Source organism: Trichococcus flocculiformis (assembly GCF_900113645.1).
GTDB classification, from domain to species: domain Bacteria; phylum Bacillota; class Bacilli; order Lactobacillales; family Aerococcaceae; genus Trichococcus; species Trichococcus flocculiformis.
Window position 1 is genome coordinate 1 of sequence record NZ_FOQC01000005.1, and the last position, 57,671, is coordinate 57,671.

Annotated in this window: 56 protein-coding genes, 1 tRNA gene, 1 pseudogene and 1 riboswitch (1 of these 59 running past the window's edge); of the genes and pseudogenes, 32 read left to right on the forward strand and 26 right to left on the reverse strand. The window is 47.2% G+C overall.

All coding sequences use genetic code 11. From position 1 onward, the window contains the following. Positions 1–174: 174 nt before the first annotated feature. Positions 175–258: transfer RNA gene (locus BMZ71_RS03450), tRNA-Leu, on the forward strand. Positions 259–387: 129 nt separating this feature from the next. Here BMZ71_RS03450 and BMZ71_RS15250 read toward each other — a convergent pair. The 3 genes and pseudogenes from BMZ71_RS15250 to BMZ71_RS15510 form a co-directional block, all read right to left on the reverse strand. Then, positions 388–678 (reverse strand): Ltp family lipoprotein, encoded by a 291-nt coding sequence (locus tag BMZ71_RS15250; RefSeq protein ID WP_093234111.1) that lies wholly within the window; start codon positions 676–678, stop codon positions 388–390. Between the two features lie 12 nt (positions 679–690). After that, positions 691–903 (reverse strand): annotated as a pseudogene (locus BMZ71_RS15425) (Ltp family lipoprotein); the annotation flags it as partial. Between the two features lie 27 nt (positions 904–930). Then, positions 931–1,008: a lipoprotein gene (locus tag BMZ71_RS15510; protein WP_370684625.1), complete on the reverse strand. Its 78-nt coding sequence runs from the start codon at positions 1,006–1,008 to the stop codon at positions 931–933. Positions 1,009–1,552: 544 nt separating this feature from the next. Here BMZ71_RS15510 and BMZ71_RS03460 point away from each other — a divergent pair. The 4 genes from BMZ71_RS03460 (at position 1,553) to BMZ71_RS03475 (ending at position 3,919) form a co-directional block, all read left to right on the forward strand. Further along, positions 1,553–2,410 carry a YitT family protein gene (locus BMZ71_RS03460; protein ID WP_177187478.1) on the forward strand — a complete coding sequence of 286 codons (858 nt, stop codon included), beginning with the start codon at positions 1,553–1,555 and terminating at the stop codon, positions 2,408–2,410. Positions 2,411–2,517: 107 nt separating this feature from the next. After that, positions 2,518–2,904, forward strand: coding sequence for a hypothetical protein (locus BMZ71_RS03465; protein ID WP_086988260.1), 387 nt, complete (start codon positions 2,518–2,520; stop codon positions 2,902–2,904). A 2-nt stretch (positions 2,905–2,906) separates the two neighbouring features. Next, positions 2,907–3,575: a helix-turn-helix domain-containing protein gene (locus BMZ71_RS03470; protein ID WP_086988259.1), complete on the forward strand. Its 669-nt coding sequence runs from the start codon at positions 2,907–2,909 to the stop codon at positions 3,573–3,575. Further along, positions 3,515–3,919 (forward strand): hypothetical protein, encoded by a 405-nt coding sequence (locus BMZ71_RS03475; protein ID WP_086988258.1) that lies wholly within the window; start codon positions 3,515–3,517, stop codon positions 3,917–3,919. The genes BMZ71_RS03470 and BMZ71_RS03475 overlap by 61 nt, the downstream gene beginning before the upstream one ends. 140 nt (positions 3,920–4,059) lie before the next feature. Here BMZ71_RS03475 and thiT read toward each other — a convergent pair whose 3' ends face one another. From thiT to BMZ71_RS03510, 7 genes are all read right to left on the reverse strand, one after another. Continuing rightward, positions 4,060–4,635, reverse strand: coding sequence for an energy-coupled thiamine transporter ThiT (thiT, locus tag BMZ71_RS03480; protein WP_086988257.1), 576 nt, complete (start codon positions 4,633–4,635; stop codon positions 4,060–4,062). Between the two features lie 57 nt (positions 4,636–4,692). Continuing rightward, positions 4,693–4,794, reverse strand: a riboswitch (TPP riboswitch). Positions 4,795–4,908: 114 nt separating this feature from the next. Further along, a complete protein-coding gene (locus tag BMZ71_RS03485) occupies positions 4,909–5,229 on the reverse strand; it encodes a hypothetical protein (protein ID WP_086988256.1) in 321 nt (106 codons plus the stop codon). 147 nt (positions 5,230–5,376) lie between these two features. Further along, positions 5,377–6,162: an NAD-dependent epimerase/dehydratase family protein gene (locus BMZ71_RS03490; RefSeq protein WP_086988255.1), complete on the reverse strand. Its 786-nt coding sequence runs from the start codon at positions 6,160–6,162 to the stop codon at positions 5,377–5,379. Positions 6,163–6,800: 638 nt separating this feature from the next. Continuing rightward, positions 6,801–7,139, reverse strand: coding sequence for a zinc ribbon domain-containing protein YjdM (locus BMZ71_RS03495; protein WP_218142761.1), 339 nt, complete (start codon positions 7,137–7,139; stop codon positions 6,801–6,803). A 296-nt stretch (positions 7,140–7,435) separates the two neighbouring features. Then, positions 7,436–10,105, reverse strand: coding sequence for a pyruvate, phosphate dikinase (gene ppdK, locus BMZ71_RS03500; RefSeq protein WP_086988254.1), 2,670 nt, complete (start codon positions 10,103–10,105; stop codon positions 7,436–7,438). Between the two features lie 30 nt (positions 10,106–10,135). Further along, on the reverse strand, positions 10,136–10,963 hold the full coding sequence (locus BMZ71_RS03505) for a pyruvate, water dikinase regulatory protein (RefSeq protein ID WP_086988253.1): 828 nt from the start codon (positions 10,961–10,963) through the stop codon (positions 10,136–10,138). 15 nt (positions 10,964–10,978) lie between these two features. Further along, a complete protein-coding gene (locus BMZ71_RS03510) occupies positions 10,979–11,614 on the reverse strand; it encodes a helix-turn-helix transcriptional regulator (protein ID WP_086988252.1) in 636 nt (211 codons plus the stop codon). A gap of 228 nt (positions 11,615–11,842) precedes the next feature. Between BMZ71_RS03510 and BMZ71_RS03515 the strand changes: the two genes are divergently transcribed. From BMZ71_RS03515 to BMZ71_RS03540, 6 genes are all read left to right on the forward strand, one after another. Then, positions 11,843–15,085, forward strand: coding sequence for a DEAD/DEAH box helicase (locus BMZ71_RS03515; RefSeq protein WP_177187479.1), 3,243 nt, complete (start codon positions 11,843–11,845; stop codon positions 15,083–15,085). A gap of 81 nt (positions 15,086–15,166) precedes the next feature. After that, positions 15,167–15,952, forward strand: a complete 786-nt coding sequence (locus BMZ71_RS03520) for a threonine/serine exporter family protein (RefSeq protein ID WP_245734375.1) — start codon at positions 15,167–15,169, stop codon at positions 15,950–15,952. Continuing rightward, positions 15,949–16,410 (forward strand): threonine/serine exporter family protein, encoded by a 462-nt coding sequence (locus tag BMZ71_RS03525; protein ID WP_086988250.1) that lies wholly within the window; start codon positions 15,949–15,951, stop codon positions 16,408–16,410. The genes BMZ71_RS03520 and BMZ71_RS03525 overlap by 4 nt, the downstream gene beginning before the upstream one ends. Before the next feature lie 87 nt (positions 16,411–16,497). Further along, positions 16,498–17,136: a YrrS family protein gene (locus BMZ71_RS03530; RefSeq protein ID WP_177187480.1), complete on the forward strand. Its 639-nt coding sequence runs from the start codon at positions 16,498–16,500 to the stop codon at positions 17,134–17,136. A 131-nt stretch (positions 17,137–17,267) separates the two neighbouring features. Next, entirely contained in the window at positions 17,268–18,041 is a 774-nt protein-coding gene (locus BMZ71_RS03535) for an IclR family transcriptional regulator (protein WP_068561737.1), read from the forward strand. 324 nt (positions 18,042–18,365) lie between these two features. Next, complete coding sequence (locus BMZ71_RS03540; protein ID WP_086988248.1) at positions 18,366–19,370, forward strand: sugar kinase; 1,005 nt, start codon at positions 18,366–18,368, stop codon at positions 19,368–19,370. 95 nt (positions 19,371–19,465) lie between these two features. Here the strand turns inward: BMZ71_RS03540 and BMZ71_RS03545 are convergent, their stop codons facing one another. The 6 genes from BMZ71_RS03545 to aroE form a co-directional block, all read right to left on the reverse strand. Further along, on the reverse strand, positions 19,466–19,690 hold the full coding sequence (locus BMZ71_RS03545; RefSeq protein WP_086988247.1) for a hypothetical protein: 225 nt from the start codon (positions 19,688–19,690) through the stop codon (positions 19,466–19,468). Positions 19,691–19,709: 19 nt separating this feature from the next. Continuing rightward, on the reverse strand, positions 19,710–20,153 hold the full coding sequence (locus BMZ71_RS03550) for a GNAT family N-acetyltransferase (RefSeq protein WP_086988246.1): 444 nt from the start codon (positions 20,151–20,153) through the stop codon (positions 19,710–19,712). Next, positions 20,150–20,872 (reverse strand): DUF2238 domain-containing protein, encoded by a 723-nt coding sequence (locus BMZ71_RS03555; protein WP_086988245.1) that lies wholly within the window; start codon positions 20,870–20,872, stop codon positions 20,150–20,152. The genes BMZ71_RS03550 and BMZ71_RS03555 overlap by 4 nt, the downstream gene beginning before the upstream one ends. Positions 20,873–21,034: 162 nt before the next feature. Next, positions 21,035–21,895 carry a prephenate dehydrogenase gene (locus BMZ71_RS03560; RefSeq protein WP_086988244.1) on the reverse strand — a complete coding sequence of 287 codons (861 nt, stop codon included), beginning with the start codon at positions 21,893–21,895 and terminating at the stop codon, positions 21,035–21,037. Next, entirely contained in the window at positions 21,879–22,409 is a 531-nt protein-coding gene (locus BMZ71_RS03565; protein ID WP_086988243.1) for a shikimate kinase, read from the reverse strand. Before BMZ71_RS03565 ends, BMZ71_RS03560 begins: the two co-directional genes overlap by 17 nt. Before the next feature lie 18 nt (positions 22,410–22,427). Next, positions 22,428–23,237 (reverse strand): shikimate dehydrogenase, encoded by an 810-nt coding sequence (aroE, locus tag BMZ71_RS03570; RefSeq protein ID WP_086988242.1) that lies wholly within the window; start codon positions 23,235–23,237, stop codon positions 22,428–22,430. A gap of 453 nt (positions 23,238–23,690) precedes the next feature. Here aroE and aroF point away from each other — a divergent pair, with 453 nt between their 5' ends. From aroF to BMZ71_RS03605, 7 genes are all read left to right on the forward strand, one after another. Then, positions 23,691–24,716: a 3-deoxy-7-phosphoheptulonate synthase gene (gene aroF / locus BMZ71_RS03575; protein WP_086988241.1), complete on the forward strand. Its 1,026-nt coding sequence runs from the start codon at positions 23,691–23,693 to the stop codon at positions 24,714–24,716. Between the two features lie 107 nt (positions 24,717–24,823). Further along, entirely contained in the window at positions 24,824–25,897 is a 1,074-nt protein-coding gene (gene aroB, locus BMZ71_RS03580; RefSeq protein WP_086988240.1) for a 3-dehydroquinate synthase, read from the forward strand. A gap of 62 nt (positions 25,898–25,959) precedes the next feature. Next, on the forward strand, positions 25,960–27,255 hold the full coding sequence (gene aroA, locus BMZ71_RS03585; protein ID WP_086988239.1) for a 3-phosphoshikimate 1-carboxyvinyltransferase: 1,296 nt from the start codon (positions 25,960–25,962) through the stop codon (positions 27,253–27,255). After that, a complete protein-coding gene (gene aroC / locus BMZ71_RS03590; RefSeq protein ID WP_086988238.1) occupies positions 27,252–28,349 on the forward strand; it encodes a chorismate synthase in 1,098 nt (365 codons plus the stop codon). The genes aroA and aroC overlap by 4 nt, the downstream gene beginning before the upstream one ends. Before the next feature lie 23 nt (positions 28,350–28,372). Next, positions 28,373–29,518 carry a prephenate dehydratase gene (pheA, locus tag BMZ71_RS03595; RefSeq protein ID WP_086988237.1) on the forward strand — a complete coding sequence of 382 codons (1,146 nt, stop codon included), beginning with the start codon at positions 28,373–28,375 and terminating at the stop codon, positions 29,516–29,518. A 121-nt stretch (positions 29,519–29,639) separates the two neighbouring features. Continuing rightward, on the forward strand, positions 29,640–30,164 hold the full coding sequence (locus tag BMZ71_RS03600; protein WP_177187481.1) for a transcription repressor NadR: 525 nt from the start codon (positions 29,640–29,642) through the stop codon (positions 30,162–30,164). A 95-nt stretch (positions 30,165–30,259) separates the two neighbouring features. After that, entirely contained in the window at positions 30,260–30,817 is a 558-nt protein-coding gene (locus BMZ71_RS03605; RefSeq protein ID WP_068561724.1) for a hypothetical protein, read from the forward strand. Positions 30,818–31,174: 357 nt separating this feature from the next. On the opposite strand, the gene BMZ71_RS03610 is transcribed toward BMZ71_RS03605, so the two are convergent. The 3 genes from BMZ71_RS03610 to BMZ71_RS14625 are packed head-to-tail and all read right to left on the reverse strand — an operon-like array spanning position 31,175 to position 32,739. Beyond that, the gene (locus BMZ71_RS03610) at positions 31,175–31,801 is read right to left on the reverse strand and encodes a carbonic anhydrase (protein ID WP_198143334.1); all 627 of its coding nucleotides are present in this window, start codon (positions 31,799–31,801) and stop codon (positions 31,175–31,177) included. 24 nt (positions 31,802–31,825) lie between these two features. Beyond that, positions 31,826–32,395 (reverse strand): AEC family transporter, encoded by a 570-nt coding sequence (locus BMZ71_RS03615; protein WP_342724306.1) that lies wholly within the window; start codon positions 32,393–32,395, stop codon positions 31,826–31,828. Then, complete coding sequence (locus BMZ71_RS14625; protein ID WP_143071388.1) at positions 32,314–32,739, reverse strand: AEC family transporter; 426 nt, start codon at positions 32,737–32,739, stop codon at positions 32,314–32,316. Before BMZ71_RS14625 ends, BMZ71_RS03615 begins: the two co-directional genes overlap by 82 nt. A 179-nt stretch (positions 32,740–32,918) precedes the next feature. Here BMZ71_RS14625 and BMZ71_RS03620 point away from each other — a divergent pair, with 179 nt between their 5' ends. The 3 genes from BMZ71_RS03620 to BMZ71_RS03630 all read left to right on the forward strand — a co-directional run bounded on the left by BMZ71_RS03620 (position 32,919) and on the right by BMZ71_RS03630 (position 35,061). Beyond that, entirely contained in the window at positions 32,919–33,380 is a 462-nt protein-coding gene (locus tag BMZ71_RS03620) for an S-ribosylhomocysteine lyase (protein ID WP_068561722.1), read from the forward strand. Between the two features lie 23 nt (positions 33,381–33,403). Further along, complete coding sequence (locus BMZ71_RS03625) at positions 33,404–34,516, forward strand: iron-containing alcohol dehydrogenase family protein (protein WP_177187482.1); 1,113 nt, start codon at positions 33,404–33,406, stop codon at positions 34,514–34,516. Between the two features lie 146 nt (positions 34,517–34,662). After that, positions 34,663–35,061 carry a cytidine deaminase gene (locus BMZ71_RS03630; protein ID WP_068561720.1) on the forward strand — a complete coding sequence of 133 codons (399 nt, stop codon included), beginning with the start codon at positions 34,663–34,665 and terminating at the stop codon, positions 35,059–35,061. 74 nt (positions 35,062–35,135) lie between these two features. Here BMZ71_RS03630 and BMZ71_RS03635 read toward each other — a convergent pair whose 3' ends face one another. Continuing rightward, the gene (locus tag BMZ71_RS03635) at positions 35,136–35,981 is read right to left on the reverse strand and encodes a hypothetical protein (protein ID WP_086988233.1); all 846 of its coding nucleotides are present in this window, start codon (positions 35,979–35,981) and stop codon (positions 35,136–35,138) included. A 147-nt stretch (positions 35,982–36,128) separates the two neighbouring features. Between BMZ71_RS03635 and gloA the strand changes: the two genes are divergently transcribed. From gloA to BMZ71_RS03650, 3 genes are all read left to right on the forward strand, one after another. Then, a complete protein-coding gene (gene gloA, locus BMZ71_RS03640) occupies positions 36,129–36,503 on the forward strand; it encodes a lactoylglutathione lyase (RefSeq protein ID WP_068561718.1) in 375 nt (124 codons plus the stop codon). Positions 36,504–36,512: 9 nt separating this feature from the next. Beyond that, positions 36,513–37,160, forward strand: a complete 648-nt coding sequence (locus BMZ71_RS03645) for an SGNH/GDSL hydrolase family protein (protein WP_086988232.1) — start codon at positions 36,513–36,515, stop codon at positions 37,158–37,160. 612 nt (positions 37,161–37,772) lie between these two features. Continuing rightward, positions 37,773–38,903 carry a DUF4349 domain-containing protein gene (locus tag BMZ71_RS03650; protein ID WP_086988231.1) on the forward strand — a complete coding sequence of 377 codons (1,131 nt, stop codon included), beginning with the start codon at positions 37,773–37,775 and terminating at the stop codon, positions 38,901–38,903. A 107-nt stretch (positions 38,904–39,010) separates the two neighbouring features. On the opposite strand, the gene BMZ71_RS03655 is transcribed toward BMZ71_RS03650, so the two are convergent. Together BMZ71_RS03655 and BMZ71_RS03660 are read right to left on the reverse strand one after the other, a co-directional pair. Continuing rightward, on the reverse strand, positions 39,011–39,643 hold the full coding sequence (locus BMZ71_RS03655) for a DUF47 domain-containing protein (protein WP_086988230.1): 633 nt from the start codon (positions 39,641–39,643) through the stop codon (positions 39,011–39,013). A 13-nt stretch (positions 39,644–39,656) separates the two neighbouring features. Next, on the reverse strand, positions 39,657–40,709 hold the full coding sequence (locus BMZ71_RS03660; protein WP_086988229.1) for an inorganic phosphate transporter: 1,053 nt from the start codon (positions 40,707–40,709) through the stop codon (positions 39,657–39,659). Between the two features lie 356 nt (positions 40,710–41,065). On the opposite strand from BMZ71_RS03660, the gene BMZ71_RS03670 reads away from it, so the two are divergent. The 6 genes from BMZ71_RS03670 (at position 41,066) to BMZ71_RS03695 (ending at position 51,083) form a co-directional block, all read left to right on the forward strand. Then, positions 41,066–42,349 carry an alkaline phosphatase family protein gene (locus tag BMZ71_RS03670; protein WP_086988227.1) on the forward strand — a complete coding sequence of 428 codons (1,284 nt, stop codon included), beginning with the start codon at positions 41,066–41,068 and terminating at the stop codon, positions 42,347–42,349. A 612-nt stretch (positions 42,350–42,961) separates the two neighbouring features. Beyond that, a complete protein-coding gene (glgB, locus tag BMZ71_RS03675; RefSeq protein WP_245734376.1) occupies positions 42,962–44,872 on the forward strand; it encodes a 1,4-alpha-glucan branching protein GlgB in 1,911 nt (636 codons plus the stop codon). A 58-nt stretch (positions 44,873–44,930) separates the two neighbouring features. Next, positions 44,931–46,079 carry a glucose-1-phosphate adenylyltransferase gene (locus BMZ71_RS03680; protein ID WP_086988226.1) on the forward strand — a complete coding sequence of 383 codons (1,149 nt, stop codon included), beginning with the start codon at positions 44,931–44,933 and terminating at the stop codon, positions 46,077–46,079. Further along, positions 46,066–47,211 (forward strand): glucose-1-phosphate adenylyltransferase subunit GlgD, encoded by a 1,146-nt coding sequence (gene glgD, locus BMZ71_RS03685; RefSeq protein WP_086988225.1) that lies wholly within the window; start codon positions 46,066–46,068, stop codon positions 47,209–47,211. Before BMZ71_RS03680 ends, glgD begins: the two co-directional genes overlap by 14 nt. A 17-nt stretch (positions 47,212–47,228) precedes the next feature. Next, positions 47,229–48,668: a glycogen synthase GlgA gene (gene glgA / locus BMZ71_RS03690; protein ID WP_086988224.1), complete on the forward strand. Its 1,440-nt coding sequence runs from the start codon at positions 47,229–47,231 to the stop codon at positions 48,666–48,668. Positions 48,669–48,686: 18 nt separating this feature from the next. Further along, positions 48,687–51,083, forward strand: coding sequence for a glycogen/starch/alpha-glucan phosphorylase (locus BMZ71_RS03695; RefSeq protein WP_086988223.1), 2,397 nt, complete (start codon positions 48,687–48,689; stop codon positions 51,081–51,083). 123 nt (positions 51,084–51,206) lie between these two features. Here the strand turns inward: BMZ71_RS03695 and BMZ71_RS03700 are convergent, their stop codons facing one another. Beyond that, on the reverse strand, positions 51,207–51,569 hold the full coding sequence (locus BMZ71_RS03700) for a DUF4828 domain-containing protein (RefSeq protein WP_177187483.1): 363 nt from the start codon (positions 51,567–51,569) through the stop codon (positions 51,207–51,209). Between the two features lie 212 nt (positions 51,570–51,781). On the opposite strand from BMZ71_RS03700, the gene BMZ71_RS03705 reads away from it, so the two are divergent. Next, positions 51,782–53,140 (forward strand): aspartate kinase, encoded by a 1,359-nt coding sequence (locus BMZ71_RS03705; RefSeq protein WP_086988221.1) that lies wholly within the window; start codon positions 51,782–51,784, stop codon positions 53,138–53,140. A gap of 98 nt (positions 53,141–53,238) precedes the next feature. Here the strand turns inward: BMZ71_RS03705 and BMZ71_RS03710 are convergent, their stop codons facing one another. Beyond that, on the reverse strand, positions 53,239–55,182 hold the full coding sequence (locus BMZ71_RS03710; RefSeq protein ID WP_086988220.1) for a heavy metal translocating P-type ATPase: 1,944 nt from the start codon (positions 55,180–55,182) through the stop codon (positions 53,239–53,241). A gap of 259 nt (positions 55,183–55,441) precedes the next feature. After that, complete coding sequence (locus BMZ71_RS03715) at positions 55,442–56,263, reverse strand: undecaprenyl-diphosphate phosphatase (RefSeq protein WP_086988219.1); 822 nt, start codon at positions 56,261–56,263, stop codon at positions 55,442–55,444. 219 nt (positions 56,264–56,482) lie between these two features. Between BMZ71_RS03715 and BMZ71_RS03720 the strand changes: the two genes are divergently transcribed. Next, the gene (locus BMZ71_RS03720) at positions 56,483–56,992 is read left to right on the forward strand and encodes a PTS sugar transporter subunit IIA (protein WP_086988218.1); all 510 of its coding nucleotides are present in this window, start codon (positions 56,483–56,485) and stop codon (positions 56,990–56,992) included. A 103-nt stretch (positions 56,993–57,095) separates the two neighbouring features. Here BMZ71_RS03720 and BMZ71_RS03725 read toward each other — a convergent pair whose 3' ends face one another. Further along, positions 57,096–57,671, reverse strand: the 3' portion of a protein-coding gene (locus BMZ71_RS03725) for a flavin reductase family protein (protein ID WP_086988217.1). Its footprint extends 42 nt past the window's final position; only the last 576 of its 618 coding nucleotides appear in the window; its start codon lies beyond the right edge, outside the window — the gene reads right to left on this strand; it ends in the stop codon at positions 57,096–57,098.

Genomic DNA, 57,671 nt, shown 5'->3' on the forward strand with positions numbered 1-57,671 from the left:
ACCCCTTATACTTTTGGTTTGGTTGCTAACAAGTATATCGTATCTACATGATTTTTTTGTTTATTTCCTTATGCATTTCATTTTACAATTTACCAATAATTCAGGTATGGATATATATTATTAATTTCCGTTGACAGAAAACCACTTCGAAAGTATAATGAAATAGTTGGTTTTGCGGTCATGGCGGAATGGCAGACGCGCCAGCTTGAGGGGCTGGTGGGAGTTACTCCCGTGGAAGTTCGAGTCTTCTTGGCCGCATCAAACAAAAATAGGGTTTCCTTCATCGTACCGATGCCGGAAATCCTATTTTTTTATTCCCATAGCTTGTGAGATAGTTCCCGAAGGATCAAGTTACACTCCTGAAATGGGGTAGAAGCTATTTATTGACTAAGGTAGATTGCTGATGGCATATTGTGCTTGTTCAGCAGTGTAACCTTCGTAAATCAATTGATCATATAAACCTTGATCGGAAAAAGAGGAGTATTCTAAATAATCAAGGGCTGTTTGAAGCGCATTCTGATTCCAGTCCGTAACCACGTTGTCAACAGCGTATTGTGCTTGTTCAGCAGTGTAACCCTCGTAAACCAATTGATCATACAATCCTGGATAAGAGAAAGAAGAGTAGTCCAAGTAGTCAACGGCTGTTTGGAGCGCATTCTGATTCCAATCCGTAACCACGCTATCAATCGCATATTGTGCGGCATCTTCAGGGAACCCTTCGTATAACAGTTGGTCGTATAATCCTTGCTTGGAAAAACTCGAATAATTCAGATAGTCCTCAGCACTACCGACAGCATTTTTAAATTCTCTAGAAACATCCGATTGTGGAGTAGGTTCTTCAACAGGCGCAATTACTGTTTCCTTGCTGGCTGTCGAAGTTGAATCTGAAACTGCTGCTGGAATGGCCGTTGCAGTTGATGAGGCTTCTTCTTAAACTTCACCACCACTGGTTGTTCCGCATGCAGCCAAAACTAAGGCACTACTTAAAAATAACAAATTCTTCTTCATGTTGATTCCTCCAGTTAGTTTTTTATATCAACCGCAGATGCGGTGAATATCACAAAACCAGGAAAACGGTTTGGCTTAAAGAATCACCGATAAATCATGACAGCAACTGCTTGGATTCAAAGTGTCCGGATCTGAAGACTATGCTTCTTTTTTGATGTTAAATGACTTCTTCAATTCCATCCGTATCTTCTTCTAAGAATAGACTCTGGTTAAATTCTTCTGCAATCAACCTTGAGTCAAATTCGGCAGTAGGGTCTACTTCCTCCACATAATGTCGAGTTAAAGGAAGGTTATATTTCATTAATATAATTATACCCTAACAATTGATAAATATTGCAGACAAAATGAAATATTTTACTTAGGAAATTTCGGAAAATTTCTATTTAATATTTGACAGTCTTTTAAGTGTTTCTCAAATGATAGTTCTAGTCAATAAAGAATGATACTGGCCTTTTCATCACCAGTATATCTGTTATAATGGCGTGGATATCTTTTTCCCGAAAGGTATCCAACTACTTTAAATCTCAGAAAAGGAGTGACATTTTTGAAACTACTGCACACTTTAAAACCGATAGCCGCAGTTGTTGCGGGGAATATCATCGTCGCATTTGCGATTGCGGTATTTATCCTGCCGAAGACTCTGATCGCCGGGGGTACGACGGGTCTTGCCATTATTTTGAATCATTTTTTCGGATTGAACATTTCTTTGGTCGTGCTGATTTTTAATGGGTTCATGTTTTTCGTTGGGGCCGCCTTGTTGGGCAAAAAGTTCGCTTTGACGACAATCCTGAGCACGATCATTTTTCCAACGTTTTTAACTTTTTTCCGGACAGTGCCTGCATTGCAGGACATGACAGATGACATCCTACTTTCGGCGATCTACGCTGGCATCCTGTGCGGATTGGGAGTGGGGCTGGTGTTCAAGGTCGGGGCTTCCACGGGTGGGATGGACATTCCGCCGCTGCTCCTGAACAAGCATTTCCGCATTCCGGTTGCGGTGGGGATGTATGCGTTCGACGTCATTTTCCTGCTGGTCCAGGCGTTCTTTTCCAGCATGGAACAGATCCTTTACGGGCTCATCATGGTGTTCCTGACGTCCATCGTCATAAACAAAGTCATGGTCACCGGAACAAATAAGATGCAGCTTTTCATCATTTCCAAAAAGTTTGAGGAAATCAAAGAGGCGCTGCTGTATGTGCAGGATGTGGGTCTGACGCTGGTGAATATCGAAACGGCCTTTGAAGGGGTGCAGCAGCAAGCGGTGCTTTGCGTCATCGAGCAGCGTAAACTGTCCGCCATCAATGCCTTGGTCAACGACATCGATCCATTTGCTTTCGTGATCATCGGACAGGTGCATGAAGTCGCAGGGAAGGGCTTCACACTGGAACGGGAACAAGGTTGATGCTATTGATAAATGAGTACAAAGTAGTTGATTTATAATTGTACATTTTTTCAATTATGGTATGATGTTGCTAAGGAGTAACAAAAATGAGTGTAGTAGGTGTATAGGTGACAGATAAATTGCTAGAAACTCAAGTCAATATTTTTCTTTCTAACTTCAAATGTTGTGCTGATCAAGGGGAAATTGATTATTCAGAAGTAAATTCTAAGACCACTAAGTTCCTGAGAACAATTGGATGGACCAATAAAGCCATGAATAGCTTCATTTTAGAAAATATTGAGTCAAAACATTATTTCAGAGGTCCATCAGAACACCACCATCAAAAGAATCGCACAGTTGTGGAGTTCGGCATGATGCTAGATGATATTCAATTATATGTGAAACTGGAGTTAATTATTGAAAATGAAGATTTTGTTGCGGGATATATGTCTTTTCACCCTCGTGAACAAAAAATTGAACACTTTCCATTAGATAGGACAGGAGAGGTGGAATAGCTATGAATAAAATCATTGAACGATTCTCGAGTGAAACCGGGAAGAATGAGAAATTTGAATATATTGAAATTGAAGAGCAAACAACGGTGAAAGGTGACAATTTTTTGGTGAGTCACGAATATTATAGACGCTTATCGGATGGTGAATTATTCGAACCTTTTGAAAATCCTGATAAAAATTTAGAAAAAGATTATAATCTTTATAGGGAAAAATATAATCTACTTAGTTCAGAAGCAGTAAAAAAGATTAGAAATAAATACAATATGACCATAAGAGATTATGGTGCTGTATTAGGCATTAGTTATAGTAATCTTTCTTCTATTGAGAATGGAAGTATTCAATCTAAATATATTGATAGTTTGATTAGGTTGTCTGAGGATCCAAGTGCGTTCAAAAAATTGGTTGAATCAAGAAAAAATGATTTAACAGATGAAAACTATTTGAGGATAACTGATACAATTGATAAATTAAGTACTTTTTCAATCAGGAAAACTGATAAAATGATAATGGTTATCATCGATTACAATATAGCAGCAGAACACGTAATAGTGCGTGTTACGGATAAGCTGAATTACAAAGCTAAGAAAATTAGTGATGAGGGAGATAAACAATGGACAGAATCAGCTATAATTTCATCGAAACAGCCCTTGAAGATGTTAACTTCAAAATAGTTAATATATCGGGTGAAATTAATGTTGAAAATAATTTTAAAGTGAGTGTCAATATTGAAGACAAGTCAAAAATTAAAGTAACCGGAGTTATCGCGTTGTATAACGGAGATATAGGAACTCCATTCTTAACTGTGACATGTGCAGGATATTTCAATTCGAATAACAGTAAAGAGAACGTGGAGTTACACGAATTTGAGAATCCGGTTAAAATGTTGAACTATGTTATGCCTGAAATAAGTGAATCAGTATCTTTTATTACTCGGAAAGCGTATGGGCATCCGATAGAAATACCTACTGAAGTTCCTGAGGAAATGTTTGAACAAAAAAGTAAGAATGAATCCTAGCAGTTTATGTTGTGCACGACTCTGTTTCAGTTAAATAGTACTACCTAATATCAAAATCGATTATTTGAAGCAAAAAGCCCGAATCTGTCAGGTGAACAGATTCGGGCTTTTTTGTGAAATTCATTTTATAAAAGTTTATGTCAGTACCCGCGCACCGATTTTTTCGGTACGAACAATTGCGGGTTCGTTTTCGCGATGACCACCAGGACCATGATGGTGAATGCGCCGGTCGCCAAGGCGCTGACGCCGTTCATGACGATGGAGTAGAACCATGCGCTCCATCCTTCAGGGGCGTAGGATCCCCAGAAATAGTAGCCGGCAATCGTGTGCCAGAAGTAGCGACCGACCGTTCCAACAATCGTGCCTAATGTGACTTGCCACACCAATGCTTTTTGGTTTTGATCAGCGATTGCTTGTTGGACTTTCTGCGTGTACAGGCCGGCCAAACCGGTGAAACCGAAAGCGATGAAGTACTCGATGAATCCTTGCAGCGGCGTCAAAATGTAGGCCGTCCCGATCAGGATGTGCAGCACACCCCACAGGAAACTGGCGAAGAAGCCGGGGATCAGGCCGCGGCGCAGGCAGTAAAGCATCATCACCGGCGCTCCCACCGTCACGGAAAAACTCGGGCCGATATTGAAAGGAACCAAGGACAACACGGTCGCCAAGGCGGCGATGATGGTTCCTTCGATCCAGATGTTCAGATTTTTTGACATAAAAAAACTCCTCCTTTTTGGGCATAACACACCATCAACAAAGGAGGAGAATGAATTTCATTTCTCAATCACAATCCCTACGCTCGTGCTAACGAACAGGTTCGAAGGGTCAGAATCTATGTTCAATCTCAGCCGCGGACGGCCCCCCTTTGTGAAACGGTCTATTTAGTTACAGCTAACTTTACTACAGTTGGCTTGGTTATGCAAGGTGCACGCTGCACAAAAGCACTTCCGGAAAAACTGCTGCCGGGCTTCGCGTTTGTGCAAAAGGACCTATTTCTGTTTTTTTTCGGCCTGTGCTTTCAGGATGGCTTCGCGTTTCTTTTTCTTTTTGGAATTCAGGTAGGAATCGACCACGCCGCCAGCCAGCATTCCGATACCGAAGCCGATCGTCAGGTTGCCCGCGAAGTAGCCGATTGAAGCGCCTATCAGCATCCCGTACATCGTGTAATTAAAGGAATTCTGCAGTGCTGGATCTTCGTCGACCGGCAGATTTTTCTTGGTCGCCGCGCCAGTATTATTTTTATGCAGTTCCGGTACTTTTGGGGTCACATTTCTGCGTTGGATCTGGTTGCCTTTGTTTTTTTTCGCCATTTAGTGTACATCCTTCCGTCTATCTGACATATGTATTGTCTCCACTGAACATCTTATCAGTTCGTTTCCGGCTCTTCAATAGCCAGCGGCGGTGGATTTTGGCGAAATCGCACAAAAACGGTAAATTCTTCCCAAATCTATGAATCATTAATCTTCTTCGGACAGTTCGATCGGGTCGCCGTTGTCATCCTGGAAATAGCCCTTCAGCACAAAAGCATCATCGCTCGGCCGATAACCGAGGGCAGTTTTGGCCTGTGAGATGTCCAAGCGTGGGAAGCGGTTATCCGATAGCCCGTTCACCAACAGGAACGGCTCAACAAGTTTAGCTTTGAGGGCGCAGTCGACTAAATGGCAAAGGTCCCGTGGAGACAGGTATTCGGCCAAGCCCGCTTCGTCGACGATCGGGTCATCGAGGTTTTCATCAAAGTTGCCGATGCGGATGCCGATGGATTCTTGGCCTTCCGTAAAGGCGAAGTGGCTGGCCAATCCTTCCAGATAGACTTTCGAAACGCCGTAAATATCGCCCGGACGGACAGGTTCATCGACGTGAACCTGCACATTTTTCGGGTAAGCGCTGACGGCATGGATGGAACTGGCGAAGATGATACGTTTGACGAAGTTTTCGTACTTGGAGGATTCCTTAAACAGATAGTAGGGCATTTTGTAGTTCAAATCGATCAGCTCATCGTCAAAAATAGCATCGGGTGAAGGATTGCCGGCCAGATGGATAACGTAATCGATCCCTTCCAGCAGCCCGTCCCAGTTGCCGACGATAGTCAGGTCCAATTCCTTGACGATGGTGCCCTCCAAAAGGGCCGGATCGACGTTATGGAAATGGATATCCACCAAAGTCAGTTCGTAGCTCTCCTTCAGATGATCCGCCAAAATTCTTCCTATATTACCGTTTGCGCCGGTGATCATGATTGTGGTCATTGTCGAAATACCCCCTTGTTTTTTTTACAGTTGCTATCGTGAACGTCTTTGGTTTAACTGTATGCAAGCCACCGGAAAATGTCAAAGGATAGCCCTTACAAAAACGGCGATTCGTCGGACGAAAAGGGAATGTTATATTTGAGTAAAATGTAGGTAAATTAATTGAGACCCGGGCGTTATCCCTGTATAATAGGGGTAAGATGATAGGCAAGGGCAAGACACTTTTCAATCGAAAACGAAGGGGTGAGTCAGATGGACTTGTTGAATTTGCAAATGCGCGCTTTTCAAGGTCAGTGCGGATCTGTTGTGCAACAATCTTCCCATTCATTCTATTGCCCGACAGAGCACGTGCTTTCGCATGTGTTTTTTTGTTGATCCTGAAAGGTACCAGCGGGGCTTATCATCATAATGCCGAGCATCAAACGGGGGTGATGATCATACTACTTTCTCAAAACAAGTCAAAACGGAAAGGAACGGTGATCCGACGCATATCTCCTAGCTGTCAGGTGTGACAGCCATCGTACCGATGAAAGGCGTGAGGCCGGATAGCATGGTAACGTATCACCCGATAAAATGTGAAAATAGAAAAACTGGCGAGGTTCCCTTTCGGGTGCCTCGCCAGTTTTTTTGAATCGGGATTACGCTTTTTTGACGAATTCGGACTTCAGTTTCATAGCGCCGAAGCCGTCGATTTTGCAGTCGATGTTGTGGTCGCCTTCGACCAAACGGATGCCTTTGACTTTTGTGCCGACTTTCAATGCGCTCGAGCTGCCTTTGACTTTCAGGTCCTTGATGACCGTAACAGTGTCGCCGTCCTGCAGCAGGTTGCCGTTTGCGTCCTTGACGATCAATTGATCTTCGTTCGCTGCCTCAGCGGCATCCGCACTCCATTCATGTGCGCACTCGGGGCAGATCAGCATTGTGCCGTCTTCGTAAGTGTAAGGGGAGCCGCATTTCGGGCAATTCGGTAATTCCATCATGATTTTTATTCCTCCGTTGTTTTGATTAACTGTCTTTTTATTTTCCATTTCCGGCCTTTTATCCAAGGCGGAAGATGCTTCTATACTGCCATATTTTCGCCTTGTTGACAATAGAAAATAGACAATATAAGAATAATAACCAATAAGAAGAAAGATAACGGATTGGGAAGGCTCTATATGTGTTGTTGACTGAGGTTGTCCGATAACCATGTAGAATCGGACAACTAGAGCGCAAGCGCTTTATGACATTCCAAAAAGGTCCGGATCGAAGTCATCGATCCGGGCCTTTTCGATCAGATGCTGCTCAACACAACATCCTTCTGTACAGACATTTTCGCTCTGCTCTCTTTAATCGCTACCTGCGCGGAGGCCAAGCGGGCGATCGGCACACGGAAAGGCGAGCAGGAAACGTAATCCAAGCCGATGCTTGAGAAGAAGGCGATGGATTCAGGATCGCCGCCGTGTTCGCCGCAGACGCCCAGCACCAAGCCAGGGTTGGTTTCGCGGCCCAATTTGGCGGACAATTTGACGAGTTTGCCGATGCCCTTGACGTCCAACGAGTGGAACGGATTCGGCTTCAGCAAGCCTTTGTCTTCGTACTCCTGCAGGAACTTGCCGGCGTCGTCGCGGGAGAAGCCGAATCCCATCTGGGTCATGTCGTTCGTGCCGAAGCTGAAGAAGTCGGCTTCCATCGCGATTTCGTCGGAAGTGACCGCGGCGCGCGGGATTTCGATCATCGTTCCGATCAGGTAGGGGATGGTCGCAGCCTTCTCAGAGAATACTTCCTCAATCTCCGCCACGATTTCCGCTTTGACGTAGCGCAGCTCGTCGACGTCGCAGACCAACGGAATCATGATTTCCGGTATGATTATGCTGCCGGTTTCTTCGGCCGCAATGATGGCGCCTTCGATGATGGCGCGCGCCTGCATCCGGTAGATTTCCGGGTAAGTGACGGCCAAACGGCAGCCACGGTGTCCTAGCATCGGATTGACTTCATGTAGCGAATCGATATGCGCCTCAAGTCCCGCCAAAGTGCCTCCCATCGCCTCTGCCAGGGCAACCTTATCAGCATGCGCTGTCGGCAGGAATTCATGCAACGGCGGGTCCAACAAGCGGACGGTCATCGGGCGATCCTGCAGCAAGGCGAACATTTCCTGGAAATCCTGGCGCTGCATTCCCAACAATTCAGACAAGTACTTCTTGCGTTCGTCCAAAGTGCGGGAAAGGATCATCTGACGGACAACCGGAATCCGGTCTTTATGGAAGAACATGTGCTCGGTCCGGCACAGGCCGACGCCTTCCGCGCCCAAGGACAATGCCTGTTTGACGTCGGTTGGGGAGTCCGCATTGGCTTTGACCTGCAGCACTTTCATTTCATTGACCCATTCCATGAAGGTGCTGAATTTACCGCCCAAAGTCGGATTTTGCTTGGCGATGGTGCCGGCGTAGACTCTGCCGGTTGCGCCGTCGATCGACAGCAGATCGCCTTGGTGCAGGGTGACGTCATCGATGACAACTGTTTTGTTTTCTTCATCGATGACGGCTGCGGTACAGCCGGCCACACAGCATTTTCCCAAACCGCGGGCGACGACTGCCGCGTGCGAAGTCATGCCGCCGCGTGCCGTCAGGATGCCTTCCGAACTCATCATACCGGCCAAATCCTCAGGCGATGTTTCGCGGCGGACCAGGATGACTGGCAGGCCGTCCTTTTTTGCTGCTTCGGCAGCGGCTGTGGAGAAGTAGATATGTCCGGATGCCGCTCCAGGTGAAGCGCCGAGCCCGGTCGTCAACAAGGGAGCTTCAGCCAAAGCTTTCGTATCGAAAGTAGGGTGGAGCAACTGGTCCAGTTGGCCGGTTTCGATGCGCATCACGGCTTCCTCTTTCGTGATCAGGCCTTCGTCGGCCAAATCCACGGCCACTGCGACGGCTGCGGCCGCTGTCCGTTTCCCGTTGCGTGTCTGCAGCAAGTATAGTTTCCCTTTTTCGATCGTGAACTCGATGTCCTGCATATCGGCGTAGTGGTCCTCCAGTTTTTCGGCGATGACCTTGAATTCGCTATAGACGGCAGGCATCACTTGCTCCAGTGTGTCGATGTCCAATGGCGTGCGGATACCGGCCACGACATCCTCGCCTTGCGCATTCATCAGGAATTCGCCGAACAGTTTTTTCGCGCCGGTCGCCGGGTTGCGCGTGAAGGCCACACCGGTACCAGAATCGTTGCCGCGGTTGCCGAACACCATGCTTTGGACGGTGACGGCTGTGCCGAGGTTATGCGAAATGTTGTGAATATCGCGGTACAGAATAGCCCTTTCATTATTCCATGAAGAGAAGACAGCCTGGACGGCTTGGTGCAATTGATCCAACGGTTCCTGCGGGAAAGTTTCGCCGGTTTCGCGTTGGTAGACGGCTTTGTATTGCGCGACCAGCTCGGTCAGGTCTTCCAAAGTCAATTGGTTGTCGAACGCGTAACCGTTCTCATTTTTGACTGTATCCAGGATCGCTTCGAAATGAATGCGCGGAACGGATTTCACGACATCGGCGAACATCTGGATGAAACGGCGGTAGCTGTCGAAAGCGAAAGTCGGGTTCTGCGTCTGTTCAGCCAGACCAGCGACAGATGCATCGTTCAGCCCCAAATTCAGGATTGTGTCCATCATGCCCGGCATCGAGAAGGCGGCACCGGAACGGACCGACACCAGCAACGGGTTGGCAGGGTTATGGAAAGATTTTCCGACCGCATTTTCCAGGTCGATGAGGGCGGAATCGATCTGCTGCTTGAGCGCAGCCCAAAGTGTTCGGCCTTCATCGAAATAATGGATGCAGGATTCCGTCGAGATCGTGAATCCTGGAGGGATGGGCAGGCCAAGATTGGTCATCTCGGCTAGGTTGGCGCCTTTGCCGCCCAACAACATCTTTTGTTCTTTTTTGCCTTCTGAAAAACGGTAAACCCATTGCTTCGTCATATGCTTTTCCTCCTTGTGGCTGATTATAGGTTATAGTTGCTTGCGGCTGATATTCATGACATCCATGTAGTGCAGGATGTGGTCTGCGGTTTCTTCGATCGCTTTGTTCGAAACGTCGACGATTTCGCAGCCGATCTGTTTCATGATCTTGTCTGAGTATTCGAGTTCCTCAAGGATGCGCTCCATGCCGGCGTAACTGGCGGAGGGCGGCAGTCCCAGTGTCTTCAGGCGCTCTTTGCGGACTTCATTGAGTTTTTTCGGCGAATTCACCAGGCCGATGATCCGCTCCGGTGCAATCGTGAAGATTTCTTTCGGCGGCTTCGATTCCGGAAAGAGCGGAATGTTCGCGACTTTAACGTTCTTGTTCGCCAGATAGATCGACAGTGGTGTCTTGGATGTGCGGGACACGCCGACCAGCACGATGTCCGCTTTTTCAATGCCGCGCGGATCGCGGCCGTCATCATATTTGACGGAAAACTCGATGGCCTCAACACGGTTGAAATAGTCCTCGTTGAGTTGGCGGTTGATGCCCGGCTTCTCCTTGGCCGGAAGCTGGAACAGTTGACCCAAACCAGTCAAAATCGGACTGTAGATGTCAACGCCGATAAGACCGGACTTTTCGATCTGTCCCATCATGTGATCGGCCATTTCCTTTTTCACGAAGGTGTAAAAGATCATTGCCTTCCCTTCCTCGGAAGCTTTTGCGCAGATATCGTCGATTTCCTCGGTCGTTTGCACGTAGGAATATTTCTTCAGTTGGTAATTTTCCGTCTCGAATTGGTAGAGGGCGGAACGGATCACTACATCGGCCGTCTCGCCGACGGAATCGGATACTAAGTAAATCGCGTAAAGGTCCATTTGCACACTGTCCTCCTAAAGGTCTTTGTTGAATATATCAAGCAACAATCTACTGGCGGTCGATTTCGAAAATTTTCCGATGACCTCTTTTTTGCCGGTCTCCTCATAAACAGGACGGGAAAGCACCGGCAAACTGTCGACGCGATGGGTGACGAGCAGTTTCGTGGCATCGACAACGAGCGTGTCGCTGAAGACGGTATATAGATTCGGCATCTTCGTCATCACCATTCCGACCGGGATGGCATTCAGATCGGAGTCGCCCAGAGCGCTTTTGAGCAGATCTTTGCGGGAAACGATCCCGAGTATTTCCCGGTTGTCGGTGACATAAAGGGAACCGCAATCCTCAAGGAAAAGCTGGATGATGGCGTCCTGGATGCTCGTTTCTTTGGTGAGGTTGACCGAGATGGCCATTACCTTTTCGACTTTTTGTTTGGCGATCTGTTCGACCAGCACGGAGTTGGTGTGCTCCTCGTTGATCAGATAACCGACTTTCGGTTTGGCCTGTAGGATGCCGCTCATTGTCAGCAGCGAAAAGTCGGGCCGCAGCGTCGCCCGTGCAAATCCTAGTATGGACGCAATCTTTTCACCGGAAATCGGCTGTTGTTTCTTGACGATTTCGATGATCTGTTTTTGCCTGTCAGTGAGTTCCATTTTTACACCTCAATTCTTAATGTGATGTGTTAATGAATATATAGTATGTCACATTGAAAGTGTTGTCAACAAAAAGTGACATCTTTTTGCTGGGATGTATCGGACATTCTGTCCCGTCCGACAATCCAGGAGCCATTTTTGTAGCCTGATCAACAACGGTCTATGGTAAACTTATAAAGACTAAGCGAGCGAGGATGTGGACCGAGAATGATTTCAGTGGGATACAATATGCAAGAAATAAAGGATATGACATACAGCAACACGACCTTCCAGAAAGGGATGCAATTGTTTGAAAGCGGGGCACTGCGGCAATACACAGCCAACAGTGCTGAAAATGCCTTTTACGCAGATATCAAAGGGACAAAAAAGTACGAAGTAGAGGTTTATCTGGATGAATATGCAGAAATCGATGATTACTATTGTTCCTGCCCGGCCTTCGAAAGCTATCCGGGGCCTTGCAAACATGTTGTGGCCTTCCTTTTGGCGATCCTCAATTCTTCTTCGGACTACAGGAAGGAACGGAAAACCGCAAGTAAACCAACAGCTATAGCCAATAAGTCCAGCAGCTACGATGTCGAACAGACGAAACGTTTGCTGGACGTGCTTCAATTCGAATTGCTTGAGGAGAACAACCTGTTCGACAGGGTGCCGATCCAAGTGGAATATACGATGGTCATGTCCGACCTGCGCTATGGCCAACACTACAGCCTGAAGATGCGGGTAGGCGCCGGGCAGTTTTATCTGGTGAAGGATTGCGACTATGTCATCAAATGTATGTTGGTTGGGAAAGAGCTTCCGTTCGGGAAAAAATTCACTTTTTCGCCGGACAAACATGAATTATCAGCGGAAGACCGTGCAATTTTTCTTCTTTTGAAGCAAATCATCGATGCTTCGGCCACATCCGCTCGCGACTATCGATCGAGCGAGGATCGCAAAGAAATCACAATTCCGGCGAGCATGGTGAAGAAATTATTGGAAAAGCTGGCGAATTGTCCGCTTGTTTTCATCAAAACAAATCCCTACCAGACCCAAGGGAGAGCGTTGTTGCCGGAACAACTGGTGCAGGATTTTGATCAGCTTCCGATCAGTTTCGCGCTGAGTGAATTGCCGAAGGGAGGGCTTCTCTTTGAAGAAACAACGGAAGTTTCATCCGAGAATATTTTTTTCAACCAGGCGGACATCTTCCTGATTGACGGAAATTTCTACTTTTTGACCGAAAGCATGAAGGACCGTTTAAACAGTATCTATACAGCCATTTCACAATCCGGGCATGAAGGCTTGCATATCGCACCGGACTCCGCGGGTGATTTCTTGGCGATAGCTGTGCCGGCTTTGCAGAAGCTTGTGACCATCTCGCTAGCGGAATCCGTGCAATCGACCTACCAACGCTTCCCATTGAAGGCGGAACTTTATCTGGACTGGAAACAGGAAAAGCTGATCATGGAATTGTTTCTCAATTACGGGGAAATAAAGATTGATGCCGCAAAAGAAGGCTTGGCCCATAAAGATTTGACTCCGGATACGGTCATCAGGGATCGGATTGCCGAAAGCATCATGATCCAAACGTTCAGCGATTGTGCAAATAATGCGTTAAAGTTTGATGGATTGCTCTATCTGGATGCCCTGGACGACATCATGTCGTTCCTTTACGAAGGCCTGGAAAAACTAGCTCCGCACTGCGGAATATTCACGACAGCAGCCGTTGAGAACCTGCTTTACCAACCCAGCAGGCCGCCGAAAGTCGCCATCGAAGTCAACAGCCAGTCACGTCTTTTGGATGTGACGTTCAGCACCGATGAAATCAATGTGGAGGACCTGAAACAGATGGTCAGGCAGATCGCCCAGAACAAAAACTATCACCGCCTATCAAACGGGAAAATCGTTAATTTGCGCCAAAAGGAAATCAAGGAGCTGACCGATGCGGTCGTGCAGCTGGACGTACCTTTGAAGGATCTGAAAAAAGAGATGTCACTGCCGCTCTATAAGGCGTTCGGTGTGGATACCAATGCGGGGGTCGTCCACCAGGATGAGGATTTCATGACGCTCATCAATCGGATGGAGAGGCCCGAAAAAATCGACTTCGAACTGCCTGAGGATTTGACAGCGACTTTGCGCCCGTATCAGGAAACAGGATACAAATGGCTAAAGGGGCTCGATCACTACGGCTTCGGCGGCATCCTTGCGGACGACATGGGGCTCGGCAAAACGCTGCAAGTCATCAGCTTCATCGCCGGCTCGCTCGGGAAAGGCGACACCAAACCTTATTTGGTCATCTGCCCTTCCAGTGTGCTCTACAATTGGCAAAAGGAATTCCAACAGTTCGCGCCAGACATCAAAACCCGGCTCATCACCGGCATGAAGAGCGAAAGAAGGGACACGATCGCAACTGCAATCGCAGAAAATATTCCGGTATGGATCACCTCCTATCCCTTGCTTCAGCGCGATGAGGATCTTTATGAGGGGCTGGCTTTCCGTACCGTCATCCTCGATGAAGCCCAGAGCGTCAAAAACGCCACAGCGAAGACGACAAAAGCGGCTTCCGCGCTGAACGCCAACAACAAAATCGCTTTGAGTGGGACGCCTGTCGAAAACGCGTTGTCCGAACTCTACACCATTTTCAGCATCGCGCAGCCCGGACTGTTCGGGACGAAAAAGGACTTCAAACAGATGGATCCGGCGCAGATTGCCAAGAAAGTCAAACCGTTCATCCTGCGCAGACTGAAAGCTGATGTGCTGAAGGATCTGCCGCCGAAAATCGAATCGATTTCCTACATCGAAATGACCGAAAAACAAAAGACCGTCTACTTGTCGCAGCTGCAGTTGATGCGCCAGGAAACGAAAGAGATGCTGGATGCGGATACGCTGAACGAGAACCGGATCAAAATCTTGGCGGGCCTGACACGCCTGCGCCAAATCTGTTGCGATCCGGCTTTGGTCATGGCCGACTACACAGGTGGTTCCGGGAAATTGGACAGGCTGATGGAATATTTGGCGGAAGCCAAAGAGAACGGCAGACGCGTCGTGTTGTTCTCCCAGTTCACGCAAATGCTGGCAATCATCCGTGAGAAACTGGATGAAACGAGCGAAGCCTATTTCTATCTCGATGGCCAGACGCCGAATCAGGACCGGCTGGCTTTGACGACCCGCTTCAACGAAGGCGAAAAGGATCTTTTCCTGATTTCCCTGAAGGCTGGCGGGACCGGCCTTAACTTGACTGGAGGGGATACCGTCATCCTTTATGATTCCTGGTGGAACCCTGCGGTCGAGAGCCAGGCGACCGACCGCGTGCACCGTTTCGGCCAGAAAAAGGTCGTGCAGGTCGTTCGCCTGATCGCGACCGGTACAATTGAGGAACGGATCAATGAATTGCAGGCGAAAAAACGCGAAATGATCGATTCCGTCATCCAGGCTGGCGGCCAATCGGTCACCTCCTTGTCGAAGGAAGAATTGATGCAGCTGCTGGAAATATAGATCTTGCTATAATGAATCGGCGTGGGCTGCTCGCAGGCTGCGCACAAGCCAATAATGTTTTGAGAAGGAAGGGGGATTTGGATGACGGATACACCTAATCCGGAAATGGATTTTGAATTATACATGGATACAGCGGTCCTGGCCGGACAAATCATGCTTGAAAGCAACGCGGAAACGTACCGTGTCGAGGATACGGTGACACGCATCTTGAAGAAGACCGGGCTGCAGATGACCGAAGCATTGGCTTTGACCACCGGGCTGGTGGCTACGCTCGACAGTCCGAATATGCATGCGATTACGGTCGTCAAACGGATTACCGAACGCACGACGAACCTGAACAGGGTGTCCCGTGTCAATGCCGTTTCGCGGAATTTCGTCGAAGACAGATTGACGATCCAAGAGGCTTACGATGCGCTGCAGAACATCGACGAAATCCAATACAGCAGGCGTCAGAAAAGCTTTGCTCTGATCGGCTTTATCCAATTGTTCATCTTTTTGATGGGTGGCACCTTTTACGACTTTTTGGCGATGCTTCCGGTCAGCGCCACAGTTTCGTTTGTACTGCACACCGCGGTCAAATGGAAAATCCGCCCATTCATCCAAAACCTGGTCTCCAGTTTCGTAATTGCTGTGATGACGGCCATTTTGTCCGAGCTGTTGACCTTTCCGATTCAACCGGATACGATCATCATCAGTGCCATCATGCCATTGTTGCCGGGAACGGTATTGACGAACGGCATCCGTGATACTTTCCGCGGGGACTACATGTCGGGAGCTGCAAAAATATTGGAGGCCTTTGTGATCGCGATATTCATTGCGATCGGCATCGGTGCCGGCTTGGTCGTCGGCGGCGAGGTGATCCGGTGAGTGTGCTGCAAATTGCTTTGGAAATGGTCGTTGCTTTCGTGGCCGTTTTCTTTATCGCCGTCACTTTGGAAGCACCAAAACGGACTTTGCGTTATGGCGCTTTGGCAGGTGGGTTAGGTTGGGGTGTCTACCTTGTCGGCCTATTGTTCATGGATATCGTCGCAGCCACTTTTATGGCCAGTCTGTTCATTGCCTGGATCGCGCACCTGTTAGCGCGTTTTCTGAAGACGCCTGTGACGATCTATTTTATCCCTGCCTTCATCACCTTGGTTCCCGGAACAGGCGTTTATCAATCGGTATATTCCTTCATCAACAAAGATTATGCAGTGGCGCAGCAGCACTTGGTCCTCACGCTGCAGATATCGGGTGCCATCGCGCTGGCGATCTTCATTGTTGACAGCCTTTTCGGGCTCTTGTCCAGGATAAAGGCATCCAAGAAGAACAGTCCGGTCAAATAGGTTTTGTGACACAGAGTTGTAAACTGGATTTAACGTTTCCGTATCGCAAACATGATAAACTTGTATCATTCAGAAGGAGGCAACTGCATGTCAGAGAACAATCAAAAACCGACCAGACAAGAATTACACCGAAATCATAAACGCAATAACCTGCTTGTCGTTGTAGGAATCATCGCAGCCGCATTTTTGGGGCTCGTGCTGCTCTATAACATTTTTTACGGAAATGATGAAACACCATCCATAGCGGCCAATAATCAAACGAATTCACAAAACAGGATCATCACCGAATCGGATGATTCCAGCAAAACGTCCGACTCAGCCAAAGATTCTTCGGAAAAAGAGCAAAGTAGCGATACAGAAGAGCCGGAAGAAGATGACGAGGCGGAAACAAAAGAAGTGCCATCAACCGATGAGAACGTCGCAAAAGCATACACCGGCGATTGGGAACCGATCGGAACGTCCCAAACCGGTGAGCACAGCGCTACCGATTACACCGACGGATCTGCTGACCGCATCGAAATTAAGCAAGCTGTTGCCGCCGCAACAGGCATCAGCGCCGATAATATGATTGAATGGTGGATCGGCAATGCCGGCGACCAGCAAGTCACTGCCACAGTCTCGGATACACAGAAAGAGAAAATCGCGCGCGTCCAACTCAAATGGGTCGACGGCGAAGGCTGGCAAGTTACGCTTGTGGAAGAGCTGAACGAAATACCGAACAATTGATCAACACACGAAGGCGCTCTATTTTACAGGGCGTCTTTTTTCGCGTTGCTTATTTAGAAATGATTCTGTACGAAATGTTCGTTTTGGGGTAAACTGTTTCTGAATAGGAAACAGTTGAGGAGTGTCAAAAAATGGAAGAAGAGAAAAAACCTTACGGAACAGTCTTGCTGAAAGCCGCTAAGATCATCGATCATCTGTCAAACAGCAAAGAAGCCCAGAGCCTGGCCGTCATTGCAGCCAACACGGGACTGTCCAGTCCGACGGCACTGAAAATTCTGGACACATTGCTTTTGATCGGATACGTGGAAAAAGATGAGCAGACGAAGCGTTTTACCTTGGGCAGCGCGCTGATCCGCCATGCGAACAACCGGCTGGCGAATCTGGACATCATCAAAATCACCGAGCCTTATCTGCGGAATCTGCAGGCCGGTCTGGATGAAACGGTTCACTTAGGCATCCTGGACAAGGATGAGGTCCTCTACGTCAACAAATTGGAGACACAAAAAGCGATTGCGAACATCAATTCCCGGATCGGCAACACCAACCATCTCTACAGTTCGGCCATGGGCAAGGCGATGCTGGCTGTGTTCAGTGAAGAGGAGTTGGAGGCCTATCTAGGGCGAGTCGAACTGGTCGCGGACACACCGAACACGATAACAGATCGCGCTGTTTTGAAAGAGGAAATCAGGAACGTTAGGATGGCCGGTTTTGCAACTGATGATGAAGAAAACGATCTGGATGTCATCTGCATCGGGGCTGCGCTTGTGGTCGACAACAAACTCTATGGCGCGTTCAGCGTCAGTACGCCGAAATACCGTTTCGATCGCGAGAAGACCATCGCGAAAGTGCTGGAAACAAAAAAGAACCTGCTGGCCGAATTGGGCAAGACGAAAACTTTTGGCTGACAATTGAAGAAGGACGGAGCTGTCTCAAGCGAGGCAGTTTTTTTGGTTTAGGATGGTATGATTATTGATTTGGTGTTCGCGTTTGTAGGTGACGGTCTGCAGTTCAAATGTCAATAAAATAGAAATTCGCTCACATAGGTGTTGAAATAACCAAAAGGAAACCGTATAATGAAACCAAGGTATTTCCTAAAAGAAAACTATATTTCCTATATGGAAACTAAATGGGTTTTATGTCCTGCATTTCAGGTCGGTTGCATCATACCGGAAAGAAGAATGTAACCGCGTTCATGAAAACTAACAATATAATCGGGAGCGTGCGAAAAGATGAGTAAAATTTTGACATTGGGTGAAATCATGTTGCGCCTATCTACAGATCCAGGAACATTGATGACCTATTCCACAAATTTCACCGGGCATTACGGCGGCGGGGAAGCGAACGTCGGCATCAGTCTGGCGAATTTCGGGCATGAAGTGGCTTTCGCAAGCAAAGTGCCGGCCAATCCATTGGGGGTTGCGGTCCGGAAACATCTGAAGAGCTACGGAATTTGTACTGCTTTGCTGAGAAAGGGCGGCGAACGCCTCGGCACCTATTATTTGGAAAGTGGCGTGGGGGAACGTGCCGCTTCGGTGGTCTATGACCGTGCCCATTCAAGTTTTTCCAGCATGGAAGCTTTGGAATGGGATTTCGACGAGCTGTTCGAGGACGTGAACCTGTTCCATATTTCCGGCGTAACTGCCGCGCTCACCAAGGAGTGGGCCGCGTGGTCGGTCGATTTGGTGCGGGAAGCGAAAAGACGCGGGATAAAAGTCAGTTTCGACATCAATTACCGCGCCAAACTATGGACGCAAGCTGAATGCGGGGCTTTCCTGGAGCAGGTCTTGCCGTTGACCGACTATCTTTCCGCGGGTAAATTGGATGCTTTGTATCTGATGGGGATTCCGGAAAATACAAGCGAGCAGGAAGATGTGACGTATTATTATGAGAAGATGGCGGAAAAATATCCGAACATCGAAGTCTTCTACTCCACTATCCGTCAGGTGCATTCCGCCAGCCACAATGTGCTCCAAGGAACGATGTGGCGCAAAGGGGAAACCACTTTTTCGAACGTGCACACGATCACACCGATCGTTGACCGGGTCGGCGGCGGGGATGCATATGCGGCAGGGATTCTGCACGGGATTCTTTCCGGATATACAGCCGAGCATACCGTTGATTTCGCAATTGCTGCATCCAGCATGAAACACACGATCCACGGAGACTGCAACCAGTTTTCCGCAGAAGAAGTGGAAGACTTCAAGAATTCAGAGTCCGGTGCGATCAAAAGATAAGAAAATAGACATTAAAAAAGCAAGCATTCGGTCAAAAAACCGGATGCTTGCTTTTTTCTTCTTCTTTCGGCTATAGAGTCGGAATGCTCTCAAAGTCAGATGAATTCGCAGTCGTATTGCAACTCCATCTGCTTCATTTCGTGGTAGCTCACTTGGTCGAGCGTCATGGAAGCCAACAACAGATTGAAGTCATCGCGGGCTTCCGGATCGGAGGCAGCCCAGATGAGTGTATGCGCCGCCTCGTCCTCGCCGAGGTCCTCCGAAAAATCGACCATACTGTCGCGCCATTTGATATAAGCTTCGTATTGTCCAGGTTTCATTTTGTATCCCCCATTGTTTTCATTTGATGATATAGATCATTTCGATTTCGCGTTTTTCGAGATCGGTGGCGCGCTTCATGAAGCCTGCGTTTTCAAGCGTTTCGCGTCCCCATTGGTTACCAATCTGGACGGATGCCTGCAGCAGCGAGCAGCTGAATTGCGTTTCAATCCATTTGGCGATTTCCCGGAGACTTTCGGAACCGAAACTTTTGGATTGGAAAGGGTGGCCGATCATAATCTGTTCGAGCGTCATGATCGCCGCCTTTTGTTCTTTTTTGACGAACGCCAAGCCGACCAGCTCTTCCCCCGCGTATAGGGCGATCGGGAATAATTCTTGCGGTCCGACATAGGCCAACGCGATCATTTCAGCGTTCGGCCGGACGTATTTGCGCTGCCAATCATCGACGGATAAGGCAAGCGCGTCTTCGATATTATCTATGGAAAGATTCCGTATAGTAATCATTTTTTACCCCTTATTCGTTTGTTATTTTCTGGTTCTGTATCAAAGGTGATGAGATACGATTCCATCCAATTGCCGCTGCTTTTCAAGGCGAAGTAGCCCAGGATAGCGACGATTGCTGCGGCGCTGCAGTTCACGATCAGGTCACCCATCGTATCCGACAAAGCTGCTTGCCCGATCAGAGGGATACCATCGACTGTGGCAGTCCGTTGGGTATTCTGACCCATGACGCTGTCGGCGAAATACTCATAGAATTCCCAGAGCACTCCCAGTGTCGTAGCCAGACAGAAAGAAAAAAGCGAAGACAAAACCGGTGTCAGATTCAATCTTTCGATGCCGCCCTCCTGCAGGTTGGCGATGACGGAAAATCCAAGCACCGCGAACAGAGCGGAACTCAAGGCATGCTGGAGGGTATCCCATTCGGCAACCGTGTCATAGAACCCGCCAAGACTGCCCAGCAAGAGCGCCAAATAGAGAAACACGGCATAGATGAAGGTGATTCTTTGAGGTAAAAGGATTCGGGTATGCTTCCGCAGGAGCGAAGGGAAGAGCAGCGCAACCAATCCAAAGCCTGCTTGAACGAGCCGCAAGAAATGCTCCGTTTGCTTTTCTGTGCCTCTCGTTTGGAGGAACCTTACAAATTCATATCCAGTGATCAGGATAAAACTCGCAAAAATGAACAGGATGACTAAATAACTGAATTTTTTCAGCTTCTCACGCATGGTTTTTCAGCCTTCTTTCGGTTATTCGAAATATCAATACACTACTTTTATTTTAGTCGACTTCAGGGCAATACGCAACTTGCCGAAGCCCTTGGATGCTAAGTAAAAAGGATACCATTACGGCATCCTTTTTGTCATTGCTTGTATAATGAAAGCAAACCATCATCTGTCGAACTTTTCCCGTCGCTTCGTGGACTGGATGAAGAGCTGCTTCAGGGCAACGCTGTCGTCGTTCTTGATAGCCGCCTTGATCAGGTAGAGCTGATCCTCGAACGTCTGGATGCTCTTCAGCAAATACTCTTTGTTCTCAAGAAAAAGTTCACTCCACAGTTCTTCGTTGATTTTGGCGATCCGGGTCAATTCGCGGTAACTGTCGCCGGTAAATTTCTCCGTTTCGCGGCCTTCGACATCGCTGTTGACCAACGCCACGGCGATCGCGTGCGGCAACTGGCTGGTGAAGGCTATCATTTCGTCATGGTAATCGGCAGAGATGCGCGTGATCCTCCCGAACCCCATCTCCATGATCAAAGCTTCCATGAAGGCAAGGTTCTCCTCTTTGTTGGAAGGGAGCGGTGTCAAGATGTAATTCGCATTTTTGTAGACGGAACTACTGGCGAAATCGATGCCTTTTTTTTCACGTCCTGCCATCGGATGACCGAAGACAAAGTCGATCGAGTCAGGCAAAACCGACAGGATATCTTCGATGAAGAACTTTTTGATACCCGTCGCATCCGTTAGAATCGAGCCCGGCTTGAAGTACTGCTTATGGGTAACGATGAAGTCGTGCACCAGACGGGGATAGAGCGAAAAAATCACCAAATCCGATTGCGGTAGGATGTCTTTGCCATCCTGATAGCCCTCCTTGATGAGTCGCTGCGCTTTGGCCTTGTCCAGCGTCGCTTGGTCGATGTCGACCCCGTAAAGATTGCGGTAGCCGGCATCGTGAAGGGCCATCGCGAAAGACCCGCCGATTACGCCCAGACCGACGATCGTGATGTTTAGTTCCTTATTGAGGGTTGTCATGGGCTGATCCTTCCTTTCCTGCTCCAAAGTGGCACGCAACAATTTCAGCGGCGATCTCTTCCAACGGTTTGTCGTTCTTGACGACGAAATCCGCAGCGTCTTGATACAAAGCCTCGCGTTCGGCCTTCAGCGCATGGAGCCGTTCCAGGCCGTCCTTTAAGAGTGGACGATGAGAAACTTCGATGTCATGCGTGATGTCTTCGACTGCGCGGTCAATATAATAGACTGTTCCGCTCTTTTTCAAAGCCACGATATTTTCACTGCGTTTGACGACACCGCCGCCTGTGCTCACGATCGTATCTTCGGAATCGGCAATTTCCTTATAGGCATCCGATTCGATATTACGGAAATAGTCCTCTCCAATCTGGAAGAGGTCGGTGATGCTCTCACCGGTCTTCTCCTCAATGAAGGCATCCGAGTCGATGAAACGGAAACCGGTTATATTGCTTAATAATTTACCTAAAGTCGTCTTGCCTGCACCAGGCATTCCGATCAGGATGATATTTTTTCCCAAATCCTTCACCTATTCCCGTTATTGTGTGATTTTGTCATAGATTTCTTGGTTCACTGCAAGTTCGAAAGGCCGTTCCAGCCAGATTTCCTGGGATTTGATTCCCTGGTGCACCAACATTTCCAATCCATTGCAGGTCTTCAGGCCGGCTGTTTTTGCCAAACGGAGGAATTCGGTTTCCTGTGGGTTGTAGATCAGATCTACTGCCGCACTGAAATGACAGATCACTTCCAATGGTACCGCACTGATGCCGATTTTGTCAGGGAACATGCCGAGCGGTGTCGTGTTGATGATCAGATCGCCTGAGATGTCCGTTATCTCATCATAACTCATCAAGGAGATGCGCGGATCGTCCGGAATATCCGTGAGAGCGCCTTTTTTCCGTGAAACGATGATAATGTTATTGATGCCATTATCCAATAAGTATAGAACGACAGCTTTTGCCGAACCTCCGAAACCCAATACCATTGCCGTCTGGTTTTCGACTGCGATGCTGTGCGAAGCCAACATAGTTCCGAATCCATAATAATCGGTATTAGCACCGTACAGTTTACCTTCTTTTACCTTGATCGTGTTGACAGCACCGATGCGCGTCGCTTCGGGGGTGATCTCATCCAAGTAAGGCATCACCGTCTGTTTGTAGGGAATCGTCACGTTGACTCCGACGAACTGAAGCACGCGGATTCCTTCTATCGCTGCTTCGAGTTCGATAGGGGATAATTCAATATGTTTATAACCGGCATTCATTCCGATCAGATCAAAAAAAGTCGAATGGATCCTTTCTGAATAGCTGTGGCTCAAATGTTCGCCGAATAGTCCGAAAAATTGCATCAGGTTTCACTCCTTTTAGGAAAGTGTAGATTATCGCCATCTAAATTTCAATACCCAGATCAAATTAAAAAAAAATTAAAAAACTCTTGCAATGATTAGAGCGTTTGTTATAATGATGGAAATCAGTCGTTTTCATTATGAGTTCAGCTGGTTAAATGATACACAAGAGAAGAGGTCATCCGATGGGTTCCACGCATGCTATCAATCTTTTACAAACAAACTTTTACTTTACATACTTTACATTCTGGGGCTTCTATTTTAGCGCTGGATATTTTGTTTGGAAAAAATTGCATAGAGCGAATATGAGAAACATCAGGGGATGCGGAAAATAGTTTGCAGGACGGATCGTCAGGCAACAGCATTTTTGGATAACGAAGCTTAACGCGGTGCTCATATCATATGGGCACCGCTTTTTATTTTTTTAAAGCAAAAACATACTAGGAGGAACAAGACATGATCATCATTTTGAAGAAAACGGCCAAAAAAGAGGAAATCGACGAACTGACAAAACGCTTAACAGACAAAGGGGTCATCGTGAGTCCGGTAGTCGGCGAAACAATGACGATATTGGGTTTGGTAGGGGACACTTCGAAAGTATCGATGGACACCATCCAGCAACATCATATCGTCGAACGCGTGTTGAAAGTTCAAGAGCCTTACAAAAAAGCAAACCGTAAATTCCATCCGGACGATACAGTCGTCGAAATTGACGGACAGCGTATCGGTAATGGATACTTCGGAGTGATCGCAGGGCCTTGTTCCGTTGAAGGTGAAGAACAGATCATCAGCATCGCGCAACGCGCAAAAGCGGCAGGCGCTAACTTCCTCCGCGGTGGAGCCTTCAAGCCGCGCACATCCCCATACAGCTTCCAAGGTTTGGAATTGGAAGGCTTGCGTTTATTGAAATTGGCGAAGGAAGCGACGGGCTTGCCGATCGTAACCGAATTGATGTCCACGAAATTCGTAGATGCATTTGAGGCGGATGTCGATATGATCCAAATCGGCGCCCGTAACATGCAGAATTTCGATCTGTTGAAAGAAGTCGGCAAGACGAAGACGCCTGTCCTGTTGAAGCGTGGTTTGTCTGCAACTTACGATGAATGGTTGATGTCTGCTGAATACATCATGTCCGAAGGGAACGAGAACGTCATCCTTTGCGAACGTGGAATCCGCACATTTGAAACGGAAACACGCAATACCTTGGATATCCAAGCCGTTCCGGTCATCCAGAAATTATCCCACTTGCCGATCGTCATCGATCCAAGCCACGCGGGCGGTTCTGCTTACCTCGTGCCATCCATGTCCAAATCGGCAGTCATGTCCGGCGCGAACGGTCTGATGGTCGAAATTCATCACGATCCTGAGAACGCATGGAGTGATGGCCAACAGTGTCTGAACCCGAATGAGTTTGATGAGTTGATGGCTGTCGTAAAACAGTTGATTGCCATTGAAGGAAAGCAATTGGATGCGGTAAAATAAAGGAAACACTTTCGGCGCATTTCAATGCGTTGCCTAGCTTCACGGGTAAGCCTGGAAAGAACCCGTTCCGTTTTTCTTTTAACCTAATCTGAATAAGGAGTGATTCAATGGCTGAATTACATGTTGGACTCGGCAAAAGCAGCTATACGATCTTGATTGAGAATGGCTTGCGCCACCGTCTTCCGCAAGAAATCAAGAAGATATACAGCGGTAAGAAGATTGCCGTCATCACGGATCACAACGTCAATGCGCATTACGGAGCACAGTTGGAGGAAGGGCTTCAGGCTGCCGGTTACGAGACGCTTGTGGTTGTCTTGCCAGCTGGCGAGCAGACGAAAGACTTTCAGATGCTGCCGCAGATCTATGACCAATTATTGGATTTTCAACTGAATCGGAGTGAGCTGATTATTGCCTTGGGTGGCGGCGTCATCGGGGATCTTGCGGGGTTTGCAGCTGCAAGCTTCCTGCGCGGTGTCCCATTCATCCAGATTCCGACTTCCTTATTGGCTCAAGTGGACAGCAGCATCGGAGGCAAGGTCGGCGTAGACTTGGCAAGAGGTAAGAATCTGGTCGGAGCTTTCTATCAACCGAAGAAAGTATTCATCGATCCGGAAATGCTGAACACGTTGTCGGATCACTTTTTCCGTGACGGTCTAGGCGAAGTCATCAAGTACGGCTGCATCAAGGACGCTGAATTCTTCAGTTTCTTGCAGACACTGCATACCCGTGAAGAGTTGATGGCGCACATCGAAAAAATCCTCTACACGTGCTGCGACATCAAGCGCAGAGTCGTGGAAGAGGATGAAAAGGATACCGGCGAACGGATGCTGCTGAACTTTGGCCACACAATTGCCCATGCTTTGGAAACGTACACCCATTATTCGAAATACTCGCACGGAGAAGCGGTCGCGATCGGCATGGTCGCCATCACACGTCTTTCCGAGAAAAAAGGCTTCACCAAACCGGGAACGGCAGCTGCCATCAAAGCATTGGCGAAACAAGTCGGATTGCCTACGGAGCTCAACATAGGGGAATTCGACTTGGACAGCTTGTTGGCGATCATGACATTGGACAAAAAGAATTTGGATAACCATCTGAAAGTGATCCTGTTGAAGGAAATCGGAAACAGCTACGTCCAGAACGAAACCATCGCTTTCTTTGATGGTCTGGAGAACATCTAGAACGAATACTATATAGAAGAAACAGCAGAAATAAAATCGAAGAAACAAACAGGAGGATTACCATGGATTTGACGATACAGCCACATAAGCTATCGGGAACAGTGACTGTCCCGCCTTCAAAGAGTTTGGCGCACCGAGCTGTCATCTGTGCCGCACTTTCCGACGGCACCTGCAAAATCGACAACATCGCGCTTTCGGATGACATCATCGCAACTATAGAGGCCATGAAGGCATTCGGGGCAATCATTGAGCAGGAAGGCAGCGCCTTGACGATCACCGGCGCGGGCCAATACGTCACAGAAGCAAAAGTTGCTGAGAGCGCAACGACCGCTGAGCACCTGATCGACTGCAATGAATCCGGTTCGACGCTGCGTTTTGTTGTGCCGATTTCGACACTTTTCCAAGGCGCGAGCCGCTTCGTCGGCAGAGGGAATCTGGGCAAACGTCCATTGACGATCTTCTACGATATTTTCGAGGAACAAGGTATCACTTACAAACCGACTGAAGGCGAACTTGATTTGGTAGTGGACGGCAACCTGAAACCGGGTCATTTCTCATTTCCTGGGAATGTCAGCTCACAATTCATAACGGGTCTCTTGTTCACCTTACCGTTGTTGGATGGAGACTCGGTCATCAAAATCACGACGCCGCTTGAATCAATCGGCTATATCGATTTAACGCTGGATGTCATGAGTGCTTTCGGTGTGACCATCGAAAACGTTGGCCATCAACTCTTCCGGATTTCGGGAGGACAGTCCTACAAAGCGACGGATTACCGCGTCGAAGGGGATTATTCCCAAGCGGCCTTCTTCCTTTGCGCTGATGCATTGGGCAACGACTTGTTGGTGGACGATCTCTCGATGGATTCGCTGCAGGGCGATCGCGCTGTCGTCTCCATTCTGGAAGCGATGGGCGTTTCTTTCGAAAAGCAAAGCAATGGCCTGATCGGCACCGGGACAAAGGGGCTGCACGGTACGCTGATCGATGCGTCGCAATGCCCCGACATCATTCCGGTCGTCGCGTTGACAGCATGTCTGAGCGAAGGCAAAACGGAAATCATCAATGCCGGCAGACTGCGCATCAAAGAATGTGATCGTCTGCAAGCAACAGCCAGCGAATTGAAGAAACTGGGCGCTGACATCGAAGAGTTGCCGGAAGGCCTGCTGATCCATGGCGTTAAATCGCTGAAGGGCAAAGAGACGGTCTGGAGCTACAAAGACCATCGCATCGCCATGATGTTGGCGATCGCTGCGACAGTGTGCGAACAGCCGATCACGATCACGGATGCCGAGTGCGTTTCAAAATCGTATCCGGATTTTTGGGAAGACTATAAAGCAATAGGAGGCAAGATACAATGAGTGGTGTATTTGGGAATAAATTAAAGGTATCCATTTTCGGAGAATCACATGGTTCGGCGATCGGTGTCACCATCGACGGTCTGCCGCCAGGCCATGAAATAGATATGGATAAAGTTCTGGAAGAAATGAAACGGAGAGCGCCAGGCCAAGGAGCTTTGACGACGCCAAGGAAAGAAAAAGATCAGCCTGAAATCTTGAGCGGTTACTTCAACGACATGACGACAGGTAGCCCGCTTGCGGCGATCATCCGCAACAGCGATACGCGCTCCAAGGACTACAGCCAGATGAAGAAGTTGATGCGTCCCGGACAGGCCGACTATCCAGGATATGTCCGTTACGACGGCTTCAATGATTACCGCGGCAGCGGCCATTTCTCGGGCCGAATCACGGCACCGTTAGTATTTGCTGGTGCGATTGCGAAGCAATTGCTTGAAAAACAAGGCATCACCATCGGCGGCCACGTCAAGAGCGTTGCCAAAATCCAGGACGACAGCTTCCTTAATACGGAAGTCACACCTGAAATGCTGAAGAGCTTTGCCGGTAAAGAACTGCCTTTATTGAACGAGTCGCTTGAAGAAGAGATGCGTAATCTGATCCGTGAAGCGAAAGCCAGCGGCGATTCCGTCGGCGGTACTGCGGAAATCTGCGTATTGGGCATCCCAGCCGGAGTCGGCAACCCATTCTTTGATTCCGTTGAGTCCGTTCTGGCGCACATTCTATTCTCCGTGCCTGCCATCAAAGGATTGGAGTTCGGAAGCGGCTTCGGTATCGCAGAGATGCTGGGATCGGAAGCGAATGATTCCTACTACTATGACGGCGATCAGATCAAGACCCGTACGAACCATAACGGTGGTATTTTGGGGGGCATCACGGACGGCATGCCGATCATCTACAAAGTTGCCATCAAGCCGCCAGCATCCATCACAAAGGTGCAGCAAACCATCAATATCGAAGACAAAACGGCTGCTGAATTATCGGTTGAGGGCAGACACGATCCAATCATCGTACCGCGCGCCATCCCTGTATTGGAGGCCGTGACGGCGATCGCAATCCTGGATCTGCTGTTGGATTCAAAATTCTACAAATACGACTAGGATGAACGGAGTGGAAGGCGAGTATGACGGATTTAGAAGACTATCGTAAAGAGTTGGATGCTCTTGACCGGGAGCTAGTGGCGCTGTTCGAGAAACGGATGCAGCTTTCCCAGGCTATCGGTAATTACAAGCGGGCCCACGATTTGCCCATTTTTGATGAAAGCCGGGAGCAGCGTGTAGTGGAACAGAATCTTACCCATCTGAAGAGTGAGGAGTTTGCGGTGCAGACCCATCATTTCCTGGATACGATCATGGATCTTTCGAAGGAGGTCCAGAAGGATATCCGGGCAGCCGCGAACGATTATGAGCAGATTTTTGCAATCCACGAACCAAAGCAGCAGGCGCAGATCGGTTATTTCGGGGAAACGGGATCCTTCTGCGAAGAAGCGATGCTGGATTATTTTAAAGAAGCGCCTGTGGATCCGAAAAACTACCATACCTTCGAATCATTATTTATAGGTATCCAGAACGGAGAAATCGATTATGGTGTTCTGCCTGTGGAAAATTCCTCTACTGGTGCGATTTCACAAGTGCTCGACCTGTTGTACAAATATGGACTTTCCATAGTGGGCGAGCAATACGTCAAAATCGAACAGCATCTGATCGGCCTGGAAGAGACCAGCCTTGATCAGATAGAGGAAGTCTATTCGCACCCACAAGGCTTCCAGCAATCAACCGATTATTTCAAGGACCATGAACAGTGGCGTCAGATTCCATTCCACAGCACATCCGACAGCGCCAAAATGGTGAAGGATTCCGGCGATGTGCACAAGGGTGCCATCGCCAGCAGAAGAGCCGCAGCGATCCACGGGCTCTCCATTTTGGCGGAGAGCATCCAGAATCAAAGTGAAAATACAACGCGCTTCATCATCGTCGGCAAAGATCTTGAGTCGAATCCGCGCTGCAATAAAGTCAGTGTAGTATTTTCCTTGGACAATCAGGCCGGAACGCTTTTCAAGCTGCTGCGTCATTTCGCGAGGTATCATATCAATCTGATCAAAATCGAATCCCGCCCGGTCGAAGGGGAAAAGTGGGAATACCTGCTGTACCTGGATTTTGAAGGCAACATCTCCGATGAAAACGTCCACGAAGCCCTGCGCTTCATTCATCGAAGCAGCGTCTATTTCCGTTTATTGGGCTGCTACATCGCCGCAACGGAAAATAAATAAGAAAAGCCAGCAATACCTGCCTTGTGCGGTGCGTTGCTGGCTTTTTGTTTTTCGAATCTTGCAGTCCAGATCAAAAATGGGTACTATTAAGAAGAGAAAGCGTTAGGGAAGGGTGAGTTTATTGAAAGCAGCAGAGAGACGGAATGAAATCATCAAATTATTGGAAGCCAGCGATCAACCGGTGAACGCCACCCAACTGGCTGAAAGATTATCGGTCAGCCGTCAGGTCATCGTGGGGGATATCGCATTGATCCGTGCCAAAGGGATTGAAATCCTGGCAACACCGCGAGGCTATCTATCCGCGAGTGCCTTTAAAGGTGAAGGCAGCCTGTTCACGGGGAAAATTGCCTGTCAGCATTCGCAATCCGATACAGTCACTGAACTGAACATTATCGTAGACAACGGTGGCGAGGTCGTTGACGTTCAAGTCGAGCATCCTGTCTATGGCACATTGACAGGAGAACTGTATATTCGATCGCGCCACGATGTCATCGATTTTATGAAAAGAATTGCCTCAAACGAAGCGGCGATGCTGTCTTCGCTGACAGGCGGCGTGCATCTGCATACACTTGCTTGTAACGATGAAGAAACCTTCCTGCGCATCAAAATGGAACTGCAGGAAGCGGGAATCCTGTATTCCGGGTAAGCTACCTGAGAATAAGCTTGACAACTCCTGAAAAGATTATATAATATATTACAACTGTCAAGACAGTTGTAAACATCTTTGGAGGGATTGGCCGAATGAATACACGTACACAAACGAAACACATTACGATAGCTGCTCTACTGATTGCGATAGGGATCCTGATACCGATGATTTCCCCTTTGAAAATTATTCTGGAACCGGCATCCTTCACCTTGGCTAGCCATGTGGCAACGATGATTGCTATGTTCCTTTCGCCAGGCATTGCGGTTGCGGTTGCCTTCGGAACAGCTGTCGGCTTCATGTTAGGAGGCTTTCCGTTGGTCGTAGTTCTGCGTGCGGCAACGCATATGATCTTTTCTTATGTCGGCGCAAAATATATCCAAAAGCATCCGGAAATGGCTCATGACATCAAAAAATCATTGCTGTTCAGCTTCGTTCTTGGTGTATTGCATGCTGGCTGTGAGGTCATTGTCGTAAGCCTGTTCTACTTTGCAGGAAACCTTACGGAAGCGTACTATGATAAAGGTCTGATTTCTTCCGTCATGCTGTTGGTAGGCGTAGGAACCGTCATCCACAGCATGGTCGATTACTGGTTGGCCCAAGTCGTCTGGAAAACAGTCGGGAAAAAAGCCCTGCCTGTACGTTCGGTGTAGATCGGAAAATGAATGAAATAAAAAGGACGCATCCGGCTTCAAGTACCGGATGCGTCCTTTTATTATTGGGGTGTCTGAAGAGTACAACAGCTGCCGCCCTGGCTGTCGGGCATTCCGAGCGTGATTCATCGTGAACAGTCGAGAAAGCAGCCATCTGTCTACTGTTCCGTGTCCACAGCCAGCCAGATAACCGACAGCCAATCATTCAGCCAGTAAGAAAAGCTGAACGGGTTCGTTCAGCCCTGAAAGAAATTTAGGAAATCTGTCCGACTGAGCATCGAAGAGCGCAATAGGACAGATTTATCTAATTTCCGAAGGGCTAACCCGTGAAGCTAGACATCATTTTAGATGCATGACTTAACCATTCGCAAGCAAAAATTCGCATAAGTTGGGATCATAGATGAAAATTTCGCCAGTCTCTATGATATAGTGCCAACCGCTTATCTGTAGCTTGTCGGCCTCCATCCTTTCGGCGATGTAAGGATGGCTAATCAAATGTTTCAGCTGCTCCAAGACATTCCCTTGTTCCATCATCCAGGCACGCGCCTCGGGTTCGGATTCCGGAATTTCTTTCAGTACACGATCGCGGACGGGGTGAATGAGTTCCAGCCACTTGCGCGTATGCGGCAAATCATCCAGTTTACCCTCGGGATATAGGCAAGCAGCACAGCCGCCGCAGTTCGAATGGCCGCAGATGATGATATTCTCAACGCCAAGTGCGAGCACAGCGTACTCGATGGCGGATGTCGTCGCCAAATATTCCGAAGAGACCCGGTAAGGCGGAGCGATGTTGGCGATGTTGCGGATGATGAACAATTCGCCTGGCAACGTTCCGGTAATCATGTTCGGATCGATGCGTGAATCGGAACAGGAAATGAAGAGGGTATGAGGTTTTTGGGAACTTTTTAATCCTTTGAACAACTCACGATGAGATTCAAAATCCCTCCTCCTGAAATTGACGATACCTTTTAATAACTTATCCAAGCTCATACCTTCTTTCTGAAATAATTATCCGAACAACACTTGTGCGAATTGCACGATGATCGGGATGGTGAATAAGGACAATAAAGTGGTCAATACTACGAGACGCGCTCCATATTCGTAGTCGCCGCCGAACAGCCGGCCAAGAATGGCGGTATTCGTTGCAGCCGGTGCACAGGAAGCGATAGTCAGGACGATTTCCACCATATAGTCATCGATTGGCAGCAAATAAATGATGCCGATCGAGATGAGGGCGGTGACGATCAAACGGAGGAAAGTAGTCCAATACGCTTTCGGGAACGCCAATAATTCCGAAAAATTACTGTTGGCGATGTAGCTACCAAGAATGATCATGGCCAGTGGTGTATTCAACGCTGCCAAGCTGTCGACTGACTTCCAGAGAAACTCAGGTACCGGCAGGCGACTAATGTAGATGCACAAACCGATGGCAGCCCCGATCATGCCGGGATTAAGGATGGTTTGCCGCAGCGTCATCGCTTTTTTGTCGCCGGATATCAGATATTGGCCATAAGTCCACTGGGTGACGTTGTTTGCCATGATGTAGCCGGACATGAAAAAGACGCCCTCATAGCCCACCGTCGCGAGTACCAATGGTATACCGACGAAGCCAGCATTCGGGAAAACTGTGTGGCATATTTATCGATGCGATCCTCTTTTTTCAGCAGCACATGGGCAATGGCTGCGCGGATGGAAATCGTCAGAAAAGCCGCTAAAGTCGCCCATAACAACAGCTTCAACCGCTTTGCGTCAAAATCGGCGTTAAACGAGGTGATCATAGTCGCAGGCATCACAAACAGGGTAAGAATGGTCGATATCTGACGCGTACCCTCGCTATTGATGACATTTGATCGGATCAGAAGAAAACCAAAGAACATGATGCTGAACATGGTCAGCAATTGTTGAAAAACGATGCTTATCAAAGTGGTGCGGCACTCCTTTCGTCTACGAGAACTTAGGTTCAGTCTTTTTCTTTTCCTAACATGATAACACACCACGTGATATAATTTTAAGGAAAATCTCATAAATGTCTAGTATAATGTACTGGTATGCATCGTAAAACAAACAACAGCGAGTTGAGCTGAGGAATGGAGAAATATAAATGGCTAAAGTAGAGAGTTTTGAATTGGACCACGATTTGGTGAAGGCTCCGTATGTCCGCCAAGCAGGCTATGAAGTGCACCAAACGGGAGCGATCGTCACAAAATTCGATCTGCGTTTTGTGCAACCCAACCAGGATGCTTTACCGACAGGGGCTCTGCACACCTTGGAACACCTTTTGGCGATCAATATCCGTGATTATGTGGATGGCGTCATCGATTTGTCACCGATGGGTTGCCGTACCGGGTTTTACATGATCTGTTGGGGTGAACATACTCCGGAAGAAATCGCTTCTGCTTTGGAAAAAGTGCTGCAGATTGTATTGGAAACGACAGTCGTTCCGGCAACGACCGCAAAGGAATGCGGAAATTACCGCGATCATTCCTTGTTCGGCGCACAAGAATACGCGAAGCAAGTGTTGGCAGCCGGTATCAGCCGCGACCCTTTCACGCGCACAGTCTAGATAACGAGAAAGGAGAATCTGCAATGACTAAAGAATTGATCGTAAGAACAGGACCGCAAGAATACGAATGCAGAGAGGGTGTTCTGTCGACTTTACCGAAACGTTTGGAAGAACGCTTCGTAAAAAATATTTTGATTGTGCATGGAGCCGTATCTTGGCAAAAAGCCCGCCCGTACCTTGAAGCTCTCTACAAAACTGACTTTTCGATTTCTGAACTGGCTTTTTCGGGCGAATGCAGTTATGAAGAAGTCGATCGCATTGTCCGCTTGGCTTCACAAAACGATTGCGATGCAATCATCGGTGTCGGTGGCGGAAAAATCATGGATGCCGTGAAATACGCTGCCGCGAAAGCGGGTTGCATCCTGAGTGTGATGATTCCCACATTGGCGAGCAATTGCGCGCCTTGGACACCGTTGAGTGTCATGTACACTGAGGAAGGCGTATTTATCCGCTATGATTTCCTGCAGCAACAAGCTTCGCTTTTGTTGTTGGAACCGCGCTTGATCATCGATTCGCCGAAGGATTTCTTTGTGGCCGGATTGGCGGATACGCTGGCCAAATGGTACGAATCGGATGAAATCCTTTCGCTGCCTGAGAATGCGCAGCAGCCGATGCTGATGATGGCGCGCCAAGCAGCTTCTATCTGCAGACAAAGCATTTTGGATCACGCTGAATTGGCGATCGCGAGCCTGGAAGCAGGCGAAGTGACGGAAGCTTTTGTGAAACTGACGGAAGTGATCACTTCCATAAGCGGAATGGTCGGGGGGATGGGTGACGCTTTTGCGCGTACGACAATCGCCCATGAAATCCACGATGCCATCACTAATTTCCCCGAATCGCATCATTTCCTGCACGGCCATAAAGTAGCCTATGGCATCATGGTGCAATTGGCTTATGAGAAGAAATGGGCGGAAATCGACAATCTTATCCCGTTCTATGAACACCTAGATATTCCGAAGAGCCTTTCTGATCTGCATTTGGACAGACTGGATGCAGAAGACATCATGGAAATCGCCCGTCTGTCGACCAAACCTGAAGCACCGGTGCACGGCCTGCCGTATGAAGTCACTGCCGTTTTGATGGCGGAAGCAATTCAAGCACTTGATAAGTACATGGCGAATTTGCCGAAACTTTGATCCAAGCGCTCAGTATCCGAACGTCCACTGTTCTAACCGGGTTGCTGGTCTTTTCGATTTGGCAAATTCTGAAATAATCGGTATACTGTAAACACGAACATTTACCGTCAGAAAAATACCCATATATGATAAGCGAGGGAACGTCGATGAACAGTGAAGAATTAGTGTCCAGAGCAAGAGTCGCCATGCAGCATGCATACAGCCCGTATTCGCATTTTCCGGTAGGGGCGGCAGTCCTCTACAAGGACGGGGCAGTGATTGAAGGCGTAAATGTGGAAAATGTTTCCTTCGGCGCCACCAACTGCGCAGAACGGACTGCCTTATTCACAGGTGTGACACGAGGCTACCGTAAAGAGGATGTAGCTGCCATCGCCATAGCGGGCGACACAGATACATTCCTTCCACCGTGCAGTATCTGCCGACAGGTGATGGTGGAGTTGTGCGGCTATGAAACACCAGTCTATCTATCCAACAAGCACGGGAAAATCAAGGATCTGACGATCAAAGAACTGGTTCCGTATGCCTTTACAGAATTAAATATGTAAAAACAACTGCTGCCCACCAGTCCAAGGTGGGCAGCAGTTGTTTTGTTTTGGAGCGGATGCGTCGTTTTGTGATCCTACATTTTCAGAAACAGCAAGTAGGCGAACGTCATCACCAGCAGCAAATGAGCGCTGATGCCGCCGAGGCAAAGGTAAAGGGTATCCCGTTTGGTTTCATTGATTGTTTGGTACAGGCTTGCGATGAATGTCACCAGATAGCTGGATAGATGAACCAAAAACAGTAAAAGCACCGGTATCGCCATCAAAATTGGGGCAATCAGGCTAATCACAAACGCAGCGCTTAACAGCAACAAGCCAAAAGCGTTCATTCCCGCATATTGCGTCATCCAGTTGTGTAAGGCATGACGTCTGTGCAAAAAGAATGTTTTGATCAGATACGCCAGCAGGGGATAGAGATAATAGAATGTCAGGAACAGCAGGAAATTCTTCATGAACCAAACAACTGGTTCGATTTGAAAAGTGACGGATGGCAACAAGGAAATCTGCGAAAGCAGGTCATATTGTTTTGTCAATGCAACTGCAATGCGCGTCACTAATCCGGCCGAAAGCAATGCTGAAAGGACGAAGGTGAAGTAACCGTAAAGGTTGTGACTTTCTCTGCGTGATTTTCTGGTCTCCGCGGGGTCTTTCATTTTTTTCCACAGAAAACGGATGTAGCGGGTGGCTTTATGTTTGGCCTCATTAAAAGTGAAGGATTGTTTTTCAGCGCGCGAAGTCGCTTCTGAGTACGCTTCATCATCAGCCATAACATCTAAAATATGTTCTGTAGACTCCTCGAACAAAGTGGACTGATAAAACGCATCTTGAGGGATCGCTTCCGAACCGGAAACATCCGACCCGCACATGGGACAGATTAAAGCTTCTTTCGGGATACGATTGTGGCAATAGATACATATCTTCATTGGATTTTCTCCTTCTCGCTAGTAACTAACTTCTAGAATAATTCAGTTTGTTGGATATAGCAAGGTTATTTTTCCGACAAACATTTTGTATTGGAGGCAATAATTCGGTATGATAAAGACAGTATAAATGAGAGGAATGACAGCATAATGAAAATGTTACATACTTGCATTCGCGTGCAGCACTTGGACAAATCGATTGCATTCTACAAAGAGGCTTTTGATTTCCGCGAGAAAAAGAAGCTGGATTACCCTGAGCACAAATTTTCTATCGTCTATTTAGGCTTGGAAGGCGATGATTATGAGTTGGAGCTGACCTACAATTACGATCACGAACCTTACAACATCGGTGACGGTTATGGACATATCGCAATCGGGGTGGACGAATTTGAAGCCCTTCATGACAAACAGGTGGCAGCCGGATTCAATGTGACCGACTATAAAGGTTTGCCTGATTCTTCAGTAAGATATTACTTCATCACCGATCCGGATGGCTATAAGGTCGAAGTCATCCAGAACAATTAGGAGGGCCTTATGGAGAAAACGACCAAGCGGAAATTGCTTTTCATCGGCGACAGCATCACCGACGTCGGCCGCAACCGAAACAATCCTGATTCGTTGGGAAAAGGCTATGTAGCTTTGATAGCGAAGGATCTTGCGGACAGGGATGATTCCGAACGCTACCAGCTGATCAACCGCGGCATCAGCGGGAACCGAATCTTGGACATAGCGGAAAGATGGCACGCAGACTGTGTTTCGCTCGAACCCGATGTCGTCACTTTGTTGATTGGCATTAATGATACGTGGCACAATGTCGGCGATGAAACGGTGTTCGCGACCGAGGCGGGGGCTGAGCAGTTCGAGATGCATTACCGCCACTTGCTGGCCTCCTTGCGGAAAAAGTCGGATGCACGGCTCATTCTGATGGAGCCCTTTGTCTTCCCTTATCCGGAAGACCGCAAAACTTGGCGGGTTGATTTGGATCCGAAACAGGAAATCGTCAAACGCCTAGCCGAAGAATTCGATGCTGAATGGATTGGGTTGGATGCTTATCTGAATGCAATTGGTGCTATCGATGGCTATGAAACATTATCGAATGACGGCGTCCATCCGACCAAAAAAGGCCACCAGCTCATCGCCGATGCTTGGCTGAAGCAATTTGACCAGGGGGGCAAAAAGTAAGGGCCAGTTCGTCAGGTGTATGCAACTAAAAGAAAAGACTTGCTTTCTTGGTTTCTGCATGATAAGATGTTTTACATGCGATGAGGCGACGAGCAATCAGGTGGGTTCGCCCATTCCGCGCAAGCGGCGAAGTGATTGCAAATCAAACGGGACATACGTGCTTGCACAACCACAGGATGTGGATGTTTGATGGTGACTGCTGTGAACAGTCCCATCCATGGGTTTACCCATGCCGTATCAGAAGAATGGGTCGGAAAGATGAACACTTAGGTGTTTGCCTTTCCGGCCCTTTCTTTTTGTGGTTTCAGTAGTGGGGCGGGGGCCGTCAGCTCCGGCGAGGAGTGGTTCACCGGAGCTGACGACCGCCAAAGAACCGCTCCTTCTGCGAAGATCGCTTCGCCGGAAGAGGGAACGTCAAAGTCTTACCACCTCCGATAAAGGCCGCTTCACCGGAGAAGCGCTCGGTCCTTCGATTTCTTCAGATGTTCTCCAGCCAAGCCAACTAAATCAACCACAGCCGGACCCCAAACCTGCAAGGGCTTTATTAGGCGGTGCGGCCTCATTGCGGTATAATCTAAGTAGGAAATTCAGGAAAGATTGGAGGCGCCTCAATTGAAAAAACTGAAATTATTGATACTATCGCTGCTGTCATTCTCGCTGGTGGGTTGCTCATTCATAACGACGGAAAAAACGAGTGTTTCGCAACAGGACGCTGTCGGAGTAGACAACGTGACGACCGAAATATCCAAAATGGATGGAGAAGTAGGAGCGGGTTTGCTTATCGGCGAAAAGGTAGTGACCACCGTCCACCTTTCCTATGAAACGTTGAAATATGATGATTCCATCGCTTATCTGAAGGAAATTGTCGCTAAGTACGGGGCCTATGTTGAGTACTCCTACGAATCCAGCGGCGGCGACATGTTCTATACTACCTCTTCATTGAGTCAAAGCTATCGCCAAGGCAGTTACACGATAAGGATCCCGAAAGATTCCGTGACGGCCTTCTTGGATGATCTGGAGGGCGGCTTGGGCACAAAAGTCAGCGAGCAGCAGGGCAATGAGGACGTGACGCAATATTACGAGGACACAACAACGCGCATCAGCGTACTGCAAAGGAAAGAAGAGCGTTTGTTGGCGCTGCTCGATCAAGCAGAAACAGTCGAGGAGATCCTGGCTATCGAAGACAGTCTCAGTGCTGCCATATCCGAAAGGGAAGTACTTCAGGCTGAGTTGGACAACATCGATGACTTGATCGACTATACGGCTTTGTATCTGACCGTTTCCGAGCGTTCGCGCATCTCGAATAACCAAGGCGGATCGACGCCTTTCTGGGGTCGCGTCAAGGATGCGTTCACCGATTCGCTTTATTCCTTCTACTATTGGTTGCAGGATGCCGCAATCTGGTTCATCTATGCACTGCCCTTCTTTGTAGCCGTTCTATTGTTGTTGTTGCTTTTATGGGTAATCAAAAAACTGTTCGGTAAAACGATTTGGGGCAAACAAAGAGCTGAAAAGCAGCTTCTGGAAAGAAAACGGATCGAAGCGCGCCGGAAAGAACGGTTTGACCGGACCCACCCAAGAAAACCGGGAGGAACAACTGTTGCATCCAAGACCACAGTGACACCGCCGGCATCGCCGACAGATGTCGTGCCACCCATTCCGGAAACTCCGACAGCAAAAAATGAAGACGCAAAGGGAAATGCGACTGAAGAAGGCGATAAGGAAGACCCATTGGAACCTTAAATTCAGCAAGCACGCCTATGAAACAGAAGAAGCAGCCATCGAATCTCAGCGGATTCGGTAGCTGCTTCTTTATTTTTGGCTATGCGGATTGCATAATCAAAAAAATATTATGAATTTTTCAGGACGATCGTTTCGATGACATTGGCCGCAGCCTCAAAGGAATCGGTAGCCCGTTCGAACCGGTCGTAAATGTTCGTCGTCGCCATTGTCGCCAGTGCATCTTTCTGTTCGACAAATAATTTTTTGACCGAACGAGTATACAGGGAATCTCCCCGTTTTTCAAGGCGATTAATTGCGATGATGGCATCCTTGATCACTTTTGATTTCTTGAAATTTTTCAGGTCGTTGATGGCTTCGTCAAGACTCAATGCGCTTTTTTCGATGATGTCCATAAATTTCAGCATTTCCGGCGTGATTTCTTTGATCTGATAAATATCGATGTGGATGAGCGTATCTTCGATTGTGTCGATGGTTGTGTCCAATTCACCAGCCAAGTTGATGATATCCTCACGTTCGAGTGGAGGCAGGAAATCACTGTACAGGTAGCTCATCATCTCATGTTTCTTCTGATCCGCTGCATGTTCGATCTCGTGCAGTTCCTTCAGCCGTGCTTCCAGAGTCTCAAGATTATAGTCATTCAAAATACTGGTCATCAGCTTGGCTGCGGCAACGCCCATTGCGGAAACTTCGATAAATTCTTGATAGTAACTGTATTCTTTTGTTTTTTTTCTCTTAAGCATAATTGCAATCTCCTCAGAATATATTCATGAATATTAGCGCCATCAGATAGCCTACCAGACCACAGCCCGGGAAAGTCAGTACCCAAGCCCACACCATTTCTTTAACTGTGATCCAATTTACCGATGATAGTCTTTTGGCAGCCCCAACGCCCATGATGGCAGTTGTTTTTGTATGTGTGGTACTGACCGGTAATCCCCAGATGGAAGAGAGTAAAAGACAGGCTGCCGCGCCGACGTCCGCGCTGAAGCCTTGGTAACCTTCCAACTTAACCATGTTCATGCCCACGGTTTTGATAATTTTATAGCCGCCGATGGACGTACCTAAGGCCATCACGAATGAACAGAGAATCATGAGCCAAAGTGGGATGATGAATTGCGTTGTATCGCTATTTCCTTGGCCAAGGAAAATTCCCAGCATGAAAATCCCCATAAATTTTTGACCATCTTGAGCGCCGTGCATAAAGGCCATCGCCGCTCCTCCTAAGACCTGTCCCTTTTGGAAAAAAGGCCCCGTTTTTTGCCGCAGCTTATTTTTGCAGATGGTGGTGGTGATCTTCGATACGGCAAATCCGAAGCCGAAGCCCAAGATGGTGGAGAGGAACAGACCGTAGATGACTTTGATCCACTCTGATCCGTTGATGGCGCCGAACCCACCTTGAAGTGCAATCGCAGCCCCTGAAATGCCTGCAATGAGCGCATGGCTTTCGCTGGTCGGAATTCCGAAATACCAGGCTGCCGTTGCCCAAAGCACGATTGCGAAAAGAGCAGCACAGAGAGCGATAATCGAAAGTTTTGGGTCGTTCCCGAAATCGACCATATTTGCGATTGTTTGGGCAACTGTCGCGTTGATGGATGTCATCACGAACACGCCCAGAAAGTTGAATACGGCAGCCATAAGAATGGCTTTTTTTGGAGCGATGGATCGGGTGGATACACACGTTGCGATTGCGTTCGGAGCATCGGTCCAACCGTTCACTAAAATCACACCCAAAGTCAATACCACTATGATCAAAAGAATAGGGTTCGTCTGGATGCTGTCGATAAAATCCGAAAATGTAATTGTCATAGATTGCACTTCCACGCTTTCTTCGTAGCGTTCTCAATTAAATGAAACCATCCGCTTTCATTTCGGAAGGCTGCAAAGTACAGCCGGATTCCTTATTGGGCAGAGGCAGCAAGCTTGGTGAGTCCGCTATCTTATTGTTAGATGATGAACAATATACATTCTACTCCTTCCTGAACAAAATTAGAATAGCTTTTTTTGAAAGAAAAGCAGTGAACAATAGACTACTGTTTTCGTTTTTGAAAGACGCTTCCGAAATGAATGCTGTCACATTCGCAAGAATACTGAAATTAAATCTTTTGCGGTATCCATGCGGGTTCTGATATATGGTAAAATAGTAGGATAGGAGGGTATATATTATGGTAAAAAGAAAACTGTATATCATTTCATTAGATGCATTTGGTGCCAGTGACTTAGAATTTGCCAAGACGCTGCCCCATTTCCAGGAAATTTTTAACAGAAGCGCACGCGTCAAAGAAGTGGAGTCGGTCTATCCATCTTTGACATACGTAGCGCATACTTCAATTGCAACAGGGATGAATCCAAACCGTCATGGAATCATCCATAATACCCATCGGCAACCGGAAAGGCAGTCACCCGACTGGTATTGGTACGCCAAAGAAATAAAGAAGGCAACGATGTTTGATGTCGCCAAGCAGGCGGGATACACAATCTGCACTTTGCTTTGGCCGGTCACGGGGAAAAGCCCTTCCATCGATTACAATCTAGCTGAAATTTTTCCGAATAGGTCTTGGCAAAACCAGGTGATGGTTTCTGCTTTTGCCTCCAGCACAAAATATGCGCTGAAGATGAATAAAAAATATGGTTCATTGCGGAACGGGATAGCCCAGCCGGAATTGGATGAATTTGTGACTGCGATAGCGGTCGATACAATCAAGACGAAGCAGCCGGATCTGTTGGCTGTCCATCTGGTGGATCTGGACAGCATGCGCCATGAGTATGGCGTTTTGAGCGATCAAGCAAAAGAAGCTGTTATCAGGATGGATCGCCATCTCGGACAGATCATTGATGCAATGAAGGAAATGAACATTTATGAAGATACCGTGTTGGCAGTGATGGGCGATCATTACCAGATCGATACGCACACAGTCATTCGCCCAAATTACTTATTTTTGGATAAAGGGTGGCAGACGATTGATCGCAAAAGGAATATCAAGGACTGGAAAGTGCTGGCAAAAGCCGCAGATGGGGCTTGCTATATTTACCGGAAAGATCTCAGTGTCACCAATAAAATGATCCTGGATGCATTGAAAGGTATCGAAGACAGGGTCGAGACCATTTATTCGGCTGCAGAAGCCAGAAAAATGGGAGCGGATGAGAATGGTCTCTTCATTCTGGAAGCAAAGCCGGGTTATTATTTCGAAAGCGATGTGCTCTATCCTTTCATGGAAAGTACCGCCAAAAATCTTCCCGACAGAAAATTACACAGCGCAACGCACGGCTTCAGTCCAAAAAAGAAAAAATATGCCACGACGCTGATGGTTTCCGGACCCGGCATCGACAAAGATGCAGTTGTGGAAAAGGGCAGGCTGATAGATGAAGGGCCAACCTTGTTGCATGCAATCGGATTGAAATTTCCGGAGGCTACTGATGGCAGGATCATCAACAAAATATTTCTGTAATCAGTAGCATTCAATCCTCTTAAGATTCCGATTAAATTGGGGGTGCACCGGAAGTTGTGCCTTAAGTTAAAGCCCACTGTTTCAACGTTTTTAAATATCAAGTAAAAATAATCCTGAATTGTAAAAATTATGCCACAATCTTCGCAAAACAGGTTTTTTCTTCCTTGTATATGTAAGCGGCAACAAGTTTGGAGCTTCTCAAATTATTAAATGGGAAATATAAAACAAACTTTTTCTGTATGTTTTCTTGTTTCTGTTTATAAAGAGAGATTGTCAGAGTGTTGCTGCAACAAGCTTTTTTGATCCATTTCTCATCATTATCTAACTTTTTACTCATTTTTTAGGAGTCAGTCGAAGTCTACAAAGTGATATTTATAGCTTACATTAGTATAGCGTTTACAATGTTGTGTTTGTATAAAAAATCGATTAAGGCTGATAGATTATTACTGTTTATAAAACACGTTGAGTTTCAATATATTTATTATGAATTATGGCAAAATCATCTTAAACATGGTATTATGGATATATATTAATGAAAGGGCCTAGCATGATTAAATAAATCATTATTGGATCGTTTTGTTACAGCAATATAATTGTAAGGGAAGTGTCTGGATGAGTGCAAAAATGAACATACTTAAAGAGTTGGAAAAAGAGATGTATTTGTTCAACATCGGGGAACATCTTGAAAGTTACCGCTTTTTAGGAAGTAAACAACGGACCGAAAATGGGATTGAAGGATGGCGTTTCACAGTCTGGGCACCCCATGCAAAAACTGTTTCCTTGGTCGGGGATTTTACTGAATGGAAACCCGTAGAAATGCAAAAAATCGGCAAGACCGGAGGGTGGTCGCATTTTACGGGGGCTGCTGCGCAAGGAGACTGTTACAAATATTATATCGAAGACAAAAACGGCAAGAAAAAATATAAAATCGATCCTTATTCTTTCGCGTATGAAGTTCCTCCAAAAGACGCGTCAGTTGTGTTTGACATGCCTGAGAAAAAATGGAAAGACGGCAGATGGGCGGCAAACAAAAAAAGAAAGTCCATTTATCAAAAACCGCTTAACATTTATGAAGTGCATTTCAGTTCATGGAAAAAGCATGATGATGGCAGCTGGTATTCCTTTAAAGATCTTACTGAAACGTTGATTCCATATGTGAAGGAAATGGGCTACACGCACATCGAATTCATGCCTTTGATGGAACATCCGTTGGAAGCTTCTTGGGGCTATCAAATCACCGGGTACTTCGCGGTGGCTGCGCGTTACGGGAATTTGCTTGAGCTGAGGGATTTTGTGGAAGAAGCGCATAAAGAAGGAATCGGCGTCATCATGGATTGGGTTCCCGGCCATTTCTGCAAAAATGATTATGCGTTGTCCTATTTTGATGGTACACCGACTTTTGAATATGCCGATCCGAATCGCGCCATCAACAACCGTTGGGGGACATTGAATTTTGACTTGGGAAAAGCACAAGTGCACAGCTTCTTGATTTCGAACGCCATTTTCTGGCTGCAAGAGTTCCATTTTGATGGAATCCGTGTCGATGCCGTTTCGAATATGCTTTATCTTGACTATGATGAAGGTCCATGGACACCGAATGAAGATGGCAGCAATCACAATCGCCAAGGAATCGAATTCCTCAAGAAGATGAACACAAAAGTATTCGAACGCCAGCCGGACACATACATGATCGCGGAAGAGAGTACTGCTTGGGCCAACGTCACGAAACCAATCGAGGCAGGTGGGCTTGGGTTCAACTATAAATGGAATATGGGGTGGATGAATGATACCTTGCGCTTCTTCGAAATGGATCCTTTGTTCCGAAAAGACAATTTCAACCTGATCACCTTTTCGTTTATGTATGCTTTCAATGAGAACTTTATACTGCCTATTTCTCATGATGAAGTGGTCCACGGGAAACAATCCCTTTTGGCCAAAATGCCGGGAGACCGCTATAAGCAATTTGCGGGCTTACGGACGCTGCAAGCCTATATGATGGCTCACCCAGGCAAAAAATTGAACTTCATGGGGAATGAAATCGGTCAATTCCTGGAATGGCGCTTCTATGATCAAATCGAATGGGGTGTCCTGAACAACGAGTTCAATCCGGAGTTCCAGCATTACATCAAAACCTTGAACCATCTTTACAAAGATACGAAAGCTTTGCATGAAGTCGATGATGCAAATACGGGTCTGGAGCTTCTTGACGCGGACAATAACCAGGAGTCAGTCCTTTCTTTCATAAGAACTGGTGATAAACCGCGCGATTTTCTGATTGTCGTGTGCAACTTCACGCCTGTCGAGCGACGTAAATTCCAGGTAGGCGTACCGTACGAAGGCCACTACGAAGTATTATTGAATACTGAAATGCAGGAATTCGGCGGTACATGGACAAAAAATATTCCGGAAATGATCACCAGCCTGGACGGCATGAACCGTCAGCCTTTCTCGATCGAATTCACATTACCCGCATTAGGAGTTTTGTTCATCAAACCAAAACGCGTTTTTGGTGTTAATAAATAGATAAACAGATAGATACGATGAGAAGGAGGGGAAAGGAAGAGGCATTCTTCCTGATACTATGAAAAATCAAATGGTAGCAATGATATTAGCCGGAGGGCAAGGAACTCGGCTTGGGAAATTGACGCGCGAAACAGCCAAACCGGCCGTTCCGTTCGGAGGAAAATACCGAATTATCGATTTTGCTTTAAGTAACTGCGCGAACTCAGGCATCAATAAAGTCGGGGTAGTGACACAGTATCAACCTTTGGAATTGAATGAGCACATCGGCAACGGTGAATCATGGGGACTGAATGGCGGTAATGGGGGTGCTACGATTCTGCAGCCGTATTCGAGTGCTGATGGCGAAAAGTGGTTCAAGGGAACTGCGCATGCCATTTATCAAAATATCGCCTATATCGACAGATACAATCCGGAATATGTCCTGGTATTGTCCGGTGACCATATCTACAAGATGGACTACTCGCATATGCTGGATTTCCATAAAGCGAACCATGCCAGCTTGACTGTCGGCGTCATCCCTGTTCCGATGGAAGAAGCACCCCGCTTCGGGATCATGAATACGGATCAGACGAACCGCATCATCGAATTCGATGAGAAGCCAAAAGAGCCGAAAAGCAATTTGGCATCGATGGGTATCTACATCTTCAACTGGCAAGTGCTCCGTAAATATTTGGTGGAGGATCAAGCGAAACAGCGTGAGATGGAAGATTTCGGCAAGAACGTCATTCCGGCCTACCTTGAGAACGGCGAAAACTGCTTTGCGTACGCTTTCGACGGCTACTGGAAAGACGTCGGTACAATCGAAAGCCTTTGGGAAGCAAACATGGAATTTTTGGATCCTAACCATATCCTGAACATCAGGGATGAAGAGTGGCGCATCTATTCAAAAAATCCGGTATCCCCTCCACAATTCTTGACGGAGACATCCAATGTGACGGATTCCATGATAGTGGATGGTTGTTATGTAGCAGGTGAAATCACCCATTCGATCCTTTCCCAAAATGTTCGGGTCGGCAACGGATCTGTCGTGCGTGATAGTTTGATCATGGCCAATGTAACGATTGGGGAGAATGTCACAATCGAGCATGCCATCATCGGTGAAAATGCAAAAATTGCTGACAATGCCAATGTCATCGGCAAAAACGGTGAAATCGAAGTTGTCGGATATGCTGAAGTTATAGGAGGACTGAAAGATGAAGATGAATAGTATCTGTGCCATATTAAACCTGACCGAGGACGAAAAAGCGTTGAAACCTTTGACGCAGGCCCGCCCGATTGCTTCACTACCGTTCGCTAGCCGTTACCGATTGATCGACTTCAATCTTTCAAGCATCAGCCATGCTGAAATCAACTCAGTGGGTATTTTCATCGCGGGCAGTGGCCGTTCAATCTATGACCATATCCGCAGTGGATCTGTATGGAACCTGGAATCCGGCTTGACAGGCGGAATCTTCACTTATTCCCAACAATTGCTTAAAGAGATCCAAGAGCACAATGGCGACGATATGGATTACTATATGAACCATAAAGAATTCATCGCACGTTCAAAAGGCGAATACGTCATCGTGATGGGCAGCAAGATCTTGGCGAATGTCGACATCAAAGCCATCATGCAGCATCATCTGGCAAAGGATGGCGCTCTAACGGTAGTCTACAAGACCGTTCCTAGATCCTTCCTTGAAAACAGACCGGATGAAAAAGTTTTGAAGATCGATCGCGATGAATATTTGGTGCGCTTGACGGATGCCAAAGATGCACCTGAGGATCTCGAACGTCTGGCAATATCAATGAACATGTACTTCATGAGAGCGGACAAAATGCTCGAATTGATCCAACGTGCCGAAGCGGAGGATGTGCAACTGGATTCGGGCAAACTGATCGAACATTACATGCCTGAATACCAAATCAATACTTACGAATACACAGGCTATATGGCCAATATCGATTCTATCCCTGCCTACTTCAATGCGAATATGGAAATGCTGGAAAAGAACAAATTCTCATCTTTGTTCCACGGAAGCCAAAACGTCATCACTAAAGTGAAAAACGGGGCACCGACTTATTATTCTAAAGAGGCCCATGTAAAAAATGCCCAATTTGCAACAGGCTGTTTTGTTGAAGGGACTGTCGAGGATTCCTTGATTTTCCGCAAAGTCAACATCGCGAAGGGTGCCGAAGTCCGCAAATCAATCATCATGCAGGGTGCAGAAATCGGTGAGGGCGCAATTCTTGAATATTGTATCCTGGACAAGAATGTGACCATCGGGCCCGGCGTGACTTTGAAAGGCACGAAAGATAATATTGTAGTGATCGAAAAAAATAAAACACTCACAGTTTAGAAAGAAGGATGCGCACGATGAAAATATTATTTGCCGCAAGTGAGGCTGCTCCTTTCTTCAAAACAGGCGGGCTCGGCGATGTCGCGTACGCACTGCCGAAGGAGTTAGTCAAACAAGGCGTGGATATCAGGGTGGTGCTTCCGTACTATTCGACGATGCCTGCAAAATACAAAGCAGATATCAAGGAATTGCTGCATTTCCGTGTGCAAGTCGGTTGGAAAAGCATGTATTGCGGCGTGAAAACTTTGGAATTAGATGGCGTAACCTATTATTTCATCGATAATCAAGCCTATTTCGATCGTCCGTCCTTGTACGGCCAAATGGATGATGCCGAAAGGTTCGGCTTCTTCTCGCTGGCGATCTGCGAAATGATGGAAAAAATTGATTTCATCCCGGATGTCGTCCATGTGAATGATTGGCATACCGCCATGGTTCCTGCCCTGCTAGTGGACAAATATCATTGGATCGAAGCGTATCAAGGCATCCGCAAAGTCATCACGATCCACAACATCCGTTTCCAGGGTGTCTATGATCCGTCCGTTCTTAACAGCATTTTCGGGACCGGCATGAACATCTACCATGAAGCCGGTGTGAAATATTATGACAGCGTCAATTTCATGAAAGGTGGCATCAACTTCTCTGACGTTGTCACAACTGTCAGCCCATCCTATGCCAATGAAATCCAGACACAGGAATTCGGTGAAGGCTTGGAGGGGACTTTGGAGTACAACAGCTGGAAAATCAGAGGGATCATCAACGGAATCGATTACGATGTCAATGATCCGGAGACCGATCCGAAACTTGAATACCATTTCACAGCCGATGATTTGACCGGTAAGGCAAAAAATAAAGCAGCCCTGCAGGAACGTTTGGGTCTGGAAGTGAATCCGGATATTCCATTAATCACGAGTGTAGGACGCTTGACTGACCAAAAAGGCTATCAGCTTGTGCAGGAAAAAACCGAGGAACTGTTGAATGCGCGCGATGTGCAGATTGCCATTCTCGGGACCGGCGAAGAGCAATACGAGAACTCGTTCCGTTATTTTGCCGCAAAATATCCTGACCGCTTCGCGGCGGTCATCGATTTTGACATCTCCTTGGCGCAGCAGATGTACGCAGGAGCAGATCTGTTCCTGATGCCTTCCGCTTTCGAACCATGCGGGTTATCGCAGATGATTTCGTTGCGCTACGGAACTTTGCCGATCGTACATGAAACGGGCGGTTTGAAAGACACGGTGATCCCTTACAATTCCTACACAGGAGAAGGAACCGGATTCACCTTCATTGATTTCAGCGGGTATGCACTGCTGGGAACCATCTACCGAGCGCTGGACGTATATGAAAATCAGCCGAAAGCCTGGGCAAAAATGGTGCGCGAAGCGATGAGCCAGGATTTCAGCTGGAAAGAACCGGCCAAAGATTATCTGGATGTTTATCAGTCATTAGTAAACGAATAAGAGGAGTTGCAAACGTAAATGGCATTTGATGTTCAAGAATTCAAGAAAGAATTCCAGAAGAAATTCGAGGAATTATTCGCTTACGGTTATGAGTCGGGTTCGAAAACGGAGCAGTACATCGCTCTGGGGGATTTGGTGCGGGGCCTCTACTCTGACGACTGGATTCAAACCGTGACGGATTACAACAAGAAAAAAGAAAAACAAGTCTTTTACTTTTCCATGGAATTCCTTCCTGGAAGAATGCTGAAAAGCAATCTCCTGAACATGGGGATAATGGACTGCGTCAAACAAGGCTTGGAAGAGCTTGGGTTGGATTTGGATGAGGTGGCGCGCGCTGAAGTCGATCCGGCTTTAGGGAACGGCGGCCTCGGAAGATTGGCTTCCTGCTTCATGGATTCGATCGCATCGACCGGACTTGCCGGCAACGGGAACGGTATCCGCTACCGGTATGGACTTTTCAAGCAAAAATTCATAAACGGTTACCAAATCGAATTGCCGGAAAACTGGCTGCGCAATCGGAACGTATGGGAAGTACGGAAAGAGAACAAAGCCGTCATCGTCCGTTTCGGCGGAGATGTCAGTTTTACGCAGGATGGGGACGGCAAGTTGCGTGTGCATCACGAAAACACCAGGGATATCCTGGCGGTTCCTTACGATACTGCTCAAATAGGCTACAACAACGGAATCATCAACAATCTGCGCCTTTGGTCAGCGGAAATTCCATACGGCGATGAGGCACATTTTTCTACAGAAGAACAGCGCGAGGAAGTCAAACGCATCACTGAGGTACTGTATCCGGACGATTCCAATTATGAGGGCCGACTTTTGCGCGTCCAACAGGAATACTTCTTCTCTTCTGCCGGCGTCCAAAGCATTGTCCGCTATTTCAAACAATTAAAGCTGGACTGGAGCCTTTTCCCGGATAAAATCGCCATCCATATCAATGACACGCATCCGACTTTAGCGATCCCTGAATTGATGCGGATCCTGTTGGATGAGGAAGAGTTGACTTGGGATCAGGCGTGGGAAATCACGAAGAAAACTGTCAGTTATACCAACCACACGATCCTCCAGGAAGCCATGGAGCGTTGGCCGGAAACGATGATTTCAGATCTGTTGCCGCGTATCTATCAGATTATCCAGGAAATCAACCGCCGTCATATCGACAAAAAGATGCCATTGTACGGTGAAGAATTAACCCAGCGCACCGCCATCATCGCAAATGGCCAGATCAAGATGGCCAATCTCGCCATCATCGGCAGCCATAGCGTAAACGGCGTCGCCAAACTGCATACGGATATACTCATGGCGGACACGCTGCATGACTTCTACGTGATGTATCCGCAAAAATTCAACAACAAAACGAATGGGATCACGCAAAGGCGTTGGGTTCAGATCGCAAATGAAAACCTGACCGAAATGCTTGATGAGACGATCGGTACGGAATGGAAGAGCGATCCGGAAGAAATCAAAGTTTTGAAGGCCCACCGTGATAACAAAATTGTTCTGGACAAACTGGAGCAAGTCAAACTGGCAAACAAAAAACGTTTCGCGGATTATGTGCTGAAAGAGATGCATATCGAAATCGACCCGAATGCTTTGTTCGACGTGCAGATCAAACGATTGCATGCTTATAAGCGCCAATTACTGAATGTGCTGCATATACTGGACAGATATCTGCAACTGAAGGATGATCCGAAGGCAAATCTGCAGAAGCGCGTCTTCATTTTCGGTGCTAAAGCTGCCCCAAGTTATTACTACGCAAAACAAATCATCAAACTGATCAACGCGATTGCGGATCTTGTCAACAACGACCCTGCCATCAATGACAAGATCAAGATCGTTTTCGTCGAGAACTACGGGGTATCCTTGGCGGAATTGATCATTCCGGCTGCTGATATCAGTGAACAGATTTCTCTTGCCGGCAAGGAAGCTTCAGGTACAAGCAATATGAAACTGATGTCGAACGGTGCTGTAACGATGGCTACTTTGGACGGGGCCAACGTCGAAATCCGGGACAATGTTGGTGATGAAAATATCTTCATCTTTGGCCTGAAGAGCGATGAGGTGCAAGAGTATTACCGCAATGGCGTATACAATTCAAGGGAAATCTATGAAAAGAATCCGCGTCTGAAACGGATCCTGAATCTGCTCATTGACGGGTCGATTCCTGGCGTTGAAACGGAAGGTCGCGACATCTTCGATTCGCTGGTCATGTACAATGATGAGTATTTCCTTTTGAAGGACTTCGATGGTTACCTACAAGCGCAATATGAGGCGGATGTGGCCTTTTCCGACAGAGACAGATGGAACAGGATGGCATTGATGAATATCGCAAGCTCAGGGCCGTTTTCATCGGATTACACGATTCTGCGTTACGCAGACGAAATCTGGAAGATCAAACCGCAGTCCTGATCAAACATTAACTAAAAGCAAGGGCTGCCCCGAAAAATGGGGTAGCCCTTGCTTGTGGTTTAGCGGTGTAATTCCCGACAAAAAAAGCCCTGATCAGGGGCGTGGTGTTGCGTCAACGATTCGTTATTTATCTATTTCACGTTTGAAGTAGAATTCTTGTTCTTCCGCCTCATCATAGATGGTTAGTGTAGGGGATGTGTCTTTTTTAAGAATCAAATAATAGCCGAAATGGTCGCGGAAGACCAATTCATTGGGCTTGGCTTCTTCGAGAGTCGCCTTTAATTTTTTGTTGTTCAGGAGAATTTCCAGATTATCAGTAATTTCAACCTTCAAGGACTGTGCGTCGTTTTTCCAGGTGCCGATGTAAGGGGTATACGTTGTTGATGGGCTTTTAGCGGCATTGCGATTTGACTTGAACAAAGCAGAGCTGATGCTTGCGATTACGGACAATCCGACGACGATCCTCCAAGGATTATTTTTTTTCACTGATTTGAAACCTCCCACATTAAGTTAACTCATAGTATATTCCTTTTTTTGCAAATGGCCATAGTATTAACAATACAAATATGTTACAAATGATGTAAAGTTTGAAAAGGTAATTGCCATAGGCGTGATATGATGCTATTCTAAAGCATAAATGAAAATACAATTACAAAATTAAAAATTCATTAAAGAAATCAAGCGAGGAAGTGTTCGGTTTGAAGGTTATTAAATTTGGCGGGAGTTCCCTTGCGAATGGGACTCAATTGAAAAAAGTATTGCAGATTGTAAAAGATGATGCAGACAGGAGAATCGTGGTCGTTTCAGCACCAGGGAAGCGCAATGACTCGGACGAAAAAGTTACGGATCTGTTGATCAAGCTGGCTGATGAGGTGAAAAACAAAGAAGATCACAAAAAAACACTAAAGACGATCCTGAAAAGATATCAAGATATCGTCGAAGAATTGGAGATCGATCCGAGTGTCATGGAAATCATTTCCCAAAACTATGAAGAATTGATCCAGGCGAAGTTTTACAACGAGCTGTATGCGTTGGATGCTTACAAAGCAAGCGGTGAAAACAACAGTGCCATTCTTGTGGCTGCATTTTTCAACAAAGAAGGCATTCCGGCCAAATACATCAACCCGAAGGATGCCGGACTTTTGGTCACCGACAACCCAGGAAACGCACGGGTATTACCTGAGTCATACAAGAACCTTTACGCATTACGGGATTCAAAAGAAGTCATCATTTTCCCTGGATTCTTCGGTTACACGAAAGAAGGCCAACTGTTGACTTTCTCGAGAGGCGGATCGGACATCTCTGGCGCAATCGTCGCGAACGGGGTCAAAGCCAGCTTGTATGAAAACTTCACGGACGTTGATGCCATTTATGTTGCAAACCCGAAAATGGTCAAACATCCGAAAAAAATCAAACAACTGACTTATCGTGAAATGCGTGAATTATCCTACAGCGGATTTTCCGTATTCCATGATGAAGCTTTACAACCGGCCTTCAGCGCCGGAATCCCGGTTGTTGTCAAAAATACCAATAATCCATCAGCTCCAGGCACAAGCATCACGAGAACGAAGCCTGAAAACAAGCAGATTGTTTCCGGTATTGCCAGCTCGACTGGATTCATGAGCATCTACATCGGCAAATACCTGATGAACCGCGAAGTCGGATTCGGACGCAGAGTGCTGCAGATATTCGAAGATTTCAACTTGAACTTCGAACACATGCCATCCGGTATCGACGATCTGTCGATTATCCTGCGCGCCAATCAGATGACGATGCAGCAGGAACAAGAGTTGCTTTACCGCTTGAAGAACGAATTGGAAGCGGACGATGTGCACGTAAAAGGCGGCATATGCCTCCTGATGATCGTCGGCGAAGGCATGGTCAATTCCGTCGGTACTGTGGCGAAAGCGTGTACCGCACTTGCTGAAGCGGACATCAATCTGGAAATGATCAACCAAGGCTCTTCAGAAGTCAGCATCATGTTCGGGATCGACGAAAAGGACGAAGCCAGAGCAGTCAAAGTGCTTTACGATGCATTTTTCCCGCAAAAAGACTGACTGCAATGAATAAGCTGTGGCTGTTCTCGTCCACGGTGCAAGCGATAGAAAAAGGAAAGCGTTCGGGTTTATGACTCCGAACGCTTTCCTTTTTGTATTCATTTTTCGTGTGCAAGTCCTGTGTTCGAAGTCGTCCCATTCGATTTGGCAGTGCCTTGAAAGTGATGGGTGGGTATATTCGCCAACAGCCTCAAACTGTTCAAGATGACCAGTATTGTGCTGCCTTCATGCCCGACCACTCCAAGCGGAAGGTTGATCAGTTGGAATAGGTTGGACAAAATCAGTATGAGGATGACGGTGATTGAGAAGATGATGTTCTGCATCGTGATTTTTTTCAGCTTCTTCGATAATCCGTAACAATATTCCAGCTTGTCCAATTCGCTCTTCATCAATACCACATCCGCTGTTTCCATGGCGATGTCAGTCCCTTCCCCCATAGCGATGCCGATATCGGCGTTCGCCAATGCGGGTGCATCATTCACGCCGTCTCCAACCATCCCGACCAATTTGTATTTAGCCTGAAGTTCTTTCAGGATGGTGGTCTTGTCTTCGGGAAGGCAGTTCGCGCGGATCTCATCCACACCCAATTGTTTGCCGATAGTCTGTCCGGTAGCTTCATTGTCGCCTGTGATCATGATCGTATGGACGCCATTGGCTTTGAAAAAGGCGATCATGTCTTTTGCCTCTGATTTGGGTGTATCCAATAGAGCATAATAGGCTACGACTTTATCATCCTGGGAAACATAGATGACGGTTTTTCCTTCGTTCTGGAGTGCGAAAGCTTCCTTTACGAACGACGGCTCGTTCAGTTCATCGGTTACGACGAAGGTCTTTTTGCCGATTTTCCATTTGCTTCCGAACGCTTCACCTGCCAACCCGAAACCGGTAAGGTCCTGGATTGAATCCATCTGGTTCTTCACATATTCTTTTGTTTCGAGATGTTGTACCAACGCGGAAGCAATCGGATGGGTCGATGAGTGCTCCAACGCATAGACGACGGACATGATATGTTTTTCATCCGTGCCTGCCAGATAGTTGGCTTCCGTCACTACCGGTTTGCCTTCCGTCAGCGTGCCTGTTTTGTCGAAAGCGATGCAATCCATGGCCGAGAAGTTCTCGATCGCGATGCCACCCTTGAAGAGGATACCGCGTTTGGCTGCATTGGAAATGGCGGAAAGGACAGCAGGAGTGGCCGATGCCACCAAGGCGCAAGGGGAAGCGACCGTCAACAGCACCATGCCGCGATAGAATGATTCATTCCAACCCCAATCCAGGAGGAAATAAAAAACGGCAATCATGACCGGCACAAAAACAAGGACGATCTTAACATAGGTATTTTCAATGCGGTTGATGAAGCTCGCTGTCTTCGAAGGGGTCTTTTGCGCTTCTTCCACCATGCGGATGATTTTGGCGAACAAAGTATCTTTGGATTCTTTCGAGACGGTCATGGTCAGAGCTTCACTCAAGTTGATCGTGCTGCCGAAGATATCATCGCCGACCGTCTTTTCGACAGGGACGGATTCACCGGAAATGGCGGCTTCATCGATCAGGCCTAGACCCGACGCGATCGTGCCGTCGATGGGGATGCTGGCGCCTTTAGGGACCATCAATGTATCGCCGACTTTCAGATCCTTGACTGCAACGTCTTCGATCGAGCCATCCGGATTGATGCGTTTTGCGATTTCAGGGACAATGTTCATCAACGCTGTGATCGCTTGGGTACTTTTATCGGTCGCGTATTCCTCCAGTGAACCGGATAACGAGAAGATAAAGATGAGCAATGCGCCTTCCATCCAGTAGCCGATCAAAGAGGCGCCAACTGCTGCAAGCACCATCAATATGTCGACGTTCAGGTGTTTATTTTCAACTGTATCGATGAATCCTTCTTTTGCTTGTTTATAGCCGCCTATGATGAACGATAACACGAAAATGATGGCTGCAGCTGTATCAAAGTTTTGCCATTGCAACACAATGCCAAGAATGATGAGAATGCCACTGATCGTGGTTGCGATCATCGCTTTATTCTTGAATAAATCTTTCATGATTTGACACTCCTTCCTATATGCCTTCATGATAGCACTAAAGAAATCCAGATTATAATCATTATAATCAAACGGAAATGAATCTCATTCTCAATGTCCATATATCAGACACAATTTGAAGCGGTAGAAAATTACTCACAGCAATAAAACCAGAAGGTTAACAAAAAAATGCAGATTATAATAATTGTTAATAAGGACTATAGATGTTCTGGATGACAAAATAAAAAGCCATCCCAAAAAGGATGGCGAAACTCATTTTTCAGACAAACATAAAATAGATCAGGACGATGGCACCAAGGACAATCCGATACCAACCGAATGCCTTGAAGTCATTGCGTTTCAGATAACCGATCAAGAACTTGATGGCAACGATCGAAACGAGGAAAGCGGTAAGCATGCCTGATAAAAGAACGGCGAATTCAAGTCCGGTAAAGTTGAAGCCGAATTTGATGATCTTCAAAAAACTGATTCCGAACATGATCGGAATGCTCATGAAGAAGGAGAATTCTGTCGCGATGAAGCGTGAAGTACCCAATACGATGCTCCCCAGGATGGAAGAACCGGAGCGCGATGTACCCGGAATGATCGAGAGGGCTTGGAACAGACCAATCTGGAATGCCTTCATATAAGTTAATTGGCTGAAATCGGTAATGCTCGGTTCGCGATCCTTGTGCCTGTTTTCGATCACGATGAACAAGATCCCGTAGATGATCAGTGCCAAAGCTACGACCGTCGCGTTCAAGAGATTTTCATCCGCCCAATCGTTCAAAGGTAACCCGATTACGCCTGCTGGGATACAACCGATGATCACTTTTTTCCAGATATCCCAAGTCTGGTTCTTCTCTGCCTTTGTTTTGTTTGGAGAGAAGGGATTCAGTTTGTGGAAATAAATGACGACCACAGCCAAGATAGCTCCTAATTGGATCACATAGAAGAACATCTCTTTGAATGCCTGCGAGAGGTTCAACTGGATGAATTCTTCTACAAGGATCATATGACCCGTGCTGCTGATGGGCAGCCATTCGGTTATTCCCTCGACGATTCCGAGGATGATTGCTTTCAGTATTTCCATAAATTCCATATAATATCCTTTCTGTTGCCCAATATTTTGATGCTCCATCATCTAGTATAGCGAAATGAAAAAGATTAGCCAACTATTTTCAAGTATTCTGCTTAACGATGTTTATTTCTTTTTCGATGTAAGCGGTGCTCAAAAAATTTACATTACCGAACGATTTATGTTAAAATGAAGTGTACTAATTTTAGCATAAGCTCATTTAAATAAGAAAGAGGCGATAGCATGTTTGGTTTTTTTAAGAAGGTTGATAAGAAGGAAACACTACCGGTTGAGAAAGAACTCTTATATTCACCAGCAAATGGTATTGTGGTTCCAGTTTCGGATGTTGCAGATCCGGTCTTTTCCCAAAAAATGATGGGTGACGGGTTTGCGGTCATTCCTACTGACGGAAACATTTATTCTCCAGCAAGAGGAAAAGTATTGAGCGTATTCCCGACAAAGCATGCGGTAGGCATCCTGTTGGACAGCGGATTGGAACTTTTGTTGCATATGGGTTTGGACACGGTTGAGTTAAACGGGAAACCATTCGAAGTCTTTGTGAAAGAAGGCCAGGCTTTGACTGCCGATACACTCATTGCTAAAGTTGATCTGGCACAACTGCAAGAAGCGGGCAAAGATTCTGCGATGGTCGTTGTGATCACAAATATGGATAAAGTCAAAAGTTTCAGCCTGGATGTGACCGGAGAGGCTGCCGTAAAAGCAGAAATCGGAAGCGTCCTGCCGAAAGAATAACAGAATGAATTTAAAAAAAGCTTCATCCGGCTAGCCGGATGGAGCTTTTTGCTTCGCTATCGCCTCCCTATGCTTTGGCCTTGGCTAAATGGAGCGCAGCCCGTTAAGGACGTTCCAACGAAAAAATCTCTCCGAGCTTTGTGTAGTCATTGCCGGCCAGCCTTGCGACAGGCGCCAATTTGTCGGCCCAAACGTATTGTTTCTCGTGATCGAAGACAGTTTCATCGAAAAGGAAATCTTCGACGCGCAAGATGAACAGATCCGTCAGCACTTTGCCATCAGCATCCGTCAGAGGCACATATTGATGCACCGTGGTTTCCATGCGGATTTTCGCTTCTTTGATCGCGGGTACAGTGACAGTGTGGCTGGCGGTCAACGTCAATTCCGTCAGATCGATTTCGCTCTCTGTGTCCGGTAGCTGAGCGGCCGTCCTGTTCATCTCCTCCACCAAGTCTTCGCTGACGATGTGGACGACTCCTTGTCGGGAATCCAGCAGGTTTCTGGCGGAATCCTTGATTTTCCCGTCATTCCTCAGAATGGCCACGCTGATCAGCGGCAGCACGTTCGAAGCGACGCTGAAAAAGCTGAATGGCGCTGCATTGACGACCTGGGTTTCCGGATTCTGGGTAGTGATCCAAGCAATCGGGCGGGGAATGATGCTCCCCGTCAAAAATTTGTA

Excerpts from the sequence above, each read along its gene's own strand:
- BMZ71_RS03515 (WP_177187479.1), top strand. The coding sequence starts at position 11,843 with ATGCAAGAAATAAAGGATATGACATACAGCAACACGACCTTCCAGAAA.
- BMZ71_RS03715 (WP_086988219.1), bottom strand. The coding sequence starts at position 56,263 with ATGGAATTTATGGAAATACTGAAAGCAATCATCCTCGGAATCGTCGAG.
- BMZ71_RS03645 (WP_086988232.1), top strand. The coding sequence starts at position 36,513 with ATGGAGAAAACGACCAAGCGGAAATTGCTTTTCATCGGCGACAGCATC.
- aroB (WP_086988240.1), top strand. The coding sequence starts at position 24,824 with ATGGCTGAATTACATGTTGGACTCGGCAAAAGCAGCTATACGATCTTG.
- BMZ71_RS03560 (WP_086988244.1), bottom strand. The coding sequence starts at position 21,895 with ATGACAACCCTCAATAAGGAACTAAACATCACGATCGTCGGTCTGGGC.
- BMZ71_RS03660 (WP_086988229.1), bottom strand. The coding sequence starts at position 40,709 with ATGACAATTACATTTTCGGATTTTATCGACAGCATCCAGACGAACCCT.
- BMZ71_RS03535 (WP_068561737.1), top strand. The coding sequence starts at position 17,268 with ATGGAAGAAGAGAAAAAACCTTACGGAACAGTCTTGCTGAAAGCCGCT.
- BMZ71_RS03470 (WP_086988259.1), top strand. The coding sequence starts at position 2,907 with ATGAATAAAATCATTGAACGATTCTCGAGTGAAACCGGGAAGAATGAG.
- BMZ71_RS03520 (WP_245734375.1), top strand. The coding sequence starts at position 15,167 with ATGACGGATACACCTAATCCGGAAATGGATTTTGAATTATACATGGAT.
- thiT (WP_086988257.1), bottom strand. The coding sequence starts at position 4,635 with ATGTCAAAAAATCTGAACATCTGGATCGAAGGAACCATCATCGCCGCC.
- aroA (WP_086988239.1), top strand. The coding sequence starts at position 25,960 with ATGGATTTGACGATACAGCCACATAAGCTATCGGGAACAGTGACTGTC.
- pheA (WP_086988237.1), top strand. The coding sequence starts at position 28,373 with ATGACGGATTTAGAAGACTATCGTAAAGAGTTGGATGCTCTTGACCGG.
- BMZ71_RS03605 (WP_068561724.1), top strand. The coding sequence starts at position 30,260 with ATGAATACACGTACACAAACGAAACACATTACGATAGCTGCTCTACTG.
- BMZ71_RS03620 (WP_068561722.1), top strand. The coding sequence starts at position 32,919 with ATGGCTAAAGTAGAGAGTTTTGAATTGGACCACGATTTGGTGAAGGCT.
- glgA (WP_086988224.1), top strand. The coding sequence starts at position 47,229 with ATGAAAATATTATTTGCCGCAAGTGAGGCTGCTCCTTTCTTCAAAACA.
- BMZ71_RS03670 (WP_086988227.1), top strand. The coding sequence starts at position 41,066 with ATGGTAAAAAGAAAACTGTATATCATTTCATTAGATGCATTTGGTGCC.
- BMZ71_RS03510 (WP_086988252.1), bottom strand. The coding sequence starts at position 11,614 with ATGGAACTCACTGACAGGCAAAAACAGATCATCGAAATCGTCAAGAAA.
- BMZ71_RS03710 (WP_086988220.1), bottom strand. The coding sequence starts at position 55,182 with ATGAAAGATTTATTCAAGAATAAAGCGATGATCGCAACCACGATCAGT.
- BMZ71_RS03550 (WP_086988246.1), bottom strand. The coding sequence starts at position 20,153 with ATGATTACTATACGGAATCTTTCCATAGATAATATCGAAGACGCGCTT.
- BMZ71_RS03635 (WP_086988233.1), bottom strand. The coding sequence starts at position 35,981 with ATGAAGATATGTATCTATTGCCACAATCGTATCCCGAAAGAAGCTTTA.
- BMZ71_RS03545 (WP_086988247.1), bottom strand. The coding sequence starts at position 19,690 with ATGAAACCTGGACAATACGAAGCTTATATCAAATGGCGCGACAGTATG.
- BMZ71_RS03720 (WP_086988218.1), top strand. The coding sequence starts at position 56,483 with ATGTTTGGTTTTTTTAAGAAGGTTGATAAGAAGGAAACACTACCGGTT.
- BMZ71_RS03655 (WP_086988230.1), bottom strand. The coding sequence starts at position 39,643 with ATGCTTAAGAGAAAAAAAACAAAAGAATACAGTTACTATCAAGAATTT.
- ppdK (WP_086988254.1), bottom strand. The coding sequence starts at position 10,105 with ATGACGAAGCAATGGGTTTACCGTTTTTCAGAAGGCAAAAAAGAACAA.
- BMZ71_RS03490 (WP_086988255.1), bottom strand. The coding sequence starts at position 6,162 with ATGACCACAATCATGATCACCGGCGCAAACGGTAATATAGGAAGAATT.
- aroE (WP_086988242.1), bottom strand. The coding sequence starts at position 23,237 with ATGCAATTTTTCGGACTATTCGGCGAACATTTGAGCCACAGCTATTCA.
- BMZ71_RS03505 (WP_086988253.1), bottom strand. The coding sequence starts at position 10,963 with ATGGACCTTTACGCGATTTACTTAGTATCCGATTCCGTCGGCGAGACG.
- BMZ71_RS15510 (WP_370684625.1), bottom strand. The coding sequence starts at position 1,008 with ATGAAGAAGAATTTGTTATTTTTAAGTAGTGCCTTAGTTTTGGCTGCA.
- BMZ71_RS03555 (WP_086988245.1), bottom strand. The coding sequence starts at position 20,872 with ATGCGTGAGAAGCTGAAAAAATTCAGTTATTTAGTCATCCTGTTCATT.
- glgD (WP_086988225.1), top strand. The coding sequence starts at position 46,066 with ATGAAGATGAATAGTATCTGTGCCATATTAAACCTGACCGAGGACGAA.
- glgB (WP_245734376.1), top strand. The coding sequence starts at position 42,962 with ATGAGTGCAAAAATGAACATACTTAAAGAGTTGGAAAAAGAGATGTAT.
- BMZ71_RS03630 (WP_068561720.1), top strand. The coding sequence starts at position 34,663 with ATGAACAGTGAAGAATTAGTGTCCAGAGCAAGAGTCGCCATGCAGCAT.
- aroC (WP_086988238.1), top strand. The coding sequence starts at position 27,252 with ATGAGTGGTGTATTTGGGAATAAATTAAAGGTATCCATTTTCGGAGAA.
- BMZ71_RS03485 (WP_086988256.1), bottom strand. The coding sequence starts at position 5,229 with ATGGCGAAAAAAAACAAAGGCAACCAGATCCAACGCAGAAATGTGACC.
- BMZ71_RS03530 (WP_177187480.1), top strand. The coding sequence starts at position 16,498 with ATGTCAGAGAACAATCAAAAACCGACCAGACAAGAATTACACCGAAAT.
- aroF (WP_086988241.1), top strand. The coding sequence starts at position 23,691 with ATGATCATCATTTTGAAGAAAACGGCCAAAAAAGAGGAAATCGACGAA.
- BMZ71_RS03625 (WP_177187482.1), top strand. The coding sequence starts at position 33,404 with ATGACTAAAGAATTGATCGTAAGAACAGGACCGCAAGAATACGAATGC.
- BMZ71_RS03540 (WP_086988248.1), top strand. The coding sequence starts at position 18,366 with ATGAGTAAAATTTTGACATTGGGTGAAATCATGTTGCGCCTATCTACA.
- BMZ71_RS03695 (WP_086988223.1), top strand. The coding sequence starts at position 48,687 with ATGGCATTTGATGTTCAAGAATTCAAGAAAGAATTCCAGAAGAAATTC.
- gloA (WP_068561718.1), top strand. The coding sequence starts at position 36,129 with ATGAAAATGTTACATACTTGCATTCGCGTGCAGCACTTGGACAAATCG.
- BMZ71_RS03680 (WP_086988226.1), top strand. The coding sequence starts at position 44,931 with ATGAAAAATCAAATGGTAGCAATGATATTAGCCGGAGGGCAAGGAACT.
- BMZ71_RS03495 (WP_218142761.1), bottom strand. The coding sequence starts at position 7,139 with ATGGAATTACCGAATTGCCCGAAATGCGGCTCCCCTTACACTTACGAA.
- BMZ71_RS03475 (WP_086988258.1), top strand. The coding sequence starts at position 3,515 with ATGGACAGAATCAGCTATAATTTCATCGAAACAGCCCTTGAAGATGTT.